Genomic DNA, 54846 nt, shown 5'->3' with positions numbered 1-54846 from the left:
GGGCCGTCGCGGTGACCGCGGTTGAACACGGTCACGTCCCACCCGCGCCGCACCGCCTCCTCGGCGACGGCCCGGCCCGCGAACCCGGAACCGCCCAAAATCAGCAGCCTCATCCGCCCACCGTGCACGGCCCCGGCCGTACGCGGAAGGGCTCAGCGGAACCTTTCGATCGCTTCTACCACCAACGCGTGATCCTCGGCCTGCGGCAACCCCGAGACGGTCACCACGCCGACGACGCCGGCGGCCTCCACGCGTACGGGAAAAGCGCCACCGTGCGCCGCGAACCTCGCCGGATCCACCCCCAGGCTCGCGTCGAGCTCGCGGCCGCCGGCCGCGAGACGGCGTCCGACCAGATATGACGAGTTGCCGAACCGCTCGACCACCCGCGCCTTGCGCTCGATCCAGGCGTCGTTGTCGGGCGTGCTGCCGGCCAGCGCGGCGTGGAACAGCTGCTGCGGGCCCCGCCGGATGTCGATCGCCACCGGCAGGCCCCGCTCGGTGGCCATCTCCACCAGCAAGGAGCCGAGCCGCCACGCGTCGGCGAAGTCGAAACGGGAGAAAAGCAGGTCGCGCTCCTGCTGCTCGAGCCGCGCGATGAGGTCGTCGTCAGTCACCTGATCATTATCGGCGCCGTCTGGTCCGGAGCCAGATGCCGAGCCAGGCGACAGCGACAAAGATCATCATCGAGCAGCACAGCGTCTTGATGAACATCATCGCCTCCGGTTTCGCTAGGGTCGGTACTCGTGCGCCTGGCCACCTTCAATTTGCTGCACGGCCGATCCCTGTCCGACGGCACCGTACACGCCGACCGGGTCGCCGGCGCGGTCGCCGCTCTCGACGCCGACGTGCTCGGCCTGCAGGAGGTCGACAAGGCCCAGCCCCGCAGCGGCCTGCTCGACCTCACCGCGATCGCCGCGCAGGCCATGGGCGCGCCGGTCCACCGCTTCGCCGCGGCCGTCGTCGGCACGCCGGGGGAGACCTGGCAGCCGTGGCGCAGCGACGACGACAACCTGCACCCGCTCTACGGCATCGCGCTGGTCAGCCGCTTCCCGGTGCTGCGCTGGCAGATCACCCGGCTGCCCGGCGCCCCGGTCCGCTCGCCGGTGCTGCTGGCCGGGCGCGGACTCGCCCTGCTCAAGGACGAGCCCCGGGTGCTGCTGGCGGCGGTGGTCGACGCGCCGTCGGGGCCGCTGACCGTGGCGACGACCCACCTGTCGTTCGTCCCGGGCTGGAACCTGCGGCAACTGCGGCACGCGGTTCGGGCGCTGCGCGCCCTTCCGCCACCGCGGGTCCTGCTGGGCGATCTCAACATGCCGGCCGCTCCCGTACGCGCGTTCACCGGCTGGCGGCCTCTCGGGCGCGCCGCGACCTACCCGTCGCCGGTTCCCCGGGCCCAGCTGGACCACGTGCTGCTGGACCCGCGCGGAGCCGGTCCGGTCGGGCGGGTCGTGCAGGTGTGCACGCCCCGGGTCGACGTCTCCGACCACCGGCCGCTCGTCGTGCAACTGGGCTAGGCCGGGTGGCCGGCCGGCTTGGCCGGGCGCAGGAACACGTCCTCCAGGCCGTCCTCCGGGTCCCACTGCTCACCGATCTTGCGGAAGCCGAAGCCGCCGATCGTGGCCCGCGAGGCGAGGTTGTCCGGCCGGATGCTCGCCCGCACCGCGCTGACCCGCTCGTCGGCGTCGGCCCGCTCCAGCAACGCCCGCAGCATCGCCTTGGCGTAACCCCGGCGGCGGTGCTCGGGCGCCACCGAGTACGCCACCTCGACCACCCCCTCGTCGTCGGGCGGCCCGTGGAACCCGCCGTGCCCGACGACCCCGGCCCCGTCGACAACCGCGGCCCGCGCGATCCACTCCGCGCTGGACGGGTCGGTGCGTATCTGCTCCAGCCGGATGCGCCACAGCCAGGCCTCGTCGAGGAGGTACTGCGACAGTTCGGTGCCCGCGGCCTTGGTCGCCGCGTCGAGATCCCCGTCGATCAACGCGGCCAGCGTCTCCGGGGAAAGCTGTACGAATCGGATGTTCGGCACGTTACGCATGATCACACGAGGTCGTGATCACTGCCACTTTCCAGTTGTGCACAACTTGATTGCGCACTACTGTTCTCGTCGTGGACACCACCGGACTGGAACAGATGGTCTGTTTCCAGCTATACGCCGCCAGCCGCGCCATGACCGCGCTCTACCGGCCCCACCTCGACGCGGTCAACCTGACCTACCCGCAATACATCGCCCTGCGCGTCCTGCGGCACCAAGGCCCGGCCACCGTCCGCACCCTCGGCCAGACCCTGCACCTCGACAGCGGCACCCTGTCGCCCCTGCTCAAACGACTCGAAACCCAGGGCCGCATCCGCCGCGAACGTGGCACCACCGACGAACGCACGGTCTGGATCCACCTCACCGACGCCGGCCGGCGGCTCTGCGACCAACTCGCCGACCTGCCCCAGCGCGCCGCCTGCACCACCGGCCTGACCACCGGCGACTACGAATACCTGCAAGACATGCTGGGCCGCATCCGCGGCAACGTCCCCACCTGAAAGGTTCACCGCAATGGAAGCTGTCTACACCGCCTCCGCCACCGCGACCGGCGACGGCCGCAACGGCCACGTCCGCTCCAGCGACGGCGTCCTCGACTTCGACCTCGCCGTCCCCAAGGAGATGGGCGGCCCCGGCGGCGCCCAGCCCAACCCCGAGGAACTCTTCGCCGCCGGCTACGCCGCCTGCTTCCACGGCGCCCTCAAGGCTGTCGCCCGCTCCAAGAAGATCACCCTCACCGACACCGCCATCACCGTCGACGTCGGCATCGGCCCCAACGGCCAGGGCGGCTTCCAGCTCCAGGCCACCATCGAGGCCGAGATCCCCGGCGTCGACGAGGCGACCGCCCGCGAACTCATCGAGGCCGCCCACCAGGTCTGCCCGTACTCGAACGCCACCCGCGGCAACATCGAGGTCAACCTCAACCTCGCCTGAGATTCATATCCCGCGCAGCGCGCGGTTCGTACGGTTCGCCCGTACGGCCGCGCGCTGCTGCTCGTTGGTCACCTCGATGTAGTTCTGCGACGTCGACAGCGACGCGTGCCCCAGCAACCGCATGATCTCCGACGCGTTCGCCCCGTCCTCGGCCAGCCGCGTCGCGAACGTATGCCGCAACGCGTGCAACTGGGCGCCTCGCGGCACCCGGTCGGTGATGCCCGCCCGCCGGTAACACGACTCGACCAGATACTGCAGGCCACCGCGCTTCAACGGGCCGCCCTTGCGGTCCACCAGCAGGGGAGAGGCCGACTGCGCCCGCCCGAACCGGTGCCGCCGGCTGTCCAGATAACGGTCCACCACCGCGTCCAGCTCCGGCTCGACCGGCACCGTACGCGGCCGCCCGCCCTTGCCCGCCACCTCGACCCGGCGCTCACCCGGCCGCCCGCTGATCGAACCGATCGTCAGGCCCAGCAGCTCCGACAGCCGCAATCCCGCACACAGCCCGAGCGCCAGCACGACCAGATCCCGCTCCGGCCACGGGTCACGCTGCGTCTCGTCCGCCGTGCTCACCGCCCGCAGCAGGTGCTCCGGCGTGTCCTCACCGCGCAGCGGCTTAGGGGAGTGGGCCGGCGGTCGCGGCTTGTCGACCGCCGGCATCGGATTCCCGGCCACCACCTGCTCGGTCACCAGGAACGTGAAGAACGCGTTCCACGACGACCAGGCCCGCGCCACCGACGCGGGCGCCCGCTCCGCGGCGAACTTCGCGAACGCCGCCCGCAGCGAACGAGGGGAGAGGTCACTGAGAGTGACATTCCCGTCCGGCCCGACAAGCTGCACGATCAGCCCGAGGTCCCGCCGGTACGCGGCCAGCGTGTGCACCGACGGCTTCCGTGCCGCCCGGGCCGTCAAGAAGTCGTCGATGAGCGCGCCGACCGGGAAGTCCTGTCCATCCTGCATAAGGCATATTATGCAGGAATCGGACTAATCCGTCAGCTCGTAGACCACGGCGGTTCCGGCCCGGAAACGCTCGGTCGCCACCGTCGCCAGCAGCGGGGAGACCACACCGGCCCGCGTATCGGCGTACAGCCAGCGGGCGTGATACCTCCCGCGCAACTGCGCCAGCGCCGCCGGGGAGGGATCGGTGAACGCCGCATCGTTGATCCGCAGCCGTTCGGCGTCCGGCGCCGGCTGCTGGTAGTACGCCCGGCCGTCCACGCCGTGCTCGGCCATCACCGCCGGCTGATACGCCCAGCCCTCCAGCACCACCGCATGCTCGGTCATCCCGGACACCCAGAACGACCGGCTGATGCACCCCGGCGTCGTCCGGATCGCCTCGCAGTGCACGTTGGTGGCCACGATGTCGTCGGCCGGCGCGTTGCGGGCCAGCCACTGCGCCGCCCGCGCCTCGTTCGCCGTCACCCAGAACGACCCCACCGAACCGCCGGTCGGCAACCGCCCGGCCACCGCGTCACCGACCGGCTGGACCAGACCGCGCGCGGTGCTGTCGACACCCAGCCCGATCACCGCGGCCATCACCAGCGCGGCCCCGGAACCGGCCAGCACCACCGCCCGCCGCCGGCGCAGCAGCCACCACAGCAGCATCCCGGCCGCCAGCACCAGCGCCAGCACACCCACCGGGGCCAGCAGGTCGTACCGCCAGTGAACCGACCACTGGGGCTTGCCGCCGGCCGGGTTCAGGGTGGCCAGATGCCCGGTGCCGATCAGGCCCCGGCCCGGCCCGAACCGGTGCATCGCCAACCCCACGACCACGCCCAGCGCGAGCCCGCCCAGCACCACCAGCGCCCGGCGGCGGCCCGGCGCGACCGCGGTGAGCAGCCAGGCGGTCAGCGCCGCCTCGGCCGGGATCGCCGAGTACAGGAAGTAGCCCTCGCCGTTGGCCACATGGTTGATCAGCAGGGCGCCGCCCCAGCCGGCCAGCACGATCCCGGACAGCAGCCACAGCGCCATGTCGCGCCGCATCGGGCGGCGCAGCAGCGCGGCCAGCCCGGCGATCCGGCCGAGCTGGTTGAGCACCAGGACGAACGTGAGCGCGAACAGCGCCCAGCGGGTGCCCCACGGCATGTGCAGCCACGCCTGCGGCAACAATCCGCCCGCGCCGGGCACGTACTTCTCGTCGGTCAGCCAGTAGAACTCGGGCTTGAAGGTGAACCCGGCTCCGAACTGCACGCCGGCGCCCGCCTCACCGCCGGCCAGGGTGGGCGCGGTCGCCGCCAGCACCACCAGCCCGGCGGCGAAGGCGGCCAGTAGCGCCCACGGCGGGCGCCGCTCGATCAGCCAGTACGCGAGCGCGGCCAGCGCCATGCCGCCGAACAGCACCGGCAGCGAGCTGGACTTGCTGCCGGTGGCCAGCGGCACGAGCAGCGCGAACAGCACCCAGGCGCGGCCCAGCCGGACGCCGCGGGCGATGTCGACCAGCAGCGACACCGCGGCCGCCTGCACCGGGATGGAGAACACCAGGGTCGGGCTGCCCCAGTTGATGATGGAGAACGACCCGTACGAGTAGGTCGGCCAGATCGTGACCGCGGGGACCGCGATGGTGACGAAGGCGGCCACCGGCCCGCTCCACCAGACGCCGCTGACCTGCCGGGCGAGGCCGGCGATGACCAGGATCGCGGTGAGGATGACCGGGCCCATCCACAGCCGCAGCATCACCGGCGCCAGCGGTACGCCGCTGAGCATGCTCGCCGAACCCCGGTAGGCGTCGGAGAACCAGTGGTAGACCAGCGGTTCGCCGGCCATCTGGGGCTGCTGCGGGGTGATCGTGCGGCGCAGCTCGGCGGCGTTGGCCCAGTGGTAGTAGATGTCGCCGAACAGGGTGTGGGTGGCCGGTGGCAGCGGGTTGACCGCCCAGGCCAGCAGCGCGAGCGTGACGACCGCGAGGGTCATCAGCGCGGCGATCGCCCACGCCGCGGGCAGCCGCATCGGTTCGGTGCTGCGCAGGCTCCAGTGCCGGCGCAGCCGGGGCACGGCCAGGAACGGGATCAGGACTAGCACCGGCCACAGCCGCAGCCAGCCGCCGAGGCCGGTGCCGACGAACAATGCCCAGCCGATGAGCTGGACGGCGAACCCGGTGACGGCGCCGAAGCCGACGTCCTCGGGCAGGTTGCCGCGGCTGCCGCGCAGCGCCCGGTAGACCAGGGTGCCGGGCACGACCACCGCGGCGGCCCAGTAGGCGCCGTAGCGCAGGATCGCGGTCTTCGGGGTGCCGGTCCACACCAGCGCGGCCACCAGGACGCCGATGACGACGAGCCACGGCAGCGCCTGGTTGATCAGGGTCCACGCCGCCGGGCGGGTCCGGGCCGGGTCCTGAGTTGATGCGTTGCGTGTGTCGCGCTGGTCTGGTTCGCGCGCGACGATCACCGCCGACGTGTCGGCCACCGAAAACCCCCCGTTGGTTCGAATCGGCGGCACCATAGCGGATTCAGGTGTCGGGGATAGCCGATTCAGGTGAACGGGGGGGCGGCCGGTAGTCCCTGACATCGACAGTTATGCCAGGTCGATAATCTACATTATGTCAACTAGGCCGAATTTCGGCCTTCCCCCGCGGGCTCGAAGCGGAACACCGGTCCCGCCCAGCCCGCGTCGGCCACCCCGCGGTCGAGAACGTCGCCGATGGCGCGTTCCTCATAGCGGAAGTGGTTTTCCATGATGGCGGCCAAGCCGTCCAGCTCGATCGCGGCGCGCTCGCCGGATTCCGCCGTGGCGGCCCGGCCGGCCAGTTCGGCCACGCGCGCCAGGATCGACGCGATCATGTCGTGGTCGTCGACGAGGTTCCGGACGGTGCCGGCCAGATCGGGGCGTTCCCGCAGCAGCTCGGTGAACATCCCCGAGTCCTCGCCCTGGTGATGCGCGGTCAGCGCGGCGCAGAAGGCCAGGCAGTGATCGGTGAGTGTGCGGTGCTCCCCCGGGTTGTCGCGGATTTCGCCGAGCCGGCGGCGGAGTTCCTGGTGTGCCCGCGCGAGTCGCCGGCCGAGCGCGACGGCCCGGTCGAGGTGGCGGGTTGCCACGGGTGGCGGCCCTTCGTCTCCACACCTCCATGCCTGGCGCGGTCCGCCACCGGCACGCGATGCCGGACCTGATTTTACCTACCAGTTGTCGGTCTTGACGTCCCGCGGGGCCGGTGCTCCGGAGCCGGTCTCGACCAGCGACCTCAGGCTCATGAGGAACAGGCCCCACCGGGTGCTGCAGTGGTGCATGAACTCCCCCGGTTCGCGCCACCCGGCGTGCTTGAACAGGACGATCGTCCACTCCCCTTCCTCGCGGATCGTCCAGTCGATGGTGGTGCCGATCCATTCGTGCGGGCCGGCGACGATGCGCCAGGCGACGTGGGACGGCGGGGTCGCCTCGATGACCTCCATGTCGGCGCCGCCGCGGCCGGAGAAGCGGAACTCGAGCTTGCCGCCGGGCGACCCCTCCCCCGTGGTCTCCGTCGTCCACCAGCCGGCGAGGCCGTCGACGGTGGTGATCGCGGCGTACAGCTGGGAGGCGTCCGCACCGCGGACGCCGATCCGGTGCAGGATGTCGGCCATTTTCTACTCCTTCGGTTTCTGGATCTTCTGGATCTTCTGGATCGCCTCGGCGAGGCGTCTGATGCGCTGCAGGCGGGCGTCCCAGGCCGACCCGACCGACGCGAGCTGGGCGGCGGCGCGGGCGAGCTGGGTGTCGTCGATGCGGTAGCGGCGTTCGCGGCCGGGGTGGGCGGCGGTGACGGGCCGGATCAGTCCGACGCGGCCGAGGACGGCCAGGTGCTTGGCTACTGCCTGTCGGGTGACCGGGAGCTGCTGACCGAGCGTGGTGGCGGTGCCGTCGCCGTCGGTCAGCAGGAGGTCGAGCATGCGGCGGCGGGTGGGGTCGCCGATGGCCGACCAGAGTGCGTCGTCGACGGCGGGCGGGGTCATGTCAGCCGGGCGGCGTAGGGCGCGATGCGGGGCAGGAACTGGTCCCAGCCTTTGACGTGTTCCTGGTACTGCTCTTCGAGGAGGGCGGTCGCCCAGCCCATCTCGCGGAAGCCGGTCTCGGTCATCCGGATCACGGTGCCGGCCCCGGACGGGGTCAGCTCGAAGGTGACCAGCAGCGAGTTCCCGGGAACGGGTTCGCTGCCGCCGGGCTGGCCCCAGCGGAACGTGAAGGTCCGCGGCGGCTTCGCCTCGACGACGGTAAGCGCGACGACGGTGTCGCCGAACGTGATCTCCCCCGTCGAGCCGGGTGACGCTTCGTAGCGGGCGTCGTCGGGCCACCATTGCCGCACGTGTTCGGGACTGCTCACGATGTCGAAGACGATCTCCGGCGGGGCTTCGACGAAGATCTCCCGCTCGATGGTTCCCATTTCCATGCCACTCTCCCCAGCTGCAACCTTCGGTTGCGCCTGACTGTACGCGGGTGGGTCGTGTGACGCAACCAGTGGTTGCTCTAAGGGGGTTGTCGTGCTGCGTCACGACTTCGCCACGCCGCAGGCGCAGTGGAACCGGCCGTCCTGAACGCCGGCGGCCGGCTCGGCGAAGAGTTTCACCGGCCGCCGGAGGCGTTCCGCCCGAACACGCCAGCGAGCGGCGCCGTCGACTCTCCCCCGGCGACCGGTTCGTCGCACTTGCCTGTCGAAAGCCCGCGCCTGTCGAGTACGCGCGCGCTTATTGAGCCGGCGCGCAGCTGTTCGGCCGGCATGTCGAGCACGTGTGCTGGTTGGGCCGCGCGCAGCTGTTCGGCCGGCCTGTCGAGCACGCGTGATTGTCGAGCCGCGCGCAGCTGTCCGGCCGGCCAGTCAACTCGGCCGGCCAGTCAATGCGTGGTCAGGCCACGACGACAGGGACCCGCTTGTCGAACCAGGCGCATATGCCTGCCGAGCACGCGTTCGTCGAGCACGCTCCTGTCGAGCCGCGCTCGCGGAGCACCGCGCTGTCGAGCCCCGCGCCTGTCACGCCGCGCGCGTGTCGCGCCAGGCGCTCGTTGAGCAGTCCGCAGCCGCCCGGGCCGCCGTTCTTTCAAGACCAGGCATTTGCTGAGCCGCGCGCCCGCCGAGTCGCCGCACCTGCCAGGCCGGCCTTTCAAACCCGTGGAGGCGGCCGCCCGTCGTGCCGGCGGGACACATATTGACGTGTTGATAGGGATACACATGTTGACTGAAATCAACACGTCAATATGTTGCGGGGGCGGGGCTGCGTACAGCTGGAAGCGCACGCGGCGGAAAGCCGCCGCCGGCTAGTTGTCGGCCAGCAGCGATGCCAGGCGGGCGGCGCCGACGTTGCCGCCGGAGAGGATGACGCCGACCCGCTCGCCCTCGGCCGGCCGGTAGGCCCCCGCCAGCAGGGCGGCCAGCCCGCTCGCCCCGCTGGGTTCCAGGATCTGCTTGAGCCGGTCGACCGCGAACCGCAGCGCGCCCCGGATGTCGTCGTCGGAGACCAGCACGATGTCGTCGACCAGCCGCCGGTTGATCGAGAACGTGAGCTCGCCCGGGATCGCGGCCGCCTGGCCGTCGGCGATCGTGCGGGGCACCGGGATGCGCACCAGGTGGCCGGCGGCCAGCGAACGTTTGGTGTCGTCGCCGGCTTCCGGTTCGACGCCGACGACGCGGATGCCCGGGTGCAGGCCTTTGGCCGCGATGGCGCTGCCGGCGATCAGGCCGCCGCCGCCGACCGGGACGAGCAGCGTGTCGAGTTCGCCGGCGTCCTGCAGCAGCTCCAGCGCGGCGGTGCCCTGCCCGGCGATCACGTGCGGGTGCTCGTAGGGCGGGATCAGCGCGAGCCCGCGCTCGTCGGCCAGCCGGCGGCCGATCTCCTCCCGGTCCTCGGTGTAGCGGTCGTAGGTGAGGATCTCGGCGCCGTAACCGGCGACCGCGTCGAGCTTGGAGGCCGGCGTGTCCTGCGGCATCACGATCACCGCGCTGCTGCCGAGTTCACGCGCTGACAGGGCGACCGCCTGGGCGTGGTTGCCCGACGAGTAGGCGGCGATGCCCTTGGCCAGCTGCTGCGGGGTGAGCCGGGAGATCGCGTTGTACGCGCCCCGGAACTTGAACGCCCCGATCCGCTGCAGGTGTTCGGCCTTGAGGGCGATCGGGGCGCCGACCAGCTCGTCGAGGGTGCGCGAGCGCAACACCGGCGTGCGGTGGGCGGCCCCCTCGATCTGCCGGGCCGCGTCCTGGACATCCTGCAGCGTCACGCTCGTCATGGCTCGATCCTAAATTGGGTGTGATCTTCGATCGAGCACGCCTAGTGTGCCGTCGATGACTCTCGCGCATGATGTGGCCGGCTCCGGGCCGGACGTTCTTCTGCTGCACTCGATGGTCTGCGACCGGCGGATGTGGTCACCCCAGGTGACGGCCCTGACCGCCGCGGGCTTTCGCGTGACCCGCTGTGACCTGGCCGGTTTCGGCGAGTCGCCGCTGCCGTCCGCTCCTTACAACGACGCCGACGACGTTCTCGCCCTGGCCGACTCGCTGGGGCTGTCCTCGGTGGCCGTGGTCGCGTCGTCTGGTTCCGGCCCGGTCGCCCTGGAGCTGGCCGCCCGGTGGCCGGCGCGGGTCTCCGCGCTGATGCTGGTCTGCTCGGCCCTGCCCGGCTGGCCGAAATCGGCCGCCCGGCAGGCGTTCGCCGCCGAGGAGGACGCGCTGCTGGAGGCCGGCGACATCACCGCCGCCACGGAACTCAACGTCAGAACCTGGGTCGGTCCGGCGGCCGACGATGCGGCCCGCCTTCTCGTACGCGACATGCAGCGCCACATCTTCGAGCTCCAACTGGCGGCCGCCGATCCGACACCGATCGAGGTGCCGTGGGAGGCGGCGTCGGTGACCGCCCGCACCCTGGTGGTGTCCGGCGATCTCGACCTGCCCGACTTCACCGATGTCGGCGACGAGCTGGCCCGGCGGGTCCCGCGGGCGTCCCGGGTCCGGCTGGAGTGGGCGGGGCACCTGCCGAGCCTGGAGGATCCGTCCCGCTTCAACCCGCTGCTGCTCGACTTCCTGGCCGCCTAGCCGCGCCGCGATCGGCCGGTGGAGCGGCCGGCTCAGGCCGGGCGGCTGATCAGGACGGCGGCGTCGAGGAGCCGGTGCCAGTCGAGGTCGGTGAGCGGGCGCGGGCTGACGGCGGCCATCGCGGCCATCGCCCGCAGGAGTCGCCGGCGGGCACCCGGTGTTCCGGAGTCTTCCAGGGTGGCCGCCTCGGTCGCGAAGCGGGCCGTGCGGGCGAACGCGATCAGTGACGGCGGCAGCGGTGACTCGGGGTCGCGGCCGGGTTCGGCGTCCTGAAGTTCGATTCTGAGGTCGGCACCCAGGGCGCGGCCGAGGGCGGCCAGGGCGGCGAGGGTGGGGTTGCCGCGGCCGTTCTCCAGGTTGGCGATGTAGGGCACGGACAGCCCGGCGTCGGCGGCCACCGAGGCGATCGTGCGTCCGGCGGCGGCGCGGCGGGACCGCAGCTCCCGGCCCAGCTCATCTATCTCCACAGAACATATACTGCCATCGACTGTCCCACAGGGATAGCATGCGGGCATGTGGGTCCTCCTGGTGCGGCACGGGGCGTTCCGGCGGCTCTGGCTCGCCGCGACCGTGGACGCGTTCGGGACCTGGCTGCTGGTCACCGCCGTACCGGTCGAGGTCTTCGCCCGCACCGGATCGCCCACCTCGACCGCGGTGGCCCTGGCCGTCGAGGCCGGGCCGGCCCTGGTGCTCGGCCCGTGGGCCGGCGCCCTGGTCGACCGGCTGCCCCGGGTGCGGGTCCTGCTCGCCGCCGACCTGGTGGCGGCGGCCGGGGTGGCGGCGATGCTGGTCCCCGGCGTCGGATTCCTCTATCTCGGGGTGGCCGTCGAGAGCGTGGCGGTGTGCTTCCTGGCACCCGGCGTGCAGGCGACGGTGCCGCTGGTCGCACCGGATCTGGCGGCGGCGAACACGGCCCTCGCGGTCAGCCAGAGCACGTGGCGGGTGCTCGGGCCGCTGACCGGGGCGGCCGTGACGGCGGCGGGCTGGTTCCCGGTCGCGGTAGCCGCCGACGCGGTCAGCTACCTGGCGGCCGGCGTGATCGTCGCCGGGATGGCCGTGCCGGCCCCGGCCGGCGCGGCAATGCCCGCACCGGCCGGCGGGGCTGCGCAGGGCGAGCCGATGCCGGTCGGCACAGCTCCGGGGAGCCGGATTGCGCCGGCCAGCGGGGCAACGCCCACATCGGCCGGCGGAGCTACGCACGGCGGCCCGAAGCCGGCCGGCGCACCTTCGGGCGGCGACCCGAAGTCGGCGTCGACTGACGGGACTCGGCCGGGTGACGGGGCTACGCCCGCGGTGCTCGGGCTTCGGCCGGGCGACGGGACCAAGGCCGCGGTGCTGGCGGGGCTGCGGCTGATTCGGCGCGAACCCGTGCTGCGGGCGTTGCTGGCCGGCAGCTGGGTGTACTGGACGGCAAACGCGGGGCTGACCGCGCTGCTGGTGCCGTTCGTCGCCGGGCGTCTGCACGCCAGCGGTGCGGCGGTCGGCTATCTGGTGACCGGGCTGGGGGTCGGCTACCTGGCCGGGTCGACGGTGACGCGGCGGCTGCTGGTGCGGGGGCCCGGGGTGATCGCCGGTGCCTACGCGCTGGTCGGTGTCTGCTTCCTGGTGCTGGTCACCGCCCGTACGCTGCCGGTCGCCGTGGCGGCGGTGACGGCGAGCGGCCTTCCGGGGGCGGCCGCCCTGGCGGCGACCGGCTATCGCCTGCAGGTCGGTGCTCCCGACGCGCTGCGGGGCCGGGTGGCCGCCGCCTTCCGCACCAGCGACGCGCTCGCCGCGGTCGCCGGAGCGCTCGCCGCGCCTCTGCTGGTCGCCGCAGCCGGCCTCGAAGCGGCGCTGGTCGTTCTCGCGGGCGCCGTGCCGGTCGCGGCACTGATCATGTGGTCGATGCTCCGGGGGTTGCCGAGGTCGCGGTGGGACGGTGTGATCGGCGGATGGCGATGATCTCGTACGACGGGGCCGGCGAGTGGCGGGCGGCGATGGAACGGTACCGGCGTCCGTACGGGAAAGGGAGTCAGCGGCTCCAAGCCGCCGCCCGCCCGGAAGATCGGGTCGTGCTGCGGTGACCGGGCCGGCGCGGACCGGGCTGATCGTTGCCGTGCCGGAGTCCGAGCCGGTCGTCGGGCGGCACCGGGCCGCGCTGGATCCGGTCGCCTCGTGGGGCATCCCGGCGCACATCACCGTGCTCTATCCGTTCCTGCCGCCGGGCGAGGTCGACGGCGCCGTGCTGGACGCGTTGCGCTCGCTGTTCGCGGGTCTGCCGTCGTTCGCGACCGTGCTGTCGCGGGTCGCCTGGTTCGGGTCCGAGGTGCTCTGGCTCGCTCCCGAGCCCGGGGAGCGGTTCCGCCGCCTCACCGAGGCGGTCTGGGACCGCTTTCCGTCGGCACCGCCGTACGGTGGGGCGTTCGACGACGTCGTCCCGCATCTGACCGTGGGCGACCGCGCGCCGCGGGCCGCCCTGCGCGAAGCCGCCGCCGACATCGCCCCGCAGCTGCCGATCCGGGCCGCGGTCCGGTCGGTCCGGCTGGTCGCAGGCACGACCGGCGCGGTCCCCTGGCGCACCGTGGCCGAATTCCCCCTCGCCGCTGCGCCTGGGCCATCCGACGCGCGCCCGTGAAGCCGGGTCACCTCGTTTTCGGGAAGTGACTCCAGACCGCGGTGTGGTCGCCGGCCAGGACGGTTCGCCGCCGGGCCGTCCGGCCACTGCGGCAGCAGGTAGACGGAGAGTTGCAGGTCGCGCAGCCGCCGCGGGAACGGCCAGGCGGGTGAGTCACGCACGTCGAAGCCGTACGCCCCGGCCAGCCGCGCATAACCGGCCGGTCCCCGCCGAACCTCCCCACCGCGCGCGGCCGGCCCGACGGTGTGGGCGTCGCCGTGCACGGTCGCCTCCCGCCGCCAGTACCGGCGGGCGGTTACTTGGGCGTGATCGTGTCGGTGGCGAGCAGGACGGCCAGCAGCGCGCCGAGCACCAGCCGGTACGCGATGAAGATGCTGTACGAGTGGCGGGAGATGAACCTCAGCAGCCACGCCACCGCCGCGTAGCCGACCACGAAGCTGACCAGCGTCGCGGCCGCCGTGTTGGTCCAGCCGACCCCGTCGGCGATCTGCCCGGAGTAGTCGTGCACCTGCAGGATCGTGGCGCCGAACAGGGCCGGGATGCTCAGGAAGAACGACAGTTTCGTCACCGTCACCCGGTCGATGTCGCGCAGCAGGCCGGCCGACATCGTCGCGCCCGAGCGGGACACGCCCGGGATCAGTGCCAGGCACTGCACCACGCCGATGATGAGCGTGTCCTTCCACGAGACGTCGTCCTCGTGGCGGATCTGGGTGGCGGCGTGGTCGGCGAACGCCATCGCCCCGCTCCAGATGATCAGGGCGCCGGCGATGAACCACAGGCTGCGCAGCGTGTGCTCGACGGTGTCCTGGAACAGGCCGCCGACGATGACGACCGGGATCGAGCCGAGGATCACCGCCCACGCGAACTTCCAGTCCGGGTTTTCCCGGCCGGCCGCGCTGAACAGGCCCTTGAACCAGGCCGCGATGATGCGGATCAGGTCCTTGCGCAGGAAGATCAGCGTCGCGAAGACGGCGCCGGACTGGATGATCGCGGTGAACGCGGTGATGTCGTCGGCGGCGATGTCGAAGCCGAACAGTTTCTCGACGATGGTCAGGTGTCCGGTGCTGGAGACGGGCAGGAACTCCGTGATGCCCTCGACCACTCCGAGGACCACTGCTTGGATGAGGTTCAACCGTTCCCGCCTTCGCCGCCGCTGACCGCGACGAGGATAACGGGACGAGTCAGGCGCCGGCGCGGCGGACCCGGGCCGCCGCGATCGTGTACGCGGGATCGCGGTCCAGGTTGTGCCGGTCCCGGTCGTAGCGGCGTGTGGTGCGCGGATCGGCGTGCCCCATCGCGTCCTGCACGTCTTCCAGCGGCACCCCTTCGGCGCGCGCGGTGGTGGCGAACGCGTGCCGCAGCGAGTGCGGCGAGAGGCGTTCCGCGTCGGCGATCCCGGCCTCGGCGGCCAGGCGCCGGACCAGCCGGAACACGGCGTGCCGGTCGACGCGCCCGCCGCGGGACGTGACGAACAGCGGGCCGTCGTCGCCGCCGCGTACGCAAAGATAGGCGTCCAGGGCCGCCGCCGCGCCGGGCGTGAGTGCCCGCCGCCGGGGTCTGCCGCCCTTGCCGGTGAACCGGACCGTGCGGTGGCCGCGTTCCCAGCCCAGGTCGCCGGTGTCGAGGCCGACCAGCTCGCCGACCCGCAGGCCGAGGTCGGCCAGCACGGTGATCATGGCGTGGGTGCGCTCCCCCGCCGCCGCGGCCCGCTCCAGCAGCGCGTCGACCTCCTCCGCCGACAGGCCGACGGTCGACGAATGGTCGCGGTCGATGTAGGGCCGGTCGGCGCCGCCGACCGGGTTGGCGCCGACCGCCCGCAGCTTCAGCAGGAAGTCGTACCAGCTGGACACGCCGGAGAGCTTGCGGGCCACGGTGGTCGCGGCGAGCGGGATCGCTTCCAGCTGGCGGGCGTACGCGTTGACGTCGAGGAAGGTGGCGCCCAGCGGATCGAGCCCGCGCTCGCGGCACCAGTCGAGCCAGCCGTGCACGTCGCGCCGGTACGCCGAGCGGGTGTGCTCGGAGAGCCGCCGGTTGGCCAGCCACACCTCGGTGACCTGTTCGGCCGGCCCGTCGAGTGCCGGGAGTCCGGGGATCTGGCGGGGCACCGGTTGCATGCCGCTCATCTTTTCAGTTCTCGATCACTTCACCGTTCCCGACATGCCAGCGGCGGGTCGTGCCGACCGCGCCGGCGAAGTACCGGTCGTGGGTGACGATCACCAGGGTGCCCCGGTAGCGGCGTAGCGCCTCCTCGACCACGTCGAGCGCGTCGAAGTCGAGGAAGTTGGTCGGCTCGTCGAGCAGCAGGATGCGGGCCGGGCTGTTGACCAGCACCGCGAGCAGCAGGCGGCGCAGTTCGCCGGCCGACAGCGCGTTCAGCGGGCTGTCCCACTGGTCGGGGCCGAACTGGTGGCCCAGCAGCAGTTTCTCGGCGTCGTCGACGTAGACCGGCACCTGGGACCGGAAGAACTCCATCATCGTGCGGCCGGTGCGCAGCCCGTCGTCGGTCTGCGGGAGCACGGCCGTCCCGTCGCCGGCCAGCGCCCGCAGCAGGGTCGTCTTGCCGGCCCCGTTGCGGCCGGTGATCAGGATGCGGTCGCCGCGGCGCACGTCGAGGTCGACGTTGCGCAACAGCCGGCGCTCGCCGTAGGCCACGGAGAGGTCACGTACCTTGAGGACCACGTCGCCCGGCTCCTGGGAGTCGTCGGGGAACGCCAGGGTCAGCGGCGGCCGGGTGCGGGGGCGGGCGATCCAGCGTACGGAAGCCATCTGCCGCTGCAGGCGGCGTTCCCGGACCTTGGCCTTGCGGGCCACCAGCCGCGCCACCCGGCGCAGATGCGGCGCCTCGGCGCCGGAGCGCACCGTGTTCTCCACCCCGCGCGCCTGGTCCTTGGTGCGCTCGATGTCGGCCTCCCACCGGCGGCGGTCCTTCTCCTGGGCCTCGTAGTCGAGCAGCAGCTTCTGCCAGCGCCGCTGCTTCTCCTCCCGGTAGGCCGTGTAGCCGCCGCCCGGATAGTCCTGCGGCTCGTCGTGGATGCCGTCGAGCTCGATGACCCGGGTGACGGTGGCGTCGAGGAACGCCCGGTCGTGGCTGACCGCGAGAACGCCACCCGGGTAGGTCGCCAGCCACTGCTGCAGCCAGGCGGCACCCTCGGCGTCGAGGTGGTTGGTCGGCTCGTCGAGCAGCAGCGTGTCGGGCTCGTCGAGCAGTGCCCGGGCCAGCATCAGGCGGGCCTGCTCGCCGCCGGAGACGTCGCGCAGCGGCCGGTCGTCGCCGATGTGGTCGATGTCGAGGCGCTGGCGGACCTCGCTGAGTCTCGTCTCGGCGGTCCAGCCTTCGAGCGCGGTCCACCGCTCCTGGACGACGCCGTAGTCGTCGAGGACGTCGTGGCCGGCGGCCAGCTGTTTTTCGAGGTGCCGCAGTCGCGCGGTGACCGCCGCCAGCTCGCCGAGGCCGCCGAGCAGGAAACCGCCGACCGTGCCGTCGGGGTAGGCAATCTGCTGGGCGACGTGGGCGATGCGCCCGTTTCCCGTCACGGTGCCGCTCGCCGGATCGAGCTCGCCGGCGAGGGTGCGCAGCAGGGTGGTCTTGCCGGCGCCGTTGGGACCGACCACGCCGATGCGGTCACCCGCGCCCAGCACCAGATCGAGGCCCTGGAACAGCAGGTCGCCGTCGTGGGCACAGCTGAGAGCAGAGATTTTCAACAAGGAGGTCTCCAAGGGCAGACGCCGACAGGGGGCAGTTCACCTGAGGTCGGGTCGCTGTCACATGGAGAAAGGCACTCCTTCGGTTGACGTGAGACCCACCCTGCCCCCTGAGGCGGCCCGCCGCAACCGATTTACCCGATACCTCGGTTGACGATATATAGCGCCGGTCGTAACGTGATCGCCATGCAGGAGCCCACCTTCCTCATCCTGGCCGCCCTGGCCGCCGCGCCCCGCCACGGCTACGGCGTGATCCAGGAGGTCGAGCAGTTGTCCGGCGGCACGGTCAAGCTGCGGGCCGGCACCCTCTACGGAGCCCTCGACCGGCTCGTCGAGCGGGAATTGATCACGGTCGACCGCGAGGAGGCCGTCGAGGGCCGGCTGCGGCGCTACTACCGGCTCACCGACGCCGGAGCCGGGGTGCTCGCGGGCGAAATCGAACGGTTGCGCCGCAATGCGGCGGCGGCCGAGGAACAGCTGCGGAGGCGGCCCGGCGGGCTCGCCGGCGGTTTCGCGTACGCGGGGTGAACCGCGCCCGCCCGCGCGACGTGTGGCAGGTAGTAGCAGGCGCTCACGACGGCGCCACAGATCGGGGGCGGGGCCATCACGCGGGCGGCGTGGTGGCCCCGAGTCGTCTGATGCCTCGGTTGACGGCATATGCCGCCCTCCGTAAGGTATCCGCATGACCCGGCTCGAGCGCTCCTACCAACGGCTCATGCTGGCCTATCCGGCGGCCTACCGGCGCCGCCATGCCGCCGAGATCGTGACCACGCTGGTCGAGATGAGCCCGCCGTCGCGGCAGCGACCGCCGGTCGCCGACGCGTGGCACCTGGTGGCGGCCGGGCTCCGGCAGCGGTTCCGGCTGCCGTCGCGGCGGCCCCTCGCGTGGGCCGGCGCCCTGATGCTCACGCTGGTGCTGGGCGCGCTCGGAGCGGCAGCCGGCTCGCTGGTGGCCGCGCAGACCGGTGCCGGGCTCCCCTCCCGGGCCGGCTTCAGCGCGCTGTCGCGCCTCGCCGCTGACGGCACCGACCGGTTCGAGCAGCGCGACTCGGCGCCGCACACCGTCCCCCTGTGGTGGAGTGACGCCGACGCCCCCGGCTGGACTCCCGCCCAGGCCCAGGCCCGGCTCGCGCGGGCCGGCTGGGCACTGACCCCGGTGCGCCCGCTGACCGGCGGGGCGAGCTACGGGCCCGACGGGCAACCGATCCCGCTGACCCGCACCGGGTTCGACGGCACCCGCGACGGGCTGCACCTGCGCGTGTCCGGCAACGTCACGGCCGGCCACGCCCTCGTCGACGTCAGCGTGTGGCCGGCCGACAACGGCTCACGGTGGCCGCTGACCGTGGCCGGGGCCGTGCTCGGGCTGCTGGCCGGGTGGCCACTCGCCGCCACGCTGGCCTACCGCCTGCGCCGGGTGCCGCCCGGGCAGTCCCGGCTTGCCGCGGCGCTGACGGGCGCGGCACTCGCGGCTGTGGCCGTCCCGGCGGCGGCGTGCTACGCCAACCTGGGCCTGATGGTCCGCGCGGCCGGCGAGGGCGACCCGCCGGTGCTGGTCTACCGCGCGTTCACGGCCGGGCCGTTCGAGACCTGGGGCTGGACCTGGATGATCGCCCAGCTCGCGACCGCCGCCCTGCTGCTCGGCCTGTCGGGCGCCGCGGTGGCCCTCGCCGACCGGGCTCGCGCCGGCACCGTCCTGGACCGGGGCGTGGCATCGTGACGCCATGATCGACGGACCGGGAGCGGTGACGGCGGTCGTCGAGCACACCGTCGAAGCCCTTTCCCCAGGCGCTGTCCGCGTCCGGCGATGTGGAACGGGTGGCGCCCGCCCCCGTGCGCCGATGTCACGCGGGTGGCACAGCTCCATGAGGCCCTCGACCAGTTCCTGACTCGCGGAGCTTCTGCGGTCGCGACCTGATCACCGGCGTCCCGGCCGGCATCCAGGGCGCGGCACTGCTGCGCGCGGCGGCCCGCGAGTTCGGCGACGACCGCGACAGCTTGAGCGAGCAAGACCCCGACCGGGTCGTGCGGCGAGTCGTCCGCGGTTGACCGGCCCGGCTTGATGCCACTGCTCCCGGGCGCCCGGGAACGGCTCGCCTCGCCCTTTCCCGCCTTCCGGCTCTGCTAGCCGGCGTTGCCATTCGGCCCCGCCAGCCGTCCCAACCGGGCCCGCCGCACGACCCTGCCGCCAGCCAGCCCGGCCGCCAGCCAGCCCGGCCGACCGGGGCCGCCATTCGACCCTGCCGCCAGCCAATCCCGCGGCCGGTCCCGCAGCCAGCCGCCCTGCCAGCCGGGCCCGCCACCCGACCCTGCCGTCAGCCAATCCCGCGGCCGGTCCCGCCGTCAGCCAGCCCAGCCAATCGGTCTCGCCGCTCGGCCCAGCCGCCCGGCTCCGCCCAGCCGGCCGCGCCCGGACTGCGCGAAGCGCGGACCCGGCGTCGCCTGGGCCGCACGCGGCACCGCCGACCGCGGAACCGGCCGCACGCCGATCCGCCCGTCTGGTGAAACGGCCCTCGCCCCGTGCTCGGCCGGCGGCGGCACGTCGCGTACCGAAGAGGCCGCCACGCGGTGAGCGTGGCGGCCCCGGTCGGAGCTCGGGTCAGGCGGCCTTGCGGAAGCCCTGGGCGTCGGTGGCGCTCAGCCGGGTCGACATCGTCGAGCGGGCGGCGATCTGCGCGGCGTAGACCGCGCGGCGGCGGGCCACGCAGCCGTCCCGGCCGACCGACGACTCCTGCTGGTCCATGTGGGTGGTCAGGCCGTCCTTGAGCAGCGCCAGCGCCTCGGTGCGCAGCTGCGACACCCGCGACTCGGTGACGCCCAGCGACGCGGCGACCTCCGACAGGGGGCGCTCCTGCAGGAACGAGGCCTCGACGACGTAGCGCAGCCGCTCCGGCAGGACGGCCACGGCGTCGTGCAGGTAGCCGATGCGCTCGCGGTGCAGCAGCATCTCCTCCGGGTTCAGGGTCGGCTCGGTGACCAGGTCGTCGGCGGTGCCGGCGGCGAAGCCCTGCAGCGACAGCACGGCGGCGCGCTGGACGTCGTCGTCGACGTTGCTCAGCTCGCTGACCGCGACGCCGAGCAGTTGGGCCAGTTCCTGCGCGTTCGGCGTTCGGCCCAGCTGGGCGGTCAGCTCGGAGCGGGCGGTCTCGGCGCGGCGGGCGCGGGCCCGCACCGAGCGGCTCGCCCAGTCCATGCTGCGCAGCTCGTCGAGCAGGGCGCCCCGCACCCGCATCGCGGCGAACCGGCCGAACGGGATGCCGCGGCCGTCGTCGAACGCCTGCGCGGCCGTGACGAGCGCCGCGTAGCCGGCCGAGGCCAGGTCGTCGCGGTGCACGTGGGCCGGAACCTTGAAGAGCATCTCCCGGACCATGTGGCCGACGAGCGCCATGTTGTCGCGGATCAGAGTTTCCTGGGCCCGGGTGACGGTCTTCGTGGCTGCGCTCATGGTCGGTTCCCCCCTGTGGTTGTCGCCGTGACGGCTGACCGGCTGACGGGGAGAACTCTTCGGGGCGGCGGGTGCAGAAAACGGTCACCTACGGTTGCCGCTCGGTTGCACCGTGGCACTTCTGCTCATGTTCGAGAATCACCTAAATACTCGAAAGGGACGCCCGGAGGCGTCCCTTTCGGCAGATCCGCGGCTCAGGCCAGCAGCCACCCGTTGTCGACCGCCAGGCGGACCGCCTCGGCGCGGGTACGCGCCCCGGTCTTGCCGATCGCCGACGACAGATGGTTGCGGACCGTGCCCTCGGACAGGTGCAGGTCGCGGGCGATGTCGGCGACCGTGCCGCCGTCGCGGGCCGAGCGCAGCACGTCGGTCTCCCGCTCGGTCAGCGGCGAGTCGCCCTGGGCCAGCGACTGCGCCGCCAGGGCCGGGTCGACGACGCGCAGGCCCTCGTGGACGCGGCGTACGGCGTCGGCGAGCTGGCGGGCCGGGGTGTCCTTGACGATGAAGCCGCTCGCCCCGGCCGCCATCGCCTGCCGCAGGTAGCCGGCCCGGCCGAACGTGGTCACCATCAGCACCCGGCACCGCGGCAGCGCCCGGTGCAGCTCGCGGGCCGCGGCCACGCCGTCCAGGCCCGGCATCTCCACGTCGAGCAGGGCGACGTCGACGTCGTGGGCGCGAACCGCCTCGACGACCTCGTCGCCCCGGCCGACCTCGGCCACGACCTTCAGGTCGGGCTCCATGTCGAGCAGGGCCGCCATCGCGCCCCGGACCAGGGCCTGGTCGTCGGCGAGCAACAACTTGATCATGATGGGACCTCCACGCGTACCCGGAAGCCGGGCTCGTTCTCGCGGCAGCCCACCGTCAGGCGGGCGCCCAGGGCCTCCGCACGCCGGCGCAGGCCCGTCAGGCCCTGGCCGTCGGCGGTGACGACGCCGCCCCCCACACCGTCGTCGATGATCTCCACGCTCCCCGCGCCCAGCTTCACCTGGGCGTGCGTGGCCTTGCTGTGCCGGACGATGTTGGTGACCGCCTCCCGGATCGTCCAGGCGAAAAGTTCCCGGTTGCGCGACGGCACCTCGTCGGCCGCGCCCGGCAGGTCGGCCTCGACGTTCGCCGCGGCCAGCGCCTCCCGGGCGGCGGCGATCTCACCCGGCAGCGAGATGCCGCGCACCCCCATGGCGGTGGAGCGCACGTCGGACAGCGCGTCGCGGGCGAGCGCCTCCAGGTCGGCCAGTTCCTTGCGGGCCCGGTCGAGGTCGACGTCGAGCAGCCGCTGGGCCAGCTCCGCCTTCACGGTCACCACGGTCAGCGAATGGCCGAGGATGTCGTGCAGGTCGGAGGCGATGCGGGCCCGTTCGTTCTGCACGGCCAGGTCGGCGATCTCCTGCTGGGCCGCGCCGAGCCGGTACTGCCGCTCGGCCGCCAGCCGGATGCCCCAGGTGGCCAGCGAGCCGAGCAGCACGGCCAGGCCGTAACCGTTGTCGGTCCAGCCGGGAACCGCGCCCGGCAACGTCTCGGCGACGCTGCAGAGCAGAACCGCCAGGGTGATGCCGGCCGGCAGCGGCAGCGTGGCCATGCCGTACGCCGCGATGTACACCAGGCAGGTCAGCGCGTGGCTGCCCGCCCCGGGGATCTGGGCCCCGAACAGGACCAGCATCGCGGCGAGGCCCAGCCCGGCCCGGCGCCCGAAGCCCGGCGGGGTGACGCCGTACCGCATGCGCCGGGTCAGGCTGATCATGAACAGGTACACCACGGCGAAACCCGCGACCGCGACCAGGCCGAGATAGCGGGCCCACTCGCTCTGCTGGCGCCAGAGCGCGCTGACGTTGTCGCTCAGGTAGAACAGCCAGATCGCCGCGAACACCCAGCCGTACTTGGCGCCCTTGAACGGGGCCGCGGTTATCGGAGCGGTCGCGTCGTAGCGGTGGGGGGACTTCGCCGCGCTCATGACGGTGACGCTACCGGCCGGTCAGACGCGGGCGGTGTCGCGGCGGAACCGCCACATCGCGCCGACCGAGAAGATCGCGGTCCAGGCGATCACGTTGACGATCGCGACCCACAGGCTGCCGTCGTGGGTCAGCGGGTAACGGGCCAGTTCGCCGACGCCGTAGACCGGGGTGAACTTGGCGATCGTCGCGAACACGTGGCCGAACGTGTCGACCGGCGCGAACAGGCCACCGGCGAACGCGAGGATGGCCAGCGCCGGGCCGAGGAACTGCATGACGTTCTCGCTCGGCAGCAGGTAGCCCATGAACAGGCCGAACGCGGCGAACACGAGCGCGCAGACCCAGGCCAGCGGGATGCATTCGAGCCACGCGTGCACCGGCAGCTTGGCGCCGGCCAGCGCCCCGACGACCGCGGTCACGATGACCGACGCCGCGCCGATGATCATCGCCAGGACCAGCTTGATCGCGACGTACGCGATCGGCTTGAGCGGCGTGAGCCGCAACTGGCGGCTCCAGCCGGCCGCCCGCTCGACCGACACCATCGCGCCACCGCTGGTGGTCGACACCATCGCGCCGTAGACGGCCATGCTGATCAGGATGTAGCCGGTGACGTTGCCGCCCTGGCCGACCGACTCGTTGCGCGAGGAACTGTTGGTGCCGAAAGCCAGGAAGAACACGACCGGGAAGACGAAGGTGAAGATGACCGTGCGGCGGTTGCGCAGCATGCGGCGCAACTCCAGTTTGATCATGCCGAGGTTGAAGCCGCCGAACTTCGGCAGGCTCCGGGCGGCCGGCATCACGGCTGCGGTGCTCATCGGGTGCCCTCCGGGGCGTCGTCGGCGGTCAGGGCCAGGAAGGCCTCTTCGAGGTTGCGCGAGGTGATCTCCAGGTCGCGCGCCGGGGTCTGGTTGAGCAGGTAGCGGGCGATGTCGTCGGTCTCGCGGCCGTGCAGGAAGACCGAGTCGCCGCGGATCTCGACGCGCTCGACACCGGGTAGCGCCGCCAGCTCGCTCTCGTTGGCGCCGGGCAGCGTGGCGCGGACCGTGCGGCCGCTGGCCAGGGCCTTGACCTCGGCCGAGGTGCCGTCGGCGACGATCTTGCCGCGGCGGACGAAGACCACCCGGTCCGCGTACGCGTCGGCCTCCTCCAGGTAGTGCGTGGCGAAGATGACCGTACGGCCGCCGCGCGCGTCGTCGCGGATCGCCGACCAGAACTCGTGCCGGCCGTTGACGTCCATGCCGGTCGTCGGCTCGTCGAGGATCAGCAGCTCGGGGTCGGGCACCAGCGCCATCGCGAACCGCAGCCGCTGCTGCTGGCCGCCCGAGCACTTGCCGACCTTGCGGTCACCGATGTCGGCGAGACCGGCCCGTTCGAGGGCCTCCCTGGCCACGCTCGCCGGCCGGCCGAACAGCACCGCGGTCAGCCGGGCGGTCTCCTCGACCGTGTAGTCCTTGAGCAGTCCCCCGGTCTGCATGACCGCGGAGACCAGGCCCAGCGCGACCGCGTCGTGCGGCGGCCGGCCGTACACCTGCACCGAGCCCTCGTTCGGGTGGGACAGGCCGAGCAGCATGTCGACGGTCGTGGTCTTGCCGGCGCCGTTCGGGCCGAGCAGCGCGACGACCTCCCCGGGCCGGATGCGCAGGCTTATGCCGTCGACGGCGGTCACTGCGCCGAAGCGCTTGACGACACCGTCAAGGTCGACGGCCAGCTCGTTGGAGCCGCGGGCCGCGAGATTCGGTTGGGCGGTGAGGGTCATGTCGAACATCCTCGCGTCCCCCGGTTGCCGCACCGCGGGCGGCGTGTCATCTGTCCGGCATGACATTCGTCAGGGGTCGCCATCCGGTGTTCCACCGGCGGTCACCGCGGCCCACCACGATATCGACCATGATTAATCAGCTGGTCACCGCTGTCCTGCTGGCCACCCTGGCCCCGGCGGCCCATCCCGCACCGGCGCTCCCGCTCGGCGACAACGACCTCGCCGAGACCCGGACGACCCGGACCCTCGCCCCCGGCGTGACGCTGACCGAGATCGTACGCGGCACCGACCCCGCCCCGGCCGACCAGATCAACACCACGACCCGGGGACCGTGGCGAGTGGACGTGCTCACGATCGACCCGCGCCGGGCCCACGGTCACCTGCGGGCGACGTACGGAGAAGACCTGTCGCGGACGGAGACCGTGACCGACCTCGCCGCCCAGGCCCACGCCCTGGCCGCGGTGAACGCCTCGTTCTTCACGTTCACCGCCAGCGCGCAGTATCCGGGGACGCCGGTCGGGCTCGGCCTCTACGACGGCAAGCTGCTCAGCGACCCGACGACCGACCCGACCGAGGCCGACCTGCTGATCGACGCCGACCGCAACACGATGACCGTCGGCCGTCTGCACTGGACCGGCAGCCTGGCCAACCCGCGCACCGGGGCGAGCCTGCCGGTCGCCCTGGTGGACGAGCCGCCCGCCGCCGCCGGCCAGGTCACCGAGATCACGCCCGAGTTCGCCGCGCAGACGCCGGCCGGGCCCGGCGCCGAGGTCGTGCTCGACCGCCGGGACTGCGTCGTGCGCACCGCGGGCGTCCGCGGCACCACCTTGAAGAGCGGGCAGACCGCGATCCAGGCCACCGGCGCCCAGGCCGGCCCGCTGCTGAGCCTGGCCACCGGTTGCCTGCGCGAAACCTCGAACCTCACCGACGACAGCGGCCGGCGGGTTTCCCCGCGGCCCGGGCTGTACGGGGTGACCGGCCGTTACCAACTGCTCAAGGACGGTCAGAACGTCGTGCCCACCGGCAGCGGCAGCTTCTTCGACCGCAACCCGCGCACGATCGCGGGCACCACGGCCGGCGGGAAAATCGTGCTGGCCGCGCTCGACGGGCGGCTCACCACTAGCGTCGGCACCACGCTCGACGAGACGGCGCGCGTCGCCCAGGCACTCGGCCTGCGCGACGCGATCAACCTGGACGGCGGCGGCTCGACCACGATGGTCGCCCGCGGCGCCCTGATCAACACCCCGAGCGGCGGCACCCAGCGCGCGGTCGGCGACGCCCTCGTCTGGAACTAGCCGCGCCCGGACGCGTCGACTCGATCCCGGCCGTCAACATTGACGGTCGATGCTGACGGCCAGATCGAGCCGGCCGCGCCGGGACATGTTGACTGGATCCGACGGTCAACATTGACGGTCAACGTTGACCGTCGGATCGAGCCGGCCGCGCGGACGTGTCGACGCGAGCGGATGGTCAATGCTGATGGTCAATATTGACCATCAGCTCGAGCCGGCCCCAGCCAGTCGCGTCGTCGACCTGAGCTGACGCACAGGTTGAAGGTAAACGTTGATTCGCGTCTGGAACTGGCCGCGTCGGGACGAGTCGGCGCCTCAACACGGTCAATGTTGACGTCAACGTTGACCGTGTTGATTCGGTCAACATGTGCGCGCCTGCGGCCGACTGTGCGCGACGTGCGCGCCTGCGGCCGACTGTGCGCGACGTGCGCGCCTGCGGCCGACTGTGCGCGACGTGCGCGCCTGCGGCCGACTGTGCGCGACGTGCGCGCCTGCGGCCGGCTACGCGCCGGTCGGCTCGGGGGTCGCGGCGGCGACGGCCTCGTCGGTGGCCGGCTTGGTGAGGCCCAGACCGGCCAGCACGCCGCCGTCGGGCTCCTCCTCCAGCAGCGCGAGCAGGATGTGGCCGGTGCCGACCCACTCGTGGCCGAGTCGCAGCGCCTCCCGGAAGGTCAGCTCCAGGGCCTTGCGGGAGCGCGCGTCGAACGGGGTCAGCGTCGGCATCTCGCCGTCGCCGGCCGCCGGCAGCGCGGCGGTCAGGACCCGCCGGGCCACGGCCGGGTCGACCCCCTGCGCGGCGAGGGCGGCGAGCGCCACGCTCTCCGGCACGTCCAGCGCGCCGAGCGCCAGGTGCTCCGGGTAGATCTCGCGGTGGCCCGACTCCTTGGCCGCGTTCATCGAGGCCACGATCGCGCTGCGGGCGGGCACCGTGTAGCGCTTGAAGCCCTGCGACGGGTCGGGCTCGTCCTTGGTCACGAACCGTTTCTGGGCCGCCTGCTTGGTGACCCCCATGCTGCGGCCGATGTCGGTCCACGACGCGCCCGAGCGGCGGGCCTGGTCGACGAAGTGGCCGATCAGGTGGTCGGACAACTCGCCGAGGTGGTCGGCGAGCTCGACCGCGTGGGAGAGCCGGGACAGGGCGTCGTCCTCGTTGCTGGTGATGGCGGCGATGAGGTCGTCCAGGCGGACGGGAGGCTTGATCTGCGTCATGCCGTCAACTCTAGGTTGACGACGGCTAAGAAGTCAACACGTGGTTGACGGTGCGGCGGCCGAGTTCGGCGAACGGCGGGTTGCGGCCGGCGTAGTAGTGCCAGGCCGAGATGCCGAACGCGAACGCCCACGCGCGGCCCCGCTCCCAGGTCGCGTCGTCGACGTCGGCGGCCGAGCGGAACACCGGGCGGCTCGCGTCGTCGAACAGCGTCCACGCCGGCATGAGATCGCAGGCCGGGTCCCCGGCGCCGGCGCAGCCGAAGTCGAGCACCGCGGCGAGCCGGCCGCCCGAGGCCAGCAGGTTGGTCGGCAGCAGGTCGCCGTGGGTCCACACCTTCGGGCCGGCCCAGCCGGGCACGTCCCACGACCGCTCCCAGAACGCCGCTCCGCCGGGCACGTCGAGATCCCGCAGCCCGCGCCGCACGGCGTCGTCCCAGCCGGTCGGGCGGCCGCCCCGGTAGCCGTCCGGCGCGCCCGCCGGGGAGACCTGGCGGAGCGCGGTCAGGAACGAGGCCAGCTGGAGTGCGCACGACCGCAGGTCGGTGAAGTCGTGATCGCCGTCCAGCCAGCTCTGCACCGACCACCGCGCCGGATAGTCCTCCGGGGCGGCGCCGAAGCCGACCGGAACCGGTACGGGCAGCGGCAGCCGCGGGGCGAGGACCGGCAGCCACCGCTGTTCGAGCTCGACGTCGGTGGAGGTGGCCTGCCGGGGCAGCCGGACCACCAGGTCGTCGCCGAGACGCATCATCACGTGGGCGGTGCCCGCTCCCACCGGCTTCAGCGGGAGGCCGGCCCACTGCGGGAACTGCGCGCGCAGCAGGCGCCGGACCAGCCCGTCGTCGATGTCGAGCTCGTCGTCGTGCATCTTCATGGTTGCTCCCTGGCTCCGGCCCGGCGCAGCACGCGCAGCAGGTACTCCTTGCGGTCGAGAGGATTGGCGTCGGTGCGTTTGCGGGCCGGCACGGGACCGTGGACCGGCTCGTAGTGGTCGAACGCGTTCTCCAGGACGCCCTCGCCGCGGGTCAGGCCGGGCAGGGCGCGGACGAGGTCGTGCACCCGGGCGGCCGGGATCTCGCCGCTGACCCCGGCCTCGGTCGTGGCGAGCGGCACCGCCCGCAGCCGGGCCAGCACCGGCAGCAGGGCCGGGATCGTGTCCGGCGGAACCAGGGCGGTGAACGCGTGGACCGGCTCGAGCACGGTCGTGCCGGCCCGGCGCAGCGCCTCGGCCAGCACCAGCGGCGTCAGGTTGCGGAAGTCGCCCGCGGTCGAGGACATGCTCTTGTCGAAGACCGCGTGGGAGTGGCTCTGCCGGGCCGAATAGCCGGCGTGGGTCATCGTGACCGCGCAGTCCGGGACCGGCCAGCCGTACAGGCCCTGCCGCAGCGTCTCGGTGACCGTCTCCTCGACCGCCTTGAAGAACGCGGGCGGCATCGAACCCGGCTCGACCGCCAGGCCGAAACTGATGCCGCTGCCGGGCGCCGCCGGCGCGACCCGCAGGCCGACGGTGGCCAGGAACGGGTTCGGGGCGACCTTGTTCAGCTCGTACGCCGCACCGCGGCCGGCCAGCCTCTCGACGCACAGCGTGGTGGTCTCCTCGAACGAGACCGGGAGCCCGTACTCCGCGGCCAGGGTCGCCTCGATGACCTCCTTCTGCACCTCGCCGTAGAGGGAGACGACGTCCTCACCCCGCAGGTTGATCAGCGGATCCTGTTCGGCCAGCTCGGCGAGGGCCGCGTGCAGGGCACCCCGGTCGGACCGGTGGCGCGGTACGACCGTGGTCTCGAGCGACGGCGGGGCGAAATGCGGCTGGGCCGCGGCGGGATCGCGTACGCCCAGGGGGTCTCCGATTTTGATCTTCTCCAGGCCGCGCAGCAGGCCGATCTCGCCCGCCCGCAGCGACCCCGCCGGGCGCAGGCCGCCGTCGGCGAAGCGCTCGATTCCGGTGATCTTGTCCGGGCCGACGGTGGCGCGGACCCGGATCTCGCCGGCGAACATGCGCACGTAGGCGCGCTTCTCCCCGGCCGGCCCGCGATCGATCTTGAAGATGGTTCCCCGCGGTGAGACGTCCGGGCCGGCGCAGGCGGGCGCCAGCAGCGTCGTGATGCCGTCGATCAGCCCGTCGACGCCGGCACCGGTGATCGCCGAGCCGAAGTAGACCGGATGCGTGTCGCCGCGGGCGTAGGGCGCGGGCAGCGGCCGGCCGGCGACGAACGCGGCCAGCACGTCGTCGTCGTGATCGGCCAGGCGCAGCAGGTCCGGCGCGGGAGCGACCGTCGCCGCCCTGGTGCCGGCCCCGGCGACCGCCGACATCGGGATGATGCGCGGGCCGAGCCCGGCGGCGATCTCGTCGAGCAGCCCGTCGACCCGCGCCCCGGCCCGGTCGATCTTGTTGACGAAGATCAAGGTCGGGATGGCGAGGCGGTGCAGGGTGCGCAGCAGCACCCGGGTCTGCGCCTGTACGCCCTCGACCGCCGACACCACCAGCACGGCGCCGTCGAGCACGCCGAGCACCCGCTCCACCTCGGCGATGAAGTCGGGGTGGCCGGGCGTGTCGATCAGGTTGACCGTGGTGCCGCGCAGCGGGAACGACACCACCGCCGACTTGATGGTGATGCCGCGGCGGCGCTCCAGGTCGAGCGAGTCGGTCGTGGTGCTGCCGTCGTCGACCCGGCCGATGGTGCCGATGACGCCCGCGGTGAACAGCAGGCGCTCGGTCAGAGAGGTCTTACCGGCGTCGACATGGGCGAGAATGCCGAGATTGAGCGAAGACAAACGAGGCGGTCCTCTCCGTGAGCTGGATAAATGCCGTCTTGGACATGGACGCAGCTCGCATTTCCCGCTCTTTCCGCTCGACGTCGCCTACCGGTTCACCCCATCAGGCCGGGCCGCCGGCGGCAACCGAATTAAGGCCTGTCGTGGCGGGCCGCCTCCCGTTTGCCGCGCTTGCCCAGCGGCACCTCGGACATGTCGACCGCCTGCGCGGTCACGTTCTTGACCGGATAACCGTGCGACGCCATCCACGCGACCGCCTTCGCCTCGGCCCGGGCGGTCGCCGCCGCGACGCCGGCCTCGTCGTCGGCCTGCTCGGCGAACCGGAACGTGAAGAACGGCCGGGCGGGCACGTCGTACGCGAGATAGCCCTCGGGCGTGTACTCCGTCCGCAGGAAGTCGTGCTCAGCCTGCTCCCTCGTCAAACGCTCGACCTGGGCGGGCGTCAGCCCGTCGAAGGCGCCCCGCACGGTGACCCGGATCGTCCTCATGGTGTTCCTCTCCTGAAGCGGCCGCGCCGAACCCGCGGCCGCGCCGAGTATCCCCGCCGGGCCACCGGATTTCAGGCGGTTTTCCCGGCCAGGAACTCGCGCGCGCCGCGCAGCCGCACCGTCAGCAGCGACCGCGCCCGGTCACAGTTCAGGCGGACGTCCCGAGCCAGGTTCAGCCCCGATCCGGCGATCGTCGAGGACGGCAGGGACTGCGGGTCCAGGCCGTCACGCGCGGCGACCAGCAGACCCAGGTCGTAGCGGCTGACGGCCTCCGGGCCGGCCACGTTGAGCACCCCCGCGTACGGCGTCGCCGCGACCTCCAGCAGCGCGCCGGCCAGGTCGTCGACGTGGACCGGCATGCGGACCATGTCGGTGAACAGCGCACCCTGGGCCCGCCCCGACGCCAGGTCGTGGACCAGGCGCTCGTGCTGTCCGGTGCCGTGTCCGAGGATCAGCGACGTACGGATCAGGGCCGCGAGCGGGTCGATCGCCGCGACCGCCGTCTCGGCCGCGGCCTTGGCCGCGCCGTAGCGGTAGATCGGGTCGGGCAGCGCCGACTCGTCGTAGTGGACCTGCCCGCCCGAGAACACGGCGTCGGTCGACACGTGCACCAGCCGGGCCCCGACCGCGGCCGCGGCCAGCGCGACGTGCGCGGTCCCGTCGGCGATCGTCCGCCAGTCGTCCCGCGCCGCCGCGGTATGGATCACGACGTCCGGCCGCACCCGGGAGACCAGGTCGTGGACGGCCGCCCGGTCGCGGATGTCGAGGCGCTCGGCGCCGGGCCCGGCGCTGCGGAAACGGCTCCCGGTGACGACCCAGCCGGCGGCGGCCGCGCGGGCGGCCACGGACGTGCCCAGGTGACCGGTCACGCCGGTGATCAGTACGGTGCTCATGCCCGGATGATCTCAGCCCCGGTCGCTCACCACACACGCCGGCGGCCGCGGCCCGGGGCGAGGCCGGCGATCGGACCCGCCGCCGCCTCCGAGTCCCGCGGGCGAGCCGCTCCGGTCAGGTCCACGCCGAGGAGCACCGGGGAGCCGTCGAGCTCCTCGAAGCCGGCGTCCGCGATCCGCACCCGGGGCAGGTCGGCGCCGGTCACCACGGCGTGGGCGGCCCGGGCGAAGCCGTCCGGCAGGTCGGTCACCAGGTAGACGGCGCCGCCCTCGTCGACGATCTCCGCGCCGGCCGGGCCGAGCAGGACCGGATCCCGCTCACCGTCGAAGGGACGGGCGCCGGCGGCGTAGACGTTGCTCACGGCGTACACGGCCTGCTTGAGCCCCGCGAAGCGCTGGTGGTCCCCCTCGATCCCGTCCGTCCGTTCGCGGTAGGCCTGGGCCGAGGCCGGATAGCCGTCGTAGGCGGCGGTGCCGGCGAAGGCCGGGTTCCCGGCAAAACCCTTTTTTCCGTACGCCGCCGCGGGGTCCCCGCCGATGAACACGTTCCCGCGGTAGCGGTCGTCGCCGCCCACGACCGCGGCGTAACCGGCGACCTGCGTGCTGTGCGGCCGGTGGTACGGCGTCGGCCGGTCGAGGACCTGCTCGAGCCACAGCGTGCCCAGCACCAGGTTGTCGACGAACGCGCCGCCCTGGCTGTGCAGTTCGAGCGCGGCCGGCGAGGCGAGAACGTTGTGGTCGACGACGAACGGGCCGTGGCTGACCTCGATGAACAGGTCGCGGCCGTTGCGGTAGTAGAGGTTGCGGGAGACCCGCGTGCCCTGGGCCTGCCAGTCCAGCCACGTGCCGAGCGTGCAGTCGTGGATCCGGTTGTGGCGGATCGTCACGTCGATCGCCGCGTGCAACTTGATGCCGCCGATCTCGTAGCCGTAGAACTCGCGTTTGACGGCGATGTGGTAGATGTGGTTGTCCTCGATGGTCGAGAACACACAGCCCAGGTGGCCGACGATGCCGTTCTGCCCGCAGTCGTGAATCGTGTTGCGCCGCACCACGTGCGAGCCGATGTGCTCGCGGTCCCAGCCGATCTGGCGGGCCGCGAACACCGACTCGAGCTGGTACTGGTAACCCGGCTTGTCCCCCCGCCGGGTCGCGAAGTTGTCGCCGGTCGAGCCCTCTTTACCGAGCGAGATCGCGGAGCACTTGGCGTCGTGGATGACGTTGTCCTCGATGATCCAGCCCTTGGCCCAGTTCGGGCCGATCAGGCCGGGCTGGTCGGCCGTCGGCGGCGTCCACGGGCAGGCCGCGTGGGCGAGCTCGAAGCCGCGGACGGTGATGTAGTCGAGGTGGTGCTCGGCCGGGTAGAACACCGACCGGCGCACGTTGATCTCGGTGAGCTCGGCGTTGGGATCTTCGTCGTGGAAATTGGCCCAGATCGTCGTGACTTCCTCGCCGGCTTCCGCGTACCAGACGAGCATGGTCTGCCGGACATCGCGGACCGGGCCGGCGACGCCGGTCCAGTGGTCGACCATCTCCGTCCGCTCGGCCGGGTGGTCGACGTCAGCGCGGCTGCCGACCTCGTAGAAGCTCAGGCCGTTGAGGTAGACGTCGCCGAGATGCCGGCGCGGCGCGCCCTCCTCGTAGACGATCCAGTCGCCGCCGACCTCCTCGGCGTACGGGTTGAAGTCGCCGAACACCGCGTTGGGAACGACGGCCTTCCACACCGTGCCGCCGTCGTTGACCCAGTCGGTGATCCGCTCCGAGCCCTTGATGACCACATGCTCACCCTCGGCGGCCTGATAGGTGATGCGGCGGGAGTCGCTGAGCCCGCCCCGGCGCGGCTTCACCCACTCCCGGTATTCCCCCGCGTGGACGATGACGGTGTCGCCCGGCTGCGCGACGGCGGCCGCCCGGTTGATCGTGCGGAACGGGCCGGCCGCGTCGCCGCGGGAAGAGTCCGAGCCGGTGGTCGCCACGTGCAGCATGGATGTCATGCCGTTGATCCTGCCCCGCGCGGCAACACAGTTTCAGCGGCTCGGCAGGCCGACCGCCCGGGTGTGGCTCGGCGACAGAACGATCGGGCCGGTCCACCCCCGCACGACCGAGGCCACCTGCGCCCGGTCGGGCTGCGCCGGATGTACGTCGCGGCCCAGCGCCCAGTTCTCCAGGAGCCCCCGGGTCGTCTCGAGAGCGGTCGTCACCATGGTGTGGGCCCGCGCCTGGTCGTCCCACGTGTACCAGAGCGCCCACCCCTCCGGGCGCGCCTCGACCCCGAGCCGGGCGCACCCCAGCTCGTAACTGTCGTACTCCGGGGTGACGATCGCCGCCCCGCCCAGGTGCAGCATCGTCCGGTCGTCGTCGACGCAGCCGTCGCCCACGAAATGCTGATACCGGATCTGCTCCCGGAGCGCCTCGACCGCCTCCCGCAGCGCCGTCGGGTCGCCGGCCGCCTCGGTCACGTCGCGGGCCAGCAGCTCGATCTGCCGCAGATAGTCCACATCGGTTTCCGGCATGCGCTCCTACCCGTTCCTGTCGTACCGCCGGCCTAGCCTGCCAGGCGTGCCCAGCCTGTGGCGAGACCATAATTTCGTGGCCCTCCGGGCCGGGCAGACCGTCAGCGAGATGGGCAGCGCGATCACCGGGCTCGCCCTGCCGCTGCTGGCCATCGGCACACTCGGGGCGGGCACCGGCCAGGTCGGCGTGCTGCAGGCGTGCGCCACCGGGGCGTACCTGCTGGCCTCGATCCCGGCCGGGGTGCTGGTCGACCGCTCCCGCAAACGGCGGCTGATGGTCGCGGCCGACGTCGGCCGGTTCCTGCTGCTGGCCACTGTTCCGCTGGCCTCGGGGCTGGCCCAGCTCTATCTGGTCGCCTTCCTCACCGGGGTGCTCGGCGTGGTGTTCGGGCTCGCCTATCACGCCTACTACCCGATCTTCGTGACCCCGGCCGCCCTGCCCGACGCCAACGCGAAGATCAGCACCACCGAGGCGGTCGCCCGGGTCTCCGGCCCCGGCGTCGCCGCGCTGCTGATCGGGGTGTTCAGCGCGGCCACCGTCGTCCTCTTCGACGCGCTGTCGTTCCTGGTCAGTGCCGCCTCACTGTTGTTGCCGAAGGTCCCCGGCGACGTCGCGCGACCGGCCCGGCGGCGGGTCGCGCTACGGCACGAGGTCCGGGACGGGTTCCGGCTGGTCGCCGCCGACAGCGTGCTGGCCCGCACCGCGATCGGCACGATCGGTTCGATGCTGTGCCTCGGCATGGTCAACGCCGTCCTCGTCTATTTCCTCGTCCGCGACCTCGGCGTGAGCGCCACCGGAGTCGGCGTGCTCCTCGGCATCGGCGAAGCCGGGGGCTTGGCCGCCGCCCTGCTGGCCCGGCCCGTCATGCGGCGCGCCGGGTCGATCCGGGTCATGTGGCTCGCCGTGCTCGCCTCGCCGGCCGGCTTCCTGGCCGCGGTGACCACCCGGGGCAGCGCGCCCGTGCTGGTCGGCCTGTTCCTGGTCCTGTCGTCGGCCCGGTTCGTGCTGTTCGACATCGCGCAGTATTCCTACCGCCAGCTGGTGTGCCCGCTCGGCCAGCTGGGCAAGGCCAACGCGACGATCCGGCTCGGCGTCGGCACGGCGAGCGCACTCGGTGCCCTGGCCGGAGGCGGGCTGGGAACGCTGATCGGCGCGCGGGCGACCCTCGCGGTGGCGACCACGCTGCTCTGCCTGGCCGCACTGCCCGTACTGACGTCGCGCGCGATGTCGTCGTCGGACAGCGGGCGCCGCGTACGGGAGAACGCACCGCCGGAAGCTTCCGGCGGACCTTTCTAATGCTCCGCGAAGCCGGCCTCGCCGCCGTCGGAGAGCACGTCGACGCCGGGCATCGCCGAGGAGTGCAGCGTCCACAGCCAGAGGGCGGCGTCGACGGCGGCGTGCGGGTCGTCGATCGCGAAGCCGTCCGGGTTCTCCCAGCCGGCGTCGATCGCGGCCCCGATCAGCCGGGTGGCGTCCGTGACCTCCAGCCGCACCCGTCGCGACAGCTCGACGACGGTCGCGCCAGCGGGAACCGGCGCGGCCCGGCCGGTGTGTTCGACGGTCACCCGTCCATGAAAGCCCGGTTCGGCGCCGCCCGCGGCCGTTTCGCGGATCTGCCGCGTTGCGCCACACTGACGCGGTGGCCGCTCGAGAAGGACTGACCGCCGAACTCGTCGTCGACGGCCGCGCCCCGCGGACCCCGGCCCTGGCCCCGGACGGCCGCCTGCTCGCATACGTTCTCACCCCGGGCGAACTGTGGATCGCCGACGTGGACGGCGGCGCGCCGGCCCGCCGGGTTGCGGCGGCCGGGTCCCGGCCGCGCTGGTCGGCGGACTCGGGCACGCTGTTCTTCCTGTCCGGCGGCGCTGTTCACCGGTTCGTCCTCGCCGACGGCACGGTGACGGCGCTGACCGGCCCGGACGCCGGCATCGCCGACCACCTGCCGCTGGCCGACTCCGTCGTCGTCGCGCTGATCGCCGAGGACGTACGCGACGACGACGATCCGCTGGTCGTCGGCGTGCATGAGCGGCGGGCCCGGCTGCGCCTGCTCGACCTGCGCACCGGCCTGATCGGCACGCCGGACGTGTTCGCCGGGCGGCACGTGGTGGAGCTGCGGCAACGGCCCGGCGGCGGCCCCCTCGCGGTGCTCACCCGGGAGAGTTCGGACGACGACCACGGCCCTCGCACCGGGCGGCTTCACCTGTTCGATCCGGCTACCGGCACCGCGTCGGATCTCGGCCCGGCCGGGGTCGACGCGCGCTCTCTCGCCTGGTGGCCGTCTCCGTCCGGTCACCAGCTCGGCTATCTCGCCCTCACCCCGCCGGGCCTGCAGGCCGGAACCGCCGTCTTCGACGTCGCCGGCCACAACCACACCGCCGGCCTTCCCCGGTGTCCCACCGAACTGTGCCAGACCGGCGGTGCTCCCCTGGTCCTGTTCGCCGACGGCCTGGACACGACCCTGGCCCGGCTCGATCCGGCCGGCGTCACGACCCTGTCGCACCATCCGGGACGCCTCGACCATCTCACCGCCGCCGGCGACCGGATCGCGGCGCTGGGCAGCACCCGCTACCGCCCGGCCGACGTGTACGCCGGGCCGGTGGCCGGGCCGCTGCGACGGATCACCGACACGCGCCCGGAACTGGCCGGCATCACGCTCGGAGCGCAGCGGCCGCTGCACTACCGGGCCTCCGACGGCCTGGAACTCGACGGCCTTCTCGTGCTCCCGCCCGGGGTTTCCGAGGGGCCTCTCCCGCTGGTCACGATCGTGCACGGCGGCCCGTACGACCGGCACGCCGACCGTCTCCAGCTGTCCTGGGACCCCAGCGCCCAGTGGCTGGCCGCCGCCGGATACGCGGTGTTCCTGCCCAACCCGCGCGGCGGTCAGGGCCACGGCCACGATTTCGCGGCCCGGGTCGCCGGCCGGGTCGGCCGGGAGGAGTGGACCGACATCCTGACCGGCATCGACCTGCTTGTCGCCCGGGGCGTCGCCGACCCCGGCCGGCTGGGCATCGCCGGCTGGAGCCACGGCGGGTTCATGGCCGCGTGGGCGGTCGGCCGGACCGGGCGCTTCCGGGCCGCGCTGGTCGGGGCGGGCGTCGCCGACTGGGGCATGCTCGCCGCGTACGGGCAGAACGGCCGGTTCGAGGCCGCACTCGGCGGCAGCACCGGCTGGGAGGGCGCCGGCCCGCACCCGCACGACGCGGTCAGCCCGGTCTCGTTCGCGGGCCGCATCCGCACGCCGGTGCTCATCCTGCACGGCGCCGAGGACACCAATGTCCCGGTCGGACAGGCCGTGTACCTGCACCGCGCGCTGCGCCACTTCGGCGCCGAGCACGAGTTCGTGATCTATCCGCGGGAGGGTCACTCGTTCCGCGAGCGCGCCCACCAGCTCGACGTCCTGCGCCGGACCCGCGCGTGGTTCGACCGCTGGCTCGGCTGATCCCGGACGCCGGGGCCAGTGTCGGGCCGGCGACGCTCCATTGAGGATCGTCACTGTCCGGTTTAGTCTCAACTATTCGACATGTGTCGATCTATTGAGGCCACGGGGGTAGCCATGACCACTCGACGCCGGCTGATCGCCGGCCTGCTCGCGACACCGGTGCTGGCCGCCTGTTCGGACACCGGCACGTCCTCGCCGGCGGCCGGAACGAAAGCGACCTTCCTCACCGCGTACGGGACCACGCCCCGCGAGACGTACGCGTGGGTCGGGCTGGCCAAGGGGTTCTTCTCCGAGGTGGGCATCGATCTCACCGTGCTGCCGGGGCAACCCAGCGACGCCAATCTCAAATCGCTGGCCGCCGGCAAGGCGCAGTTCGCCAGCCTCGACTACGTCAGCGCCATCCGGGGCCGGACCAATTTCGCGGACTACCGGGCGATCATGGCACTGCAGAACGCCACCCTGCTGAGCATGATCACGCTGACCGGCCGGGGCATCGGCAAACCCGCCGACCTGGCCGGACGCACCCTGGGTGCCGCGCCGGCGGCCGCGACGCAGACGCTCTTTCCCTCGTACGCGCGGGCGGTCGGTTTCGATCCGGGCAGCTGCAGATTCGTGCAGGCCCCCACCGACCAGCTGCCGGCGCTACTCGCCTCGGGACGGGTCGACGCGATCGGCGGCTACGCGACCGACACCGCGAACGTGCAGAACGCGGCGCCGGGAAAGACCGCGGTGGCCTTCCCGTACGGCGAATTCATCGGCGACCTGTACGGCACCGTCATCATCGCCACGAGCGGGGTTCTGACGTCGGATCCGGGGCTCGCGCAGAAGTTCGCGAGCGCGATGGCCAGGACCGTGCGGTTCACCGTCGACCAGCCCGAGGAGGCGGGGCGGCTCGTGCAACAGCGACTGCCCACGGTCAAGGGCGCGGTGGTCACGGCCATCGACCGGAACCTGAAGCCGTACGTCGGGCCGTTCTCGCTCGATCCGGCGAAGGTGACCCGCGGCATCGCGGTGCTGCAGGCGGCGGGACTGGCCAGGGCGGGGCTGAAACCGGACGACGTGATCGACTTCGGCGTGACCACCAAGGCGGGCGTCCGATGACCAGCGCCCGGGGATACGCCTTCGACAACAGCAGCGCCCAGGCGCCCGACCACCACACCGCGCTCGCCGAACTGCTCGACCCGGCCACCCGGCAGCGCATCTCGGAACTCGTCCCGCTGCCCGGCCGCCGCTGCCTCGAAGTCGCGGCGGGCGGCGGAAGCGTCGCGGTGTGGCTCGCCGCGCAGGCCTCGGCGGTCGTCGCCACCGATCTCAAGCCCCAGCACATTCCCCGGCATCCCCGGCTCACCGTCAAGGAACACGACATCACCTCGGGAACGCCGCTGGGCCGCTTCGACCTGGTGCACGCCCGGCTGCTGCTCAACCATCTGCCGGAACGCGACCTGGCCGTCCGGCACATGGTGGACGCCCTGTCGCCGGGCGGGGTGCTGCTGACCGAGGACTTCCTGCCACCGGCCGGTGCCGAAGTGGTGGCGCACGCGCCCGATCCGCAAACCGCCGCACTGCTCGCCCGCTTTCAGACGCTGCACACCAGCGCGCTGGCCGGCCACGGCAACGACCGTTCCTGGTCCCGGCGGGCGCATTCCGCGTTCTACGCGGCCGGGCTCACCGACGTGCGGGTGTACGCGTACGGGACGGAATGGCGCGGCGGCGGGCCCGGTTGCCGCCTGCTCCGGGCCGGGATCGGGCAGCTCCGCGACGACTACCTGTCGCTCGGGATCACCGGGGCCGAACTGGCGGAGATCGCCGGCGCGCTGATGAACCCGGACGTCGCCCTCAACGGCTACCTGACCATCCAGACCAGCGGCGTCTACGGCCGGGACCAGGGAATCACCAGCCGTTCGACGGCGACCAGGCCGTAGTAGAGCACGATGCTGAGCAGCGCCAGCAGCACCACGGCGGCGAACGTCTGCGCGGTCTCGGTCTGCCCGGTCGACACCGCGATGACGAAACCCAGGCCGGCCACCGTGCCGGCCTGGAACTCGCTGATCACCGCCCCGATCACGGCCAGCGTCATGCCGACCTTGAGGCCGACGAAGACCTGCGGCAGCGCGCTGGGCACCCGCACCTTGACGAACGCCTGCCACCCGGGCGCCTCCAGCGACCGGGCCAGCTCGACGAACTCGGGCGGGGTCGCGGCCAGGCCGCTGACCATTGAGATCACCACCGGGAAGAAGCAGACCAGGAACACCATGATGACCTTGGGCAGCTGGCCGAAACCGAACCAGAGCACCAGCAGCGGCGCGACCGCCACCTTCGGCACCGAGTTGAGCGCCAGCAGCAGCGGGAACGCCATCCGCTCGACCACCCGCGAACCGGTCAGCGCGAGCGCGATGAACGCGCCGGCCACCACCGCGGCGGCGAACCCCTCCAGCACCTCGACCAGCGTGTGCCCGGCCTGGGCGAGCAGGTATCCCGGCAGCTCGCGGAAGGCGCCGAGCACCGCGCCGGGCCCGGGCACGAGCGCCGCGTCGACCGGGAACACGGCGGTGGCCAGCCACCACAGGCCGACCGCCAGCGCCACCCCGAGGGCCGGCAGCAGAACCGCGCCGAGCCTGCCGTTCACCCCTTGAGCGTAGAGGAAAACATTGATCGAGATTGATGGCGTCTCGCACACGTTCCCGTCCCGTACGGGCGCGGTCGCGGCCCTGCGCGACGTCAGCCTGTCGATCAGGACCGGCGAGTTCGTGGCCGTCCTCGGCCGCTCCGGCTGCGGCAAGTCGACGCTGCTGCGCATGATCGCCGGCCTGCTGCGGCCCACCTCCGGCCGGGTACGGGTCGACGGCACCGAGGTGAACCGGCCCAGCCGCGACGTGCCGCTGATGTTCCAGCGCCCGGCCCTGCTCCCGTGGCGGTCGGTGCTCGACAACGTGCTCCTGCCGGTCGAGTTCGCGGGCCGCCGGCGCAACGGCTACCGGTCACGCGCGGCCGAACTCCTCACCCTGGCCGGCCTCGGCGACGTCGAACGGGTCGCCCCGGCCGAACTGTCCGGCGGCATGCAGCAGCGGGCCGCCCTGTGCCGGTCGCTGATCCTGCGCCCGCGCGCCCTGCTGCTGGACGAGCCGTTCTCCGCCCTCGACGCGATCACCCGCACCGAACTGGCCGGCGAACTCCAGCGCATCCACATGGTCGAGGGCACGACCATGGTGCTGGTCACCCACTCGATCGAGGAGGCCGTCCTGCTGGCCGACCGCGTCGTGGTGCTCTCCCCACGGCCGGGCAGCGTGCGGACGGTCCTCGACATCGACATCCCCCGCCCCCGGGCCGCGGACTCCGAGGCGTACCAGCAACGCGCCGGAAAGCGCGCCGCCGAGCTCCACCACCTCCTGCTGACCGGCGGCAGCCGCTAGACGGGGACGCGGGCCCGAATCCATTGCCGGAACCGTAGACCGAAGGTCCGGCGGTTCAAGATTTGAGCATAACAGTCATTATGGTGTCTTCCCGGTTGAGCGTTTCGAGCGATTAATGGATTGCTGATATTAGTAATACGGTAATTGACTGCCAGACCCAGGCGTGGTGCGACCTGCACGGGCTAGCCGGGGCGGCGTCCCCAGGCCGAGATCAGCGGCGCGAGGGTGAGGTCGAGCTCGCCGGCGTCGACGGCGGCCAGGTGCGCGTCGATCTCGGCGTCGTCGGCCAACCCGGCGGCGAGCAGCTCGGCGCGAACCATGCGCACCGTCGAGGCCTCCAGCCGGCCGCAGGCCACCCCGCCGACCGGGAAGCAGCCGGCCGCCGTGACATCGACCAGGCCGGCCGTACGCAACGCGCGCGGCAGCGTACGGCCGAAGCGCAGGTCGGCGCCGCGGCGGGTCATCAGTTCCCGGACGGCGCGCCGCAGCCGGTTGGCGCGCCGCTGCGCCGGGCCGACCTCATCGAGGCAGGCCAGCGGCTGCAGCTCGGTGTCGGCGTCCTCGACCAGCAGCCAGCCGCCGGGCCGCAGCGCCGCCACCATCGTCGCCAGCGCCCGGACCCGGTCGGGCACGTGGACGAGCACGAGCCGGGCGTGCACCAGGTCGAACGTTCCTGGCTGGGGCGGCGGGTCCCGGACGATGTCGTGCCGGAGCACCTCGTAGGTGCCGTGCGGGTCCAACCAGGCCGGATTGATGTCCGTGGCCAGCACGTAACCGGCCGGCCCGACGGCCGCGGCGAGTGCCTCGGGAATGCTGGGGCCGCCGGCGCCGACTTCCCAGCAGCGCCCGCCCGCGGCCACTCCGAGCCGGTCGAAGTGTCCCCGGGTGACACCGTCGAACAGCTCGGCCAGCCAGGCGAACCGCTCGCCCGCGTCGACCCGGGCGTTGTCGAGCAGGTAGCGGTGATCGGGGGCGGACCCGGAGTCGGCGAAGGGCTGCGATGAGCTCATGCCCAACATCCTCGGGGCAGCACCGCACCCGTGACCAGGATGACCGGTCCCAGGGCGCGCCGGGACACCGGAAATGGAACGACAGCCCGCCTGCGCGGGGACTAGTTTTCCTTCGGATGTCGGAAGAATCGAGTTCTCTCACGTGGCGGCCGCTCACCAGGGACGACGCGAAGGCGTCGGCCGACCTGCTCAACGCCATGGAGTCCGTTGACGGTTTCGGCGAGTACTACGAGGAGGAGGACACCCTCCAGGAGCTGATCGACCCGTACACGGATCTGGAGCGCGGGAGTCTCGCCGCGTTCGACGGTGACGTGATGGCCGGCTTCATGACGACCAGGTATCAGCCGGTCGCGGAGGAGGTCCACCGGGTCGTCATGGACGGTGGGGTGGCCCCCGGTTACCGGCGCAGAGGTATCGGCTCCCGGCTGCTCAAGGCCGGGGTGGCGGCGGCCGGGGAGCTGCACGCCCGACACCACCCGGCGCTGCGGCTCGCGGTCGACGTCCACAAGCCGGAGAGCCTCGCCGGCCTGGCCGAGCTTCTGCGCTCGCGGGGCTTCGCGCCGGTCCACTACTACCAGCGCATGGAGCGCCTGCTCGGCGACGCGATCCCCGACGCCGCGATGCCCGCCGGGCTGCGGGCCGAGCCGTGGTCGGAGCGCAACGACGAGGAGTTCCGGCTGATCCGCAACGAGGCGTTCAAGGACGACAAGCTTCGCGCGCCGATGACGGCCGACTCGTGGAGGAGCAAGATCACCAACCAGACGTTCCGGCCGGCGGCCAGTTTCCTGCTCCGGGACGAGGCGAGCGGGGCCCCGGCGGGCATGCTGGTCACGATGTCCTGGGACGCCGACACGGCGGCCACCGGGATCCGCGACGCGCGCTTCATGTTCGTCGCGACGATGCCGGACTACCGCAGGCGGGGTGCCGCCGGCGCGCTGATCGGGCACGCGCTACGGGCCGCGGCCGAACAGGGCTACGACCGCGCCGTCGTGGAGGCGGACTCGGCGAGCCCCGTCGGGGCGTTCGGGCTCTACGAGAGGGCCGGGTTCGCGCCGAAGCTGCGGTTCGTGAGTTGGGCGCTCGAGGTCTGAGCGCGCCCGGGGCGGCCGCCGGAAAGTAATAGTTATTGTGCAACAATCACTTTGTGGGCACCCTGTCACCGCGAGGCCGGACCGTCGTGCTGTTGACCTGCTGCCTGAGTGTGGTCGTCGCGGGGCTGGACACGACGATCGCCAACGTCGCCCTGCCCTCGATCCAGAAGGGGCTGCACGCGCCGGTCAGCGGCCTGCAGTGGGTGGTCGACGCGTACACGGTGGTCATCGCCTGCCTGCTGATGCTCGCGGGTTCGGTGGCCGACCGGTTCGGCCGGCGCCGGGTGTTCCAGACCGGGCTGGGGCTGTTCTCGCTCGGTTCGCTGCTGTGCGGCCTCGCGCCGTCCCTCGGTGCCCTGGTCGCCTTCCGCGCGCTCCAGGCGGTGGGCGGCGCGATGCTGAACCCGGTCGCGATGTCGATCATCGCCACCACCTTCACCGACCCGAAGGAGCGCGTTCGGGCGGTGGGCCTGTGGGGAGCGGTGGCCGGCCTGGGCGGGGCCTGCGGGCCGGTGCTCGGCGGTCTGCTGGTCAGTGGCCTCGGGTGGCGGTCCATCTTCTGGGTCAACGTGCCGATCGGCGCGCTGGCCGTCTACCTGACCCAGCGGTTCGTCCCCGAGTCGCGGGCCGCGCACGGCAGGCGGTTCGACCCGTTCGGTCAGCTGCTCGTCGTGGCCTTCCTCGGCTCGGTCACCGCCGCCGTCATCGAGGGGCCCCGGCACGGCTGGGGTTCACCGTTCATCGTCGCCCTGTTCGCGGTCGCCGCGGTCTCGGTGGCCGGGCTGGTCGTGGTCGAGAGCCGGCGGACCGAACCGCTGGTCGACATCCGGTTCTTCCGCAGTCCGGCGTTCTCGGGGGCGGCGGTCGTCGCGGTGGTCGCCCTGATGTGCGTTGGCGGGTTCCTGTTCCTCAACACCCTCTACATGCAGGATGTCCGCGGCTACAGCGCGCTGCACGCGGGCCTGCTCACCATTCCGATGGCGGCCACGGGCGCGGCGTGCGCGATGATCTCAGGGCGGATCGTGGCCGCCCGGGGTCCCCGGCCGGCGTTCGTGCTGGCCGGGCTGCTGCTCGCGGCGGGTGCCGGCCTGCTGGCCGGCGCCGGGGGCGCGACCGGCATTCGCTATCTGGTGCTGGCCTATGTGCTGTTCGGCGCCGGGTTCGGCCTGGTCGGCACCCCGATGACCACCATCGCGCTGGCGGGGCTGCCGCGCGATCAGGCCGGGGTCGCCGGAGCGATCGCCTCGACGTGTCGCCAGACCGGTGGGGCGATCGGCGTGGCGGTGTGTGGTTCGATCGTGGCCGGAAGTTCGGCCGGGTTCGTCCCGGCGAGTCATGCCGCCTGGGCCGTGCTCGCCGGCTGCGGCGGCGCGACCGCGCTGTTCGGTCTGCTCTCGACCGGGCGCCGGGCCAGGGCTTTCGCCGGACGGCAGACGGGCACCCGAGTGATGGATGTGGCGCGATGAACGGCGAGGAATCCTCAGCGGAACGCGCCTGGGCGGAGATGCTGGCGTTCATCACCGGCCAGGACCGGCTCCGGGCGCTGCGGCTCGAGTTGGACCTCGGGGTCGGCAAGTCCGAACTGCTGATCAAACTCGCGCAGGCGCCGATGACCCTCCGCGAGGTCGCGCAGGCCGTCGAGGTCGATCCCTCCGCGGCCACCGTCGCGATCGACCGGCTCGAACGGCGCGGCCTGGTCGAGCGGCGGGCCCACCCCGGCGACAAGCGCAGCAAACTCGTCCACCTCACCGAGGCGGGACTCCGGGCCGCCGAGACCGCCCAGCGCATCCTGACCGATCCGCCGCCGGCGCTCGCGGCGCTCAACGCCGACGACACGGCGGCTCTCGCGCGCATCTTCACCGCCCTGAACGCCGATCGGCTGCGCGGCGCCCGTACGGCAACACCTGTTGACCCGGAAACCTGAAGCAACATATGTTGCCCGGCGTGGCGGGCATTGTGGACGACATCGCGGGCGACGGCGGGCTCGACGGGCTCCGCCGGGTGAGCGAGACGATCACCGAGCTGGAGTCCCGCCGCACGCGGATGATCGACCAGTTGCGGCGGGAGCACCGGGCCAGCTGGGACGAGATCGGCAAGGCCTGCGGCATGACCCGGCAGGGCGCGACCCGCCGGTGGTCACGCAAGGCGCACGCGGCGTCCTTCGGCGAGGCGGCCGGGGCGTACGAGCGCGGCCGCCCGTCGTACCCGGTCTCGGCCGTGGACTGGGTCGTGCCGCGCGGGGCCCGGCGGGTCCTCGACCTGGGCGCCGGCACCGGGAAGTTCACCCGGCTGCTGGTGGACGCGGGTTTGGACGTCGTCGCGGTCGAGCCGTCCGAGCAGATGCGCGACCAGCTGACGGCGGCCGTCCCCCGGGCGGCGGTGTTCGACGGCTCGGCCGAGCGGATCCCCCTGCCGGACGCCGACGTCGACGCGGTCGTGGTCGCCCAGGCCTGGCACTGGGTCGACCCGAAGATCGCGGTGCCCGAGGTCGCCCGGGTGCTGCGGCCCGGCGGAACACTCGGGCTGGTCTGGAACAACCGTGACCGCGGCGAGCCCTGGGTCGCCCAGCTCGACACCATCCTGCGCCAGCCGGCCCGCCACCGGATCGACACCGAGCCCGACATCGGCGAGCCGTTCGAGCAGCTCGAGCGGACCGAGATCCGGTGGCGTCACCGGCTCGGCCGGGCCGAGCTGCTCGACATGGTCGCCTCGCGCAGCTACATCATCGTGCTGCCCGAACAGCGGCGGCGGGAACTGCTCGGCGAGGTCGGGGAACTGCTGGACACCCATCCCGACCTCAAGGGCCGCGACGAGATCACCCTCCCGTACGTCACCCGCTGCACCCGGGCCGTCTACTCGTCGCGCTGAGGCCGGCGCCGGGCCCACGAGCCGGTGATGTGCGCGTACATCAAGGAGCCGGCGGCGGCCCGGTCGCCGGCCTCGATCGCCTCGACCACCGCCCGGTGCTCGTCGAGGGTCATCGCCGTGTATTGCGCCGACGTCGTGCCGTGGTAGCGGCCGGTCGTGCGGGCCTTGTCGTGGATGCTGGTGACGATCGCCCGGCCGAGCCGGTTGCCCGACGTCGACATCACCACGTCATGGAAGTCGGCGTCGGCGGCGGAGAACGCCGCCGGGTCGTCGGCCGTACGCTCCATGGCCCGCAGCGCCGAGCGGATCGCCTCGATCTGTTCCGGCGTGCGCACCGCGGCCGCGGTGATCGCCATCTCGCGTTCCAGGGCCGCCCGGACGGTGACGAGCTCGTCGAGGATGACCAGTGACTCGTCGTTGCGGACGAGGGCGGACAGCACGATCTCGTCGATCATGTCCCAGGACTGCGGCGAGCGGACCACCGTGCCGACGCCGCGGTGGATCAGCACCAGGCCCTTGTCCTGCAGCAGCTTGACCGACTCGCGCACGACGGTGCGCGAGACGCCGAAGTGGTCGCCGATCTCGGCCTCGGTCGGCAGGGTGTCGCCGGCCGGCAGCCGTCCGGACACGATGTCGTCGACCAGGCTCGCGACGACCGCGGTGCCCAGCCGGTCGCCCCGCGTCCGGACCGCACCGGGCGCCGGGGCGGACAGGACGCCGGTGCCGGACGTCGACGGAGTCGTCACAGTTCCTCCCTGGGGCCAGGACGGAACTCAGCGTAGACCATTGCGATGACATCATATGTGTGATGTCATCGCGCCATCGGTGACCAGCCAGTCGTATCCCGGAAACCAAGAGGCGAGGACATATGCGGCGCAGGCTCGGAATTGGTACGACGGCGGTGGCGGCCGCGCTGAGCCAAGCTCAGGCGCCTGCTCGAGGCCAAGGTCGGGCGCCTGCTCGAGCCGAACCCCGGCCCCGACCGGGTCGGACCTCGCCGCCGGCGGCTTCGACGTGCCCGACGAGCTGAGGCGCCGGTTCGCCTGCTCCCGCGACGCCGTGCTGCGCAGCGTCACGGACAGCTTGACTCGAATCAATGTTGAATCAGTAGTCAACATTGATTCAGTCAACATTGTCTACGTCCACGATCCCGACGACCATCTGGACGCGGCGGCCTCCGAGGCCGTCCCGGCGCTGGTGGAACTGCGCGAGCAGCGAGTGATGGGGGCGGTCGGCGGGGGCACCAACCACGTGACGACCGCGCTGCGGATGGGCCGGGAGACCGAGCTCGACGTGGTCATGCTGGCCGGGAGATGGACGCTGCTCGACCGCAGCGGAGCGGAACTGCCGGCCGAATGCGAGCGGCGTGGCGTCAAGGTGGTGGTGGCGGCGCCGTGCCACTCGGGGCTGCTGGCCCGGGACCGGCCGGCGCCGGACGCGCACTTCGACTACGGGGCGCCGCCGGCCGACGTTCGGGCCCGGGCCGAGGAACTGGCCCGCGTCCGCGAACGGCACGTCACGCGGCTGCCCGCCGCCGCGCTGCGGTTTCCGCTGCGCAGCCCGCAGGTATCGGCCGTCGTCCGCGGGATGCGCGACGCTGAACAGGTGACCGCGACGATCGCCCGCTACCACGCGGGCATCGCCGCCGAGACCTGGGAGGTGCTGCATGCCTGACACGACCATCGAGGTCGACCTCGCGTACTGGACCTGGGAGGCGCTGCATGCCTGACACGACGACCGAGGTCGACCTCGCGTACGGAAGAACGGGTTTGAAGGTTTCCCTTCCCGCCGGGCGCACGACGGTGATCGAACCGGTGCAGCACGCCGCGGCCACCGACCCGCCGGCCGTGCTGCGCGAAGCGCTGCGCAAGCCGGTCGCCGGGCCGCCGCTGCGGGAACGGGTGCGGCCCGGCCGGACGATCGCGGTGTCGCTCTGCGACGCCACCCGGCCGCAGCCCCGCGAGGGGATGGTCCGCGCCCTGCTCGACGAGCTGTCGGGCATCGCCCGGCCGGAGGACTTCACCCTGCTGGTCGCCACCGGCACCCACCGCGCCAACACGCCGGCCGAGCTGGAGGCGATGCTCGGCGCCGAGCTGGCCGGCTCGATGCGGATCGTCAACCACGACAGCCGCGACCCGGAGATGCTGCGCTGGTGCGGCACCTTCGGCGACGGGGTGCCGGTCTGGCTGAACCGGCACTGGGTGGACGCCGACGTGCGCATCACCACCGGTTTCGTCGAGCCGCACTTCTTCGCCGGGTTCAGCGGCGGCCCGAAGCTGGTCGCGCCCGGGCTGGCGGCGCTGGAGACCGTGCTGACCCTGCACGACGCCCGCCGGATCGGCAGCCCGAACGCCACCTGGGGCGTCTGCGAGGGCAATCCGGTGCATGACGACGTCCGCGCGATCGCCGCCGCGACCGGGGTCGACTACGCCTTCGACGTGGTGCTGAACCGGCGCCAGGAGGTCGTCGCCGCGTTCGGCGGGGACCTGCTGCCCATGCACGCGGCGGCCCGCGACACGGTGCGGGAGATCTCGATGCGGCCGGTGCCGGGGCTGTTCGACGTGGTGGTCACCACCAACGCCGGCTACCCCCTCGACCAGAACCTCTACCAGGCGGTCAAGGGGATGTCGGCCGCCGCGACCGTCGTCCGGCCGGGCGGGCTGATCATCTGCGCGGCGGCGTGCGAGGACGGCTTCCCCGACCACGGGTCGTTCCGCGAGGTGCTGGCCTCGGCGCCGTCGCCGGCCGCGCTGCTGGCCGCCATCGAGGCCCAGCCGGAGACGGTGCCCGACCAGTGGCAGGTGCAGATCCTGGCCCGGATCCTGACCCACGCCCGGGTCGGCGTCCACACCGGCGGGCTGTCCGCCGCCGACCTGCGTACCGCCCATCTCGACGCGGTTCCCGACATCGCGGCCGCCGTCGCGGCCGAAGGCCCGGAAGCGCGGATCTGCGTGCTGCCCGAAGGGCCGCAAACCATTCCGTACGTCGCCTGAAGTCCCGTGGGGAGAACAAAGCCGGCCGGGTCGGGTTGATCAGTAAGGCCGTGCCCCCGCACGAGCTGGCGGCCGCGGCACAGAGCCTGGCCGGGACCGTCGCCGCGCGGCCGCCGATCGCGGCACAATCGGCGAAGGCCAACCTGCTCGCCGCCCGCACGATGGGCCGCGAGGCGGCGATCCAGTACGAGCGGGAGATGCAAGCCATCTGCATGGGTACGCGGACGCCGCCGAGGGCCGCCGGGCCTTCGCCGAGAAGCGCCCGCCCGTCTTCGAAGGGCGTTAAATGCTGGTTATTCGATATGCCGCGGGTGGCACCTCACATGTCGGCGTGCGGCTCGACCACGAGGTCCGCCGCTTCCCGGACATCTCACTCGCGGCGCTGCTGCGGCTTCCGGCGGCCGAATTCCGCGCCTCCCTGGAGCGGATCGCCGCCGAAGGCCCGGTCGAGGACCGGGAGATCCGGCTGCTGCCGCCAGTCGACGGGCGGACCGAGGTGTGGGCGGCCGGGGTGACCTACGAGCGCTCCAGCGAGGCCCGGCAGGAGGAGAGCGTCGTCGCCGACGTCTACTCCCGGGTCTACGACGCCGCGCGCCCCGAACTGTTCTTCAAGAGCGTCGCCTGGCGGGTCGCCGGCCCCGGCGAGCCGGTCGGCATCCGCGACGACTCGGAGATCGACGTGCCCGAGCCCGAGCTGGCGCTGGTGGTCAACGCGGGCGGGGACATCGTCGGCTACACGGTCTGCGACGACGTGTCGTCCCGCTCGATCGAGGGCGAGAACCCGCTCTACCTGCCGCAGGCCAAGGTCTATGCGGGCTGCTGCGCGCTCGGCCCCGGCATCCGCCCGTTCTGGGAGGTCCCCGACCCCTACGCCCTGGGCATCCAGGTCGAGGTGCTGCGCGACGGCCACCGGGTGTGGGACGGAACGACCTCGACCAAGATGCTGCACCGGCGGTTCGACGATCTGGTCGCCTACCTGGGCCGCCACCTGGGGCTGCCGGACGGGGCGGTGCTGTCGACCGGCACCGGGCTGGTGCCGTCGCTCGACTTCACCCTCGCGGTCGGCGACACGGTCACGGTGACCGTGGACGGCATCGGGACCCTGAGCAATCCCGTGATCGCGGCCGATCCGGCGGCGTTCGCGCGGTGAAGCGCCTCGCCGGCGGCTGGAGTTCTGCGGGCTCCCGCTCTACCTGCACGCGACGTCGATCCGGCGGTGGCTGCGGCCGGCGAGTTTCCAGTCCGTACCGGAAGAGCTGTTGCCGCCTGCCCCGCAGGCGGCCAACCCGTGGAAGATTCCGCCGCGGCGCCCGTAGGTCTCCGCGCGGCCTGGGGTAGAAAAGATCCGTGAAATATCTGCTGCTGAAGCATTACCGGGGTGCGCCGGAGCCGGGCGGGGAAGCGACGCCGATGGACCGGTGGACCCCGGAAGAGGTCGACGCGCACATCCAGTACATGAACGACTTCGCGAAGCGGCTGGAGGAGACCGGCGAGTTCGTCGCCCACGCCGCCCTGTCGCCCGAGGGGAGATTCGTGCGGTCGGACGGCGAGGGACGGCCGCCGGTCACCGACGGGCCGTTCGCCGAGACCAAGGACCTCATCGCCGGCTGGACGATCATCGACGTGGAGTCGTGGGACCGGGCGGTCGAGCTGGCCGGCGAGTTGTCCGCCGCCCCCGGCGCCGGCGGCCGGCCGATCCACGAATGGCTGGAGGTCCGGCCGTTCCTGACCCGGATGCCGTCGCCGGCCGAATGAACCCGGACCTCCTGCGGGAACTCGTGCCCGGAGTCATCGGCGTCCTCGTCCGGCGCGGGGCGGACTTCGCGTCGGTCGAGGACGCCGTCCAGGAAGCCCTGATCCGGGCGCTGTCGACGTGGCCCTCCGACCCGCCCCGCGACCCCCGGGCATGGCTGATCGCCGCCGCGTGGCACAAGTTCGTCGACGCCGCCCGATCGGACGCCTCGCGGCGAGGACGCGAGGTGGCGTTCGACCTGACGCCGGCGCCCGGCCCGGTGCCGGCCACCGACGACACGCTGCGGCTGTACTTCCTGTGCGCCCATCCCGCGCTGCCGGCCAACTCGGCGGTCGCCCTGACCCTGCGAGCCGTCGGCGGCCTGACCACCAGGCAGATCGCGACGGCCTACCTGGTGCCCGAGGCGACGATGGCGCAGCGCATCAGCCGGGCCAAGAAACGCATCGAGGGCCTCCCGTTCGACCAGGCCGGCGACCTGCCGACCGTGCTGCGCGTCCTCTACCTGGTCTTCAACGAGGGCTACAGCGGCGACGTCGACCTGGCCGCCGAGGCGATCCGCCTCACCCGCCAGCTCGCCGCCCTGTCCGCCGACCCGGAGATCGCCGGCCTGCTGGCGCTCATGCTGCTGCACCACGCCCGGCGCGCCTCGCGCACCGGGCCGGGCGGCCGGCTGATCCCGCTCGCCGAGCAGGACCGCACCCGCTGGGACACGAGCCTGATCGCCTCCGGAGTCGGCATTCTGCAGCAGGCGCTGGCCCGCGACCAGCTCGGCGAATACCAGGCCCAGGCGGCGATCGCGGCCCTGCACGCCGACGCCCGGCACGCCGGCGAGACGGACTGGCCGCAGATCGTCGAATGGTACGACGAACTGCTGCGCCTGACCGACAGCCCGATCGTGCGGCTCAACCGGGTGGTCGCGGTCGGCGAGGCCGACGGCCCGCAGGCCGGCCTCAAGGCGCTGACCGAGGTCAGCCCGGAACTCCCCCGCTACACGGCGGTCCAGGCCTACCTGCTGGAAAAGGCCGGCGACAAGGGTCGCGCCGCCGACCTGTACGCGGCGGCAGCGCACGCCGCGACCAGCGTGGCCGAACGCGACCACCTCACCCGCGAAGCGGCCCGAGTCCGGCAGAGCTGACTACTCGTCGCCGGAGAGCAGTAGGACTGCGCCTCCCCCTGCGGGCTTGAGATCTTCAGGCGCTGGACGAGTTCGCCGAGGTACTCGTCTGATTCGGCAAACCGGGCTCCCTACTCGTTGCCGGAGAACAGGTGGAACAGCACGAAGTCCTGCCAACGGCCCGCGATCTTCAGGTAGGACGGTGCCACCCCGTACGGCCGGAAGCCGTTGCGCAGCAACGCCTGCTGTGAACCGACGTTGTTCAACAGCGTCTCGGCCTGCAGCCGATGCAGTCTCATCTCGCCGAACGCCAGGCCGATCGCGTCGGCGACGGCGGCCGTGGCGAACCCGCGGCCCTGGAAGCGCGGGCCGACCCAGTAGCCGAGGGAGGCCGACTGCAGCGCGCCGCGGGTGACACCGTTGAGCGTGATCCGCCCGACGACGGTGGCCCCGTCGACGATGACCAGCGGAACCGTCAAGCCCTGCCCGTAGGCGGCGAGGGCGTCGGCGAGCAGCGACTGCTGCTTCTCGACGGTGAAGTACTCGTCGTCGCGCAGCGGCTCCCAAGGCTCGAACGCCTCCCGCGACTCGGTCAGCAGCGCGGCCAGGGCGGGGGCGTCATCGGGCGTGGCGACACGGGTGCGCGGCATCCGAGGACGCTATCAAGTGGACCTTGGTGGATCCCGCTTGTTCCTGGATGTCAGATGTGGCAGCGGCGAATTGATCCGAGCGTCGCACGCGCAAGGCGTCGCCGGCATGGGCTGTCCCTGGCTCCCGTGCCGGCTCCGGTTCGGTGAAGCCCAGCTTCGCGGCTCGCGATCCGGGCTCCCTAGTGTGGCGGGATGATCAACGACGTGGAAGCGCTGCCCGGCGGCAACATGGGTGGCGCGACGCGGGCCGGCGCGACCGTCCGCCGGAATGCGGGCCCGTGGAGCCCGACCATTCAGCGGCTGCTCGGGCACCTGCACGACCACGGCGTGGACTGGGTGCCGTCGCCGCTCGGGTTCGACGAGCGGGGACGCGACAGCGTGTCCTTCCTGCCCGGGCTCGTGCCGAACTACCCGCTGCCGCACTGGATCTGGACCGATGACGTGCTCGCCGACGCCGGCCGCCGTCTCGCGCAGCTGCACCGGGCGACCGCAACCTTCGACACGACCGACGCGGTCTGGCAGCTCGAGTCCCGGTCACCGGCCGAGGTCGTCTGCCACAACGACTTCGCGCCCTACAACATGGTCTTCACCGACGGCCGGCTGACCGGCGTCATCGACTGGGACACCGCCTCGCCCGGCCCGCGCGTCTGGGATCTGGCCTACCTGGCCTACCGCCTGGTCCCGCTCACCGAACCCCAAAACGTCGAAGCCGGCCCCATCGACCCACACCGGCGGGCCGGCCGCCTGGCCTCCCTCTGCGACGCGTACGCCGACGGCCCCCGACCCGCCGACGTGCTCCCCGTAGTGGTCGACCGCCTTCACGCGCTGGCCAACTTCACCCAGTCGCGCGCCGACGAGGGCAACGAACACCTGCGCAGCCACGTCGACCTCTACCGCAACGACGCCGCCTGGATCGCCGACAACATGACATGTTGACTTGCCCCAGAACGTCAACATGTTGATCCAGTCAACATGTTCGTCACGCCCACCGCTGTGACGCCCGGCTTGTCCTCGGCCGGGCGGCGCAGCGCACCGCGGCAACTCGGCGGGGCCGAGTCGCGCCCGGGCTACTGGAGCAGTCGTAGCAGCGCTTTCTCGTCTCCGGTGACGGACGCCCGGCCGGCCGCCACGGCCGCTTTCAATCCGGTGGGATCGCTCAGTAGGGCGTTGAGAGTGGCCGGGTCGGTGCGCAGTCCGGCGTCCGGGGCGGGTGGCGGCCCGGGCTCGACCTGGAGGCGGTTGTCGACGGTGCGGACGGTCCAGATCTGGTCGTCGAGCTCGATGCGGTAGACGGCGCGCGGATCGGGGAAGCGGGAGCCGCGCAGGTAGAGCAGGACCGAGGTCGCGCTCAGGTGGCCCGGCTCCGGCACCGGGAAGCGGGAACCCCAGTTGCCCAGGGCGAGCAGGACCGGTTCGAGCTCGCGGCCCGACGGCGTCAGCTCGTACACCGTGGAGGCGGCCGGCGCGGGTAGCCGGCGGCGGGCGACGACGCCGTTGGCCTCCAGTTCGCGCAGCCGGTCGGTGAGCATGTTGGAGCTGGCGCCGGCGAGAGCCCGCCGCAGGTCGGAGAAGCGCTGCGGCCCGAACAGGAGTTCCCGGACGACGAGCAGCGCCCAGCGCTCCCCGACGACGTCGAGGGCACGCGCGATCGTGCAGGCATCTCCATAGCTGCGACTGGTCGGCATACGAACATGTTAATCACCACCGCCAGGTTGTTTTTAACAACCAGAAGGCGTTACGGTCGGCTCATGGGACATCCAGTGGTGCACTTCGAGATCATCGGAAACAACCCAGGCATGCTGCGCGACTACTACGGCCAGCTGTTCGGTTGGCAGTTCGACCTCGGTCATGACGCCGCCGAGCCAGTGTCGGCGGCCGGAAACTACGGCTTCACCCAGCCCTCGGACGGCATCCCGGGCGGCGTCGGCGGCGGCGACGGCTACACCCAGCGAACCCTGTTCTACGTCGGCGTCCCCGACATCGAAACCGCCCTCCAGCAGGCCGAGCAACTCGGCGGAACCCGCGTCTCCGGCCCGCACCCCAACCCGGCCGGCACCCTGACGGTCGGCTTCTTCACCGACCCCGAAGGCCATCTCATCGGCCTGGCCGCACCCACAACCACCTAAACCAGGCCCCGAGCACACCACTAACCAGGCCCTGAGCACACCGCGTCACCCAAGCCGGCGCCGAACGGGGGGGGCCAGGGCGCGGCCAGGGCAGGCTGAGCGGCCTCACCCCGGCCGGGGAAGGGCGAGGGCAGGCTGAGCGGCCTCACACCCAGCCGGGGGCAGGGCCAGGACAGGCTTGAGCGGCCTCACCCCGAGCCAGGGCAAGGCCCAGGACAGGCTGAGCGAGTTCAGTCCGAGCCGGGGCAGAGCGGTGCCAGGGCAGGCCGACCGGGCCAGACGTCTCGCCGACGCTGCGGCCGGCGAAGCCGCAGACCACACCGATCAAGCTCAGCCGGACCAGCAGCGGAAGCCATCTCGGCCCCGCTGTCGACCCACCCCGGGCCCGACCCACCGCGCTGTTGAACAAGCCGGCTGGGCCACCTCACTGTCGACTCAGCCGGGCTCGGCCTACCTGGGGGTCGACTCACTCGGGCTCGGCCCACCCGGGGTCGACTCAGCCGGGCTCCGCCTACCCGGGGTCGACGCGCCCCGGCGACCGCGCCCCGGCCGATGAGCCCACAATCAGCTCACCCACCGCCCCACCCTCCCGGCGCAAGCTCCGAAACCACCGATCCCGCGCAACCGGCAAGTAACTCCGCGCAACCCACCACCCGGCCCGGCCCGCCAGACCAAATCCCCCCGCGTACCCCCTGAGCGCACCGCCGCGCCCAGCGCGACGGGACCGCCCAGCGCCGGTAACGCCTGGCCGCACAGACCACCGACAACCCCGAGCCGACTGACCGAAAGCAGGCAAGGAATTCGGGGCGAGG

59 protein-coding genes (1 of these 59 only partly in view) are annotated in these 54846 nt (G+C 72.5%); 26 read left to right on the top strand and 33 right to left on the bottom strand.

The features are described 5' to 3' along the window. Both AB0M88_RS29760 and AB0M88_RS29755 read right to left on the bottom strand, forming a co-directional pair. Window positions 1–113, bottom strand: partial view of an NAD-dependent epimerase/dehydratase family protein gene (locus AB0M88_RS29760; RefSeq protein ID WP_364108001.1) — the beginning only. It extends 874 nt beyond the left edge of the window; only the first 113 of its 987 coding nucleotides appear in the window; the start codon lies at window positions 111–113; its stop codon lies off the left edge, out of view. Window positions 114–152: 39 nt separating this feature from the next. Then, on the bottom strand, window positions 153–614 hold the full coding sequence (locus AB0M88_RS29755) for a heme-degrading domain-containing protein (protein WP_364107998.1): 462 nt from the start codon (window positions 612–614) through the stop codon (window positions 153–155). Between the two features lie 129 nt (window positions 615–743). Between AB0M88_RS29755 and AB0M88_RS29750 the strand changes: the two genes are divergently transcribed. Further along, window positions 744–1514, top strand: a complete 771-nt coding sequence (locus AB0M88_RS29750) for an endonuclease/exonuclease/phosphatase family protein (RefSeq protein WP_364107996.1) — start codon at window positions 744–746, stop codon at window positions 1512–1514. Here the strand turns inward: AB0M88_RS29750 and AB0M88_RS29745 are convergent. Continuing rightward, window positions 1511–2038, bottom strand: a complete 528-nt coding sequence (locus AB0M88_RS29745) for a GNAT family N-acetyltransferase (protein WP_364107993.1) — start codon at window positions 2036–2038, stop codon at window positions 1511–1513. The genes AB0M88_RS29750 and AB0M88_RS29745 overlap by 4 nt on opposite strands. Before the next feature lie 71 nt (window positions 2039–2109). Here AB0M88_RS29745 and AB0M88_RS29740 point away from each other — a divergent pair, with 71 nt between their 5' ends. Beyond that, window positions 2110–2535 carry a MarR family transcriptional regulator gene (locus tag AB0M88_RS29740; protein ID WP_364107991.1) on the top strand — a complete coding sequence of 142 codons (426 nt, stop codon included), beginning with the start codon at window positions 2110–2112 and terminating at the stop codon, window positions 2533–2535. Window positions 2536–2548: 13 nt separating this feature from the next. Further along, window positions 2549–2968 carry an organic hydroperoxide resistance protein gene (locus AB0M88_RS29735; protein ID WP_364107988.1) on the top strand — a complete coding sequence of 140 codons (420 nt, stop codon included), beginning with the start codon at window positions 2549–2551 and terminating at the stop codon, window positions 2966–2968. A gap of 3 nt (window positions 2969–2971) precedes the next feature. Here the strand turns inward: AB0M88_RS29735 and AB0M88_RS29730 are convergent, their stop codons facing one another. The 8 genes from AB0M88_RS29730 to AB0M88_RS29695 all read right to left on the bottom strand — a co-directional run bounded on the left by AB0M88_RS29730 (window position 2972) and on the right by AB0M88_RS29695 (window position 10153). Next, entirely contained in the window at window positions 2972–3928 is a 957-nt protein-coding gene (locus AB0M88_RS29730; protein ID WP_364107986.1) for a tyrosine-type recombinase/integrase, read from the bottom strand. 24 nt (window positions 3929–3952) lie between these two features. After that, the gene (locus AB0M88_RS29725; protein ID WP_364107984.1) at window positions 3953–6370 is read right to left on the bottom strand and encodes a hypothetical protein; all 2418 of its coding nucleotides are present in this window, start codon (window positions 6368–6370) and stop codon (window positions 3953–3955) included. Window positions 6371–6510: 140 nt separating this feature from the next. After that, window positions 6511–6999 carry a hemerythrin domain-containing protein gene (locus tag AB0M88_RS29720; RefSeq protein ID WP_364107982.1) on the bottom strand — a complete coding sequence of 163 codons (489 nt, stop codon included), beginning with the start codon at window positions 6997–6999 and terminating at the stop codon, window positions 6511–6513. A 78-nt stretch (window positions 7000–7077) separates the two neighbouring features. Further along, window positions 7078–7521, bottom strand: coding sequence for an SRPBCC domain-containing protein (locus tag AB0M88_RS29715; RefSeq protein ID WP_364107980.1), 444 nt, complete (start codon window positions 7519–7521; stop codon window positions 7078–7080). A gap of 3 nt (window positions 7522–7524) precedes the next feature. Then, the gene (locus AB0M88_RS29710; protein WP_364107977.1) at window positions 7525–7890 is read right to left on the bottom strand and encodes a helix-turn-helix domain-containing protein; all 366 of its coding nucleotides are present in this window, start codon (window positions 7888–7890) and stop codon (window positions 7525–7527) included. Further along, complete coding sequence (locus AB0M88_RS29705) at window positions 7887–8324, bottom strand: SRPBCC family protein (RefSeq protein WP_364107975.1); 438 nt, start codon at window positions 8322–8324, stop codon at window positions 7887–7889. Before AB0M88_RS29705 ends, AB0M88_RS29710 begins: the two co-directional genes overlap by 4 nt. Before the next feature lie 173 nt (window positions 8325–8497). Next, a complete protein-coding gene (locus AB0M88_RS29700; protein WP_364107973.1) occupies window positions 8498–8710 on the bottom strand; it encodes a hypothetical protein in 213 nt (70 codons plus the stop codon). A gap of 477 nt (window positions 8711–9187) precedes the next feature. After that, window positions 9188–10153 (bottom strand): pyridoxal-phosphate dependent enzyme, encoded by a 966-nt coding sequence (locus AB0M88_RS29695; RefSeq protein WP_364107971.1) that lies wholly within the window; start codon window positions 10151–10153, stop codon window positions 9188–9190. Between the two features lie 55 nt (window positions 10154–10208). On the opposite strand from AB0M88_RS29695, the gene AB0M88_RS29690 reads away from it, so the two are divergent. Next, window positions 10209–10955 (top strand): alpha/beta hydrolase, encoded by a 747-nt coding sequence (locus AB0M88_RS29690; RefSeq protein WP_364107969.1) that lies wholly within the window; start codon window positions 10209–10211, stop codon window positions 10953–10955. Between the two features lie 32 nt (window positions 10956–10987). On the opposite strand, the gene AB0M88_RS29685 is transcribed toward AB0M88_RS29690, so the two are convergent. Next, window positions 10988–11422 (bottom strand): helix-turn-helix transcriptional regulator, encoded by a 435-nt coding sequence (locus AB0M88_RS29685; RefSeq protein ID WP_364107966.1) that lies wholly within the window; start codon window positions 11420–11422, stop codon window positions 10988–10990. Window positions 11423–11468: 46 nt separating this feature from the next. Between AB0M88_RS29685 and AB0M88_RS29680 the strand changes: the two genes are divergently transcribed. Genes AB0M88_RS29680 through AB0M88_RS29670 form a run of 3 tightly spaced genes read left to right on the top strand, consistent with a single transcriptional unit; the run spans window position 11469 to window position 13569 of the window. Beyond that, window positions 11469–12896 carry an MFS transporter gene (locus tag AB0M88_RS29680; RefSeq protein ID WP_364107964.1) on the top strand — a complete coding sequence of 476 codons (1428 nt, stop codon included), beginning with the start codon at window positions 11469–11471 and terminating at the stop codon, window positions 12894–12896. Next, window positions 12887–13018: a hypothetical protein gene (locus AB0M88_RS29675; protein ID WP_364107962.1), complete on the top strand. Its 132-nt coding sequence runs from the start codon at window positions 12887–12889 to the stop codon at window positions 13016–13018. Before AB0M88_RS29680 ends, AB0M88_RS29675 begins: the two co-directional genes overlap by 10 nt. A gap of 32 nt (window positions 13019–13050) precedes the next feature. Beyond that, on the top strand, window positions 13051–13569 hold the full coding sequence (locus tag AB0M88_RS29670; protein ID WP_364107960.1) for a 2'-5' RNA ligase family protein: 519 nt from the start codon (window positions 13051–13053) through the stop codon (window positions 13567–13569). A 295-nt stretch (window positions 13570–13864) separates the two neighbouring features. On the opposite strand, the gene AB0M88_RS29665 is transcribed toward AB0M88_RS29670, so the two are convergent. The 3 genes from AB0M88_RS29665 to AB0M88_RS29655 are packed head-to-tail and all read right to left on the bottom strand — an operon-like array spanning window position 13865 to window position 17274. Next, window positions 13865–14701, bottom strand: coding sequence for an undecaprenyl-diphosphate phosphatase (locus AB0M88_RS29665; protein ID WP_364107958.1), 837 nt, complete (start codon window positions 14699–14701; stop codon window positions 13865–13867). 49 nt (window positions 14702–14750) lie between these two features. Then, on the bottom strand, window positions 14751–15692 hold the full coding sequence (locus AB0M88_RS29660; protein ID WP_364107956.1) for a tyrosine-type recombinase/integrase: 942 nt from the start codon (window positions 15690–15692) through the stop codon (window positions 14751–14753). A gap of 4 nt (window positions 15693–15696) precedes the next feature. After that, window positions 15697–17274, bottom strand: a complete 1578-nt coding sequence (locus AB0M88_RS29655) for an ABC-F family ATP-binding cassette domain-containing protein (protein WP_364107954.1) — start codon at window positions 17272–17274, stop codon at window positions 15697–15699. A 183-nt stretch (window positions 17275–17457) separates the two neighbouring features. On the opposite strand from AB0M88_RS29655, the gene AB0M88_RS29650 reads away from it, so the two are divergent. Both AB0M88_RS29650 and AB0M88_RS29645 read left to right on the top strand, forming a co-directional pair. Beyond that, window positions 17458–17799, top strand: a complete 342-nt coding sequence (locus AB0M88_RS29650) for a PadR family transcriptional regulator (RefSeq protein ID WP_364107952.1) — start codon at window positions 17458–17460, stop codon at window positions 17797–17799. A 154-nt stretch (window positions 17800–17953) separates the two neighbouring features. Continuing rightward, window positions 17954–18988: a hypothetical protein gene (locus AB0M88_RS29645; RefSeq protein ID WP_364107950.1), complete on the top strand. Its 1035-nt coding sequence runs from the start codon at window positions 17954–17956 to the stop codon at window positions 18986–18988. Window positions 18989–19867: 879 nt separating this feature from the next. Here AB0M88_RS29645 and AB0M88_RS29640 read toward each other — a convergent pair. The 5 genes from AB0M88_RS29640 to AB0M88_RS29620 form a co-directional block, all read right to left on the bottom strand. After that, the gene (locus tag AB0M88_RS29640; RefSeq protein ID WP_364107949.1) at window positions 19868–20713 is read right to left on the bottom strand and encodes a sigma-70 family RNA polymerase sigma factor; all 846 of its coding nucleotides are present in this window, start codon (window positions 20711–20713) and stop codon (window positions 19868–19870) included. A gap of 194 nt (window positions 20714–20907) precedes the next feature. Beyond that, a complete protein-coding gene (locus AB0M88_RS29635) occupies window positions 20908–21519 on the bottom strand; it encodes a response regulator transcription factor (RefSeq protein WP_364107947.1) in 612 nt (203 codons plus the stop codon). Further along, window positions 21516–22661 (bottom strand): sensor histidine kinase, encoded by a 1146-nt coding sequence (locus tag AB0M88_RS29630; RefSeq protein ID WP_364107945.1) that lies wholly within the window; start codon window positions 22659–22661, stop codon window positions 21516–21518. Before AB0M88_RS29630 ends, AB0M88_RS29635 begins: the two co-directional genes overlap by 4 nt. Window positions 22662–22682: 21 nt before the next feature. Further along, on the bottom strand, window positions 22683–23474 hold the full coding sequence (locus tag AB0M88_RS29625; RefSeq protein ID WP_364107943.1) for an ABC transporter permease: 792 nt from the start codon (window positions 23472–23474) through the stop codon (window positions 22683–22685). After that, complete coding sequence (locus tag AB0M88_RS29620; protein ID WP_364108026.1) at window positions 23471–24415, bottom strand: ABC transporter ATP-binding protein; 945 nt, start codon at window positions 24413–24415, stop codon at window positions 23471–23473. The genes AB0M88_RS29625 and AB0M88_RS29620 overlap by 4 nt, the downstream gene beginning before the upstream one ends. A 128-nt stretch (window positions 24416–24543) precedes the next feature. On the opposite strand from AB0M88_RS29620, the gene AB0M88_RS29615 reads away from it, so the two are divergent. Further along, window positions 24544–25710: a phosphodiester glycosidase family protein gene (locus AB0M88_RS29615; RefSeq protein ID WP_364107941.1), complete on the top strand. Its 1167-nt coding sequence runs from the start codon at window positions 24544–24546 to the stop codon at window positions 25708–25710. 498 nt (window positions 25711–26208) lie between these two features. Here the strand turns inward: AB0M88_RS29615 and AB0M88_RS29610 are convergent, their stop codons facing one another. The 7 genes from AB0M88_RS29610 to AB0M88_RS29580 form a co-directional block, all read right to left on the bottom strand. After that, window positions 26209–26916: a Clp protease N-terminal domain-containing protein gene (locus AB0M88_RS29610; RefSeq protein WP_364107938.1), complete on the bottom strand. Its 708-nt coding sequence runs from the start codon at window positions 26914–26916 to the stop codon at window positions 26209–26211. A gap of 25 nt (window positions 26917–26941) precedes the next feature. Continuing rightward, the gene (locus tag AB0M88_RS29605; protein ID WP_364107936.1) at window positions 26942–27787 is read right to left on the bottom strand and encodes an aminoglycoside phosphotransferase family protein; all 846 of its coding nucleotides are present in this window, start codon (window positions 27785–27787) and stop codon (window positions 26942–26944) included. Continuing rightward, entirely contained in the window at window positions 27784–29688 is a 1905-nt protein-coding gene (locus tag AB0M88_RS29600) for a translation factor GTPase family protein (protein ID WP_364107933.1), read from the bottom strand. Before AB0M88_RS29600 ends, AB0M88_RS29605 begins: the two co-directional genes overlap by 4 nt. A gap of 131 nt (window positions 29689–29819) precedes the next feature. Continuing rightward, on the bottom strand, window positions 29820–30176 hold the full coding sequence (locus AB0M88_RS29595; protein WP_364107931.1) for a DUF6204 family protein: 357 nt from the start codon (window positions 30174–30176) through the stop codon (window positions 29820–29822). Between the two features lie 71 nt (window positions 30177–30247). Next, complete coding sequence (locus AB0M88_RS29590) at window positions 30248–31069, bottom strand: sugar nucleotide-binding protein (RefSeq protein WP_364107928.1); 822 nt, start codon at window positions 31067–31069, stop codon at window positions 30248–30250. Between the two features lie 26 nt (window positions 31070–31095). Then, a complete protein-coding gene (locus tag AB0M88_RS29585) occupies window positions 31096–33060 on the bottom strand; it encodes a right-handed parallel beta-helix repeat-containing protein (RefSeq protein ID WP_364107926.1) in 1965 nt (654 codons plus the stop codon). Window positions 33061–33093: 33 nt separating this feature from the next. Further along, window positions 33094–33579 (bottom strand): hypothetical protein, encoded by a 486-nt coding sequence (locus AB0M88_RS29580; protein WP_364107924.1) that lies wholly within the window; start codon window positions 33577–33579, stop codon window positions 33094–33096. Between the two features lie 46 nt (window positions 33580–33625). On the opposite strand from AB0M88_RS29580, the gene AB0M88_RS29575 reads away from it, so the two are divergent. Continuing rightward, the gene (locus AB0M88_RS29575; RefSeq protein WP_364107922.1) at window positions 33626–34876 is read left to right on the top strand and encodes an MFS transporter; all 1251 of its coding nucleotides are present in this window, start codon (window positions 33626–33628) and stop codon (window positions 34874–34876) included. Here AB0M88_RS29575 and AB0M88_RS29570 read toward each other — a convergent pair. Then, window positions 34873–35145, bottom strand: a complete 273-nt coding sequence (locus AB0M88_RS29570) for a hypothetical protein (protein ID WP_364107920.1) — start codon at window positions 35143–35145, stop codon at window positions 34873–34875. The genes AB0M88_RS29575 and AB0M88_RS29570 overlap by 4 nt on opposite strands. 74 nt (window positions 35146–35219) lie before the next feature. On the opposite strand from AB0M88_RS29570, the gene AB0M88_RS29565 reads away from it, so the two are divergent. From AB0M88_RS29565 to AB0M88_RS29555, 3 genes are all read left to right on the top strand, one after another. After that, a complete protein-coding gene (locus tag AB0M88_RS29565) occupies window positions 35220–37019 on the top strand; it encodes a prolyl oligopeptidase family serine peptidase (RefSeq protein WP_364107918.1) in 1800 nt (599 codons plus the stop codon). 114 nt (window positions 37020–37133) lie between these two features. Beyond that, complete coding sequence (locus AB0M88_RS29560; protein WP_364107916.1) at window positions 37134–38120, top strand: ABC transporter substrate-binding protein; 987 nt, start codon at window positions 37134–37136, stop codon at window positions 38118–38120. Beyond that, window positions 38117–38941: a methyltransferase domain-containing protein gene (locus AB0M88_RS29555; protein ID WP_364107914.1), complete on the top strand. Its 825-nt coding sequence runs from the start codon at window positions 38117–38119 to the stop codon at window positions 38939–38941. The genes AB0M88_RS29560 and AB0M88_RS29555 overlap by 4 nt, the downstream gene beginning before the upstream one ends. Here the strand turns inward: AB0M88_RS29555 and AB0M88_RS29550 are convergent. Then, window positions 38890–39645: an ABC transporter permease gene (locus AB0M88_RS29550; protein ID WP_364107912.1), complete on the bottom strand. Its 756-nt coding sequence runs from the start codon at window positions 39643–39645 to the stop codon at window positions 38890–38892. The genes AB0M88_RS29555 and AB0M88_RS29550 overlap by 52 nt on opposite strands. A 22-nt stretch (window positions 39646–39667) precedes the next feature. Between AB0M88_RS29550 and AB0M88_RS29545 the strand changes: the two genes are divergently transcribed. After that, window positions 39668–40429, top strand: coding sequence for an ABC transporter ATP-binding protein (locus AB0M88_RS29545; RefSeq protein ID WP_364107910.1), 762 nt, complete (start codon window positions 39668–39670; stop codon window positions 40427–40429). A 182-nt stretch (window positions 40430–40611) separates the two neighbouring features. Here the strand turns inward: AB0M88_RS29545 and AB0M88_RS29540 are convergent, their stop codons facing one another. Then, window positions 40612–41439, bottom strand: coding sequence for a methyltransferase domain-containing protein (locus AB0M88_RS29540; RefSeq protein WP_364107908.1), 828 nt, complete (start codon window positions 41437–41439; stop codon window positions 40612–40614). A 116-nt stretch (window positions 41440–41555) separates the two neighbouring features. Between AB0M88_RS29540 and AB0M88_RS29535 the strand changes: the two genes are divergently transcribed. The 4 genes from AB0M88_RS29535 to AB0M88_RS29520 are packed head-to-tail and all read left to right on the top strand — an operon-like array spanning window position 41556 to window position 45398. After that, window positions 41556–42530: a GNAT family N-acetyltransferase gene (locus tag AB0M88_RS29535; protein ID WP_364107906.1), complete on the top strand. Its 975-nt coding sequence runs from the start codon at window positions 41556–41558 to the stop codon at window positions 42528–42530. Between the two features lie 53 nt (window positions 42531–42583). Further along, window positions 42584–43996, top strand: a complete 1413-nt coding sequence (locus AB0M88_RS29530; protein ID WP_364107904.1) for an MFS transporter — start codon at window positions 42584–42586, stop codon at window positions 43994–43996. Continuing rightward, complete coding sequence (locus AB0M88_RS29525; protein ID WP_364107902.1) at window positions 43993–44454, top strand: MarR family transcriptional regulator; 462 nt, start codon at window positions 43993–43995, stop codon at window positions 44452–44454. The genes AB0M88_RS29530 and AB0M88_RS29525 overlap by 4 nt, the downstream gene beginning before the upstream one ends. A gap of 20 nt (window positions 44455–44474) precedes the next feature. Then, entirely contained in the window at window positions 44475–45398 is a 924-nt protein-coding gene (locus AB0M88_RS29520; protein ID WP_364107901.1) for a methyltransferase domain-containing protein, read from the top strand. Here AB0M88_RS29520 and AB0M88_RS29515 read toward each other — a convergent pair. Then, window positions 45383–46144, bottom strand: a complete 762-nt coding sequence (locus tag AB0M88_RS29515) for a FadR/GntR family transcriptional regulator (protein ID WP_364107899.1) — start codon at window positions 46142–46144, stop codon at window positions 45383–45385. The two genes, AB0M88_RS29520 and AB0M88_RS29515, sit on opposite strands and share 16 nt — an antisense overlap. A gap of 268 nt (window positions 46145–46412) precedes the next feature. Between AB0M88_RS29515 and AB0M88_RS29510 the strand changes: the two genes are divergently transcribed. The 5 genes from AB0M88_RS29510 to AB0M88_RS29490 all read left to right on the top strand — a co-directional run bounded on the left by AB0M88_RS29510 (window position 46413) and on the right by AB0M88_RS29490 (window position 51279). Continuing rightward, window positions 46413–47072, top strand: a complete 660-nt coding sequence (locus AB0M88_RS29510; protein WP_364107897.1) for an aldo/keto reductase — start codon at window positions 46413–46415, stop codon at window positions 47070–47072. A gap of 47 nt (window positions 47073–47119) precedes the next feature. After that, entirely contained in the window at window positions 47120–48391 is a 1272-nt protein-coding gene (gene larA, locus AB0M88_RS29505) for a nickel-dependent lactate racemase (protein ID WP_364107895.1), read from the top strand. Window positions 48392–48677: 286 nt separating this feature from the next. Further along, entirely contained in the window at window positions 48678–49541 is an 864-nt protein-coding gene (locus AB0M88_RS29500) for a fumarylacetoacetate hydrolase family protein (protein ID WP_364107893.1), read from the top strand. Window positions 49542–49738: 197 nt separating this feature from the next. Then, window positions 49739–50146: a YciI family protein gene (locus AB0M88_RS29495; protein ID WP_364107892.1), complete on the top strand. Its 408-nt coding sequence runs from the start codon at window positions 49739–49741 to the stop codon at window positions 50144–50146. Then, window positions 50143–51279, top strand: a complete 1137-nt coding sequence (locus AB0M88_RS29490) for a DUF6596 domain-containing protein (protein WP_364107891.1) — start codon at window positions 50143–50145, stop codon at window positions 51277–51279. The genes AB0M88_RS29495 and AB0M88_RS29490 overlap by 4 nt, the downstream gene beginning before the upstream one ends. Before the next feature lie 110 nt (window positions 51280–51389). On the opposite strand, the gene AB0M88_RS29485 is transcribed toward AB0M88_RS29490, so the two are convergent. Beyond that, complete coding sequence (locus AB0M88_RS29485; RefSeq protein ID WP_364107888.1) at window positions 51390–51908, bottom strand: GNAT family protein; 519 nt, start codon at window positions 51906–51908, stop codon at window positions 51390–51392. Between the two features lie 192 nt (window positions 51909–52100). On the opposite strand from AB0M88_RS29485, the gene AB0M88_RS29480 reads away from it, so the two are divergent. After that, the gene (locus AB0M88_RS29480; RefSeq protein ID WP_364107886.1) at window positions 52101–52844 is read left to right on the top strand and encodes an aminoglycoside phosphotransferase family protein; all 744 of its coding nucleotides are present in this window, start codon (window positions 52101–52103) and stop codon (window positions 52842–52844) included. Between the two features lie 131 nt (window positions 52845–52975). On the opposite strand, the gene AB0M88_RS29475 is transcribed toward AB0M88_RS29480, so the two are convergent. Beyond that, window positions 52976–53593, bottom strand: a complete 618-nt coding sequence (locus tag AB0M88_RS29475; RefSeq protein WP_364107884.1) for a winged helix-turn-helix transcriptional regulator — start codon at window positions 53591–53593, stop codon at window positions 52976–52978. Window positions 53594–53656: 63 nt separating this feature from the next. Between AB0M88_RS29475 and AB0M88_RS29470 the strand changes: the two genes are divergently transcribed. Then, window positions 53657–54034 (top strand): VOC family protein, encoded by a 378-nt coding sequence (locus AB0M88_RS29470; protein ID WP_364107882.1) that lies wholly within the window; start codon window positions 53657–53659, stop codon window positions 54032–54034. Window positions 54035–54846: the final 812 nt, after the last annotated feature.

Source organism: Actinoplanes sp. NPDC051411, from assembly GCF_040682075.1.
Classification (GTDB): Bacteria; Actinomycetota; Actinomycetes; order Mycobacteriales; family Micromonosporaceae; genus Actinoplanes.
The sequence above is the reverse complement of the archived record's forward strand: the minus strand, read 5'-3'. Positions and strand labels throughout refer to the sequence as shown.

What these genes read in the sequence shown, in the direction of transcription:
- AB0M88_RS29745 (WP_364107993.1), bottom strand. Translation starts at nt 2,038, where the DNA reads ATGCGTAACGTGCCGAACATCCGATTCGTACAGCTTTCCCCGGAGACG.
- AB0M88_RS29735 (WP_364107988.1), top strand. Translation starts at nt 2,549, where the DNA reads ATGGAAGCTGTCTACACCGCCTCCGCCACCGCGACCGGCGACGGCCGC.
- AB0M88_RS29730 (WP_364107986.1), bottom strand. Translation starts at nt 3,928, where the DNA reads ATGCAGGATGGACAGGACTTCCCGGTCGGCGCGCTCATCGACGACTTC.
- AB0M88_RS29715 (WP_364107980.1), bottom strand. Translation starts at nt 7,521, where the DNA reads ATGGCCGACATCCTGCACCGGATCGGCGTCCGCGGTGCGGACGCCTCC.
- AB0M88_RS29710 (WP_364107977.1), bottom strand. Translation starts at nt 7,890, where the DNA reads ATGACCCCGCCCGCCGTCGACGACGCACTCTGGTCGGCCATCGGCGAC.
- AB0M88_RS29705 (WP_364107975.1), bottom strand. Translation starts at nt 8,324, where the DNA reads ATGGAAATGGGAACCATCGAGCGGGAGATCTTCGTCGAAGCCCCGCCG.
- AB0M88_RS29695 (WP_364107971.1), bottom strand. Translation starts at nt 10,153, where the DNA reads ATGACGAGCGTGACGCTGCAGGATGTCCAGGACGCGGCCCGGCAGATC.
- AB0M88_RS29690 (WP_364107969.1), top strand. Translation starts at nt 10,209, where the DNA reads ATGACTCTCGCGCATGATGTGGCCGGCTCCGGGCCGGACGTTCTTCTG.
- AB0M88_RS29680 (WP_364107964.1), top strand. Translation starts at nt 11,469, where the DNA reads ATGTGGGTCCTCCTGGTGCGGCACGGGGCGTTCCGGCGGCTCTGGCTC.
- AB0M88_RS29675 (WP_364107962.1), top strand. Translation starts at nt 12,887, where the DNA reads ATGGCGATGATCTCGTACGACGGGGCCGGCGAGTGGCGGGCGGCGATG.
- AB0M88_RS29660 (WP_364107956.1), bottom strand. Translation starts at nt 15,692, where the DNA reads ATGAGCGGCATGCAACCGGTGCCCCGCCAGATCCCCGGACTCCCGGCA.
- AB0M88_RS29650 (WP_364107952.1), top strand. Translation starts at nt 17,458, where the DNA reads ATGCAGGAGCCCACCTTCCTCATCCTGGCCGCCCTGGCCGCCGCGCCC.
- AB0M88_RS29645 (WP_364107950.1), top strand. Translation starts at nt 17,954, where the DNA reads ATGACCCGGCTCGAGCGCTCCTACCAACGGCTCATGCTGGCCTATCCG.
- AB0M88_RS29640 (WP_364107949.1), bottom strand. Translation starts at nt 20,713, where the DNA reads ATGAGCGCAGCCACGAAGACCGTCACCCGGGCCCAGGAAACTCTGATC.
- AB0M88_RS29635 (WP_364107947.1), bottom strand. Translation starts at nt 21,519, where the DNA reads ATGATCAAGTTGTTGCTCGCCGACGACCAGGCCCTGGTCCGGGGCGCG.
- AB0M88_RS29630 (WP_364107945.1), bottom strand. Translation starts at nt 22,661, where the DNA reads ATGAGCGCGGCGAAGTCCCCCCACCGCTACGACGCGACCGCTCCGATA.
- AB0M88_RS29625 (WP_364107943.1), bottom strand. Translation starts at nt 23,474, where the DNA reads ATGAGCACCGCAGCCGTGATGCCGGCCGCCCGGAGCCTGCCGAAGTTC.
- AB0M88_RS29620 (WP_364108026.1), bottom strand. Translation starts at nt 24,415, where the DNA reads ATGACCCTCACCGCCCAACCGAATCTCGCGGCCCGCGGCTCCAACGAG.
- AB0M88_RS29615 (WP_364107941.1), top strand. Translation starts at nt 24,544, where the DNA reads ATGATTAATCAGCTGGTCACCGCTGTCCTGCTGGCCACCCTGGCCCCG.
- AB0M88_RS29610 (WP_364107938.1), bottom strand. Translation starts at nt 26,916, where the DNA reads ATGACGCAGATCAAGCCTCCCGTCCGCCTGGACGACCTCATCGCCGCC.
- AB0M88_RS29605 (WP_364107936.1), bottom strand. Translation starts at nt 27,787, where the DNA reads ATGAAGATGCACGACGACGAGCTCGACATCGACGACGGGCTGGTCCGG.
- AB0M88_RS29595 (WP_364107931.1), bottom strand. Translation starts at nt 30,176, where the DNA reads ATGAGGACGATCCGGGTCACCGTGCGGGGCGCCTTCGACGGGCTGACG.
- AB0M88_RS29590 (WP_364107928.1), bottom strand. Translation starts at nt 31,069, where the DNA reads ATGAGCACCGTACTGATCACCGGCGTGACCGGTCACCTGGGCACGTCC.
- AB0M88_RS29585 (WP_364107926.1), bottom strand. Translation starts at nt 33,060, where the DNA reads ATGACATCCATGCTGCACGTGGCGACCACCGGCTCGGACTCTTCCCGC.
- AB0M88_RS29580 (WP_364107924.1), bottom strand. Translation starts at nt 33,579, where the DNA reads ATGCCGGAAACCGATGTGGACTATCTGCGGCAGATCGAGCTGCTGGCC.
- AB0M88_RS29560 (WP_364107916.1), top strand. Translation starts at nt 37,134, where the DNA reads ATGACCACTCGACGCCGGCTGATCGCCGGCCTGCTCGCGACACCGGTG.
- AB0M88_RS29555 (WP_364107914.1), top strand. Translation starts at nt 38,117, where the DNA reads ATGACCAGCGCCCGGGGATACGCCTTCGACAACAGCAGCGCCCAGGCG.
- AB0M88_RS29540 (WP_364107908.1), bottom strand. Translation starts at nt 41,439, where the DNA reads ATGAGCTCATCGCAGCCCTTCGCCGACTCCGGGTCCGCCCCCGATCAC.
- AB0M88_RS29535 (WP_364107906.1), top strand. Translation starts at nt 41,556, where the DNA reads ATGTCGGAAGAATCGAGTTCTCTCACGTGGCGGCCGCTCACCAGGGAC.
- AB0M88_RS29525 (WP_364107902.1), top strand. Translation starts at nt 43,993, where the DNA reads ATGAACGGCGAGGAATCCTCAGCGGAACGCGCCTGGGCGGAGATGCTG.
- larA (WP_364107895.1), top strand. Translation starts at nt 47,120, where the DNA reads ATGCCTGACACGACGACCGAGGTCGACCTCGCGTACGGAAGAACGGGT.
- AB0M88_RS29500 (WP_364107893.1), top strand. Translation starts at nt 48,678, where the DNA reads ATGCTGGTTATTCGATATGCCGCGGGTGGCACCTCACATGTCGGCGTG.
- AB0M88_RS29490 (WP_364107891.1), top strand. Translation starts at nt 50,143, where the DNA reads ATGAACCCGGACCTCCTGCGGGAACTCGTGCCCGGAGTCATCGGCGTC.
- AB0M88_RS29485 (WP_364107888.1), bottom strand. Translation starts at nt 51,908, where the DNA reads ATGCCGCGCACCCGTGTCGCCACGCCCGATGACGCCCCCGCCCTGGCC.
- AB0M88_RS29480 (WP_364107886.1), top strand. Translation starts at nt 52,101, where the DNA reads ATGATCAACGACGTGGAAGCGCTGCCCGGCGGCAACATGGGTGGCGCG.
- AB0M88_RS29475 (WP_364107884.1), bottom strand. Translation starts at nt 53,593, where the DNA reads ATGCCGACCAGTCGCAGCTATGGAGATGCCTGCACGATCGCGCGTGCC.
- AB0M88_RS29470 (WP_364107882.1), top strand. Translation starts at nt 53,657, where the DNA reads ATGGGACATCCAGTGGTGCACTTCGAGATCATCGGAAACAACCCAGGC.